We start from the raw sequence: 55,869 nt of genomic DNA on the forward strand, positions 1-55,869 counted from the left end.
GTCCGGCCGCGCTCGGCTGAACGCCCGGGCGGGCCGCCCGCGCTGCGCGCCTCCGCCCACCCCACGCGCCCCCACCGCACGACCGTCCGCGCCCCACGCGCGCGCGCACGCGCGGCCCGCACCATCCGCCCCCGCGGCCCCGGCCGCCCCGACCGAACCGGTGCCACCCCCGCGGCGTCCTCCCCACCGGACGCCTGTCCGTCCAATTCGCCCATCACGACCACGAACGGAGTTCCGCACCATGTCCGACCACGACGAACGACTCACCCCGCCCCAGGCCGTCCGCCCCGGCGAGACGGCCGAGCACCCGGCCGGCGAGATCCGGCTGCGCCCGGGCAACGGCCTCGGCCTGCGCTCCCGCCTGCTCGCCGGAACCGGCGGCGCGATCCCGCCGATCGTCGAGTTCCCGACCATGACCACGCCTTTCTGAGAACGGCCCGTACCACCGCGTCACCACCGCACCACCACCGGCCCTGAGCGGCCGGAACGTCCGCCGCCGAGGAACGGGCAGCCCCTCGGCGGCGGACCGGACGGGCCCGCCGGGCGACCCCGCGCTCCACATGTGGTCGTACCGTAACCACCCGGCGGTGACGCCGTGTCCGCTCCGTGTCCGACCCACCACTCTTCAGAACCGATACCCTGTCAAGTAGCCTGCGGCCATGCGGACCACGTCGTCGATCACCGTCGGCCGCGCCACCGAGCTGGCCATGCTCGGCGGCGCGCTGGCCACCGCCCGGCAGCAGGGCGGCGGGGCGGTCTTCCTGCTCGGCGAGGCCGGCATCGGCAAGTCCCGGCTGGCCGGCGAATGCGCCTACCAGGCCTACGGGCTGGGCCTGCCGGTCCTGCGCGGACGGGGCAGCTCGACCGGTACGGTGACGCCGTTCCGGCCGCTGATCGAGGCGCTCTCCTCCCGGTTCCGGGCCGCCGGCCCGCCCACCGACCCCGAACTCTCCCCCTACCGCCCGGCGCTGGCCCGGCTGGTCCCCGAGTGGCGGGACAACCCGGCGACGGCCGGCCCCGGCGCCTACCCGGAGACGGTGGTCGAACTGGCCGAGGCACTGCTGCGGCTGCTCGCGGTGCTCGGCCGCGGCCAGGGCTGCGTCCTGCTCCTGGAGGACCTCCACGACACCGACGCGGAGACCGTCGCCGTCCTGGAGTACCTGGTCGACAACCTGGCCGGCCTGCCGGTGCTGCTGCTCGCCACCCTGCGCGCCGAACCGGGCCCCGCCCTGGACCTGGTGCGCGCCGCCGAGCGCCGCCGGGCCGCCACCGTCACCGAGCTGCGGCCGCTGCCGCCGGCCGAGGTGGCCGTGCTGGCCGCCGCGATCCTGGAGGGCGAGGCCGCCGACCTTCCGGCCGCGCTGGTCGAGCACCTGACCGAGCGCGGCGACGGCTGCCCCTACCTGGTCGAGGAGCTGCTCGCCGACCTGCTGGACTCCGGCGCGCTGCGCCGGGCCGAGGACGGCCGCTGGGCGCTCGCCGACGGCTCGCGCCCCGGGGTGCCCAGCACCATCGTCCACAGCTGGGGCCGCCGGATCGACCAACTCGACCCGCAGGTGAGGGATCTGCTGGTCACGGCGGCCACCCTGGGCAGCCGCTTCTCGGTCACCACCGTGCAGCTGATCACCGGGTACGACGACCGCACCCTGTTCAGCCATCTGCGCTCGGCCTCCGAGGCCAATGTGATCGTGCCGGACGGCGCCGCCCCGGACCGCTACGCCTTCCGGCACGCGCTCACCGCCGACGCGGTGACGGCCGCCCTGGCCCCCGCCGAGCGGGCCGCGCTGGCCCGCCGGGCGGCCCGCGCCATCCTCCGGGCCGATCCCGATCTCGCCGAGGAGCGTCGCCAGTTGGTGGCCTCGCTACTGCTGGCCAGCGGCGACCGGGAAGGGGCGGCGGTACACCTCGCGGAGGCCGGCCGGCGAGTGCTTGAGGCGGGCGCGGCCGGCTCCGCGGTGGTCCTGCTGGAGCGCGCGCACGAGCTCGCGGGGGACGCCGGGCGGGCCGGCATCACCGAGCGGCTGCTGCCCGCGCTGGCCGAGTCCGGGCAGTTGGACCGGGCCTTCGAGCTGGTCCGCACCCTGCCGCCGGTCGCGCCCGCGCCGCCCACCGGTACCCTTCCGGCCGTCGAACGCCGGATCGAGCTGCACACCCGGCTCGCCTGGGCGGCCGTGATGGCCGAGCGCGGCGCCGACGCGGTCGCCCAGGTGGCCGCCGCGCGGGCGCTCACCGTGGGGCCGCCCCGCCCCGAGCAGGACGCCGCGCTGGCCGTCGTCGAGGGCCACCTCGCGCTGCTGCCGGACCACGGGCCGGCGCCCCACGCGCCACCGGCCCAGGACGGCGCCCAGGAGCACGCGCCACCGGCGCAGGACACCGCCGCCCGGCTCGCCGAGGCCGAGCGCCGCGCCCGCCGCGCCGCCGAGGTGGCCGAGCGGGCCGGTCTGCCGGTGGTCGCCTGCCAGGCCTGGCAGTTGCTCGCCCTGCTCGCCCGCGAACAGGGCTTCGACGCCGCCGACGCCTGCCTGGAGCGGATGCTGGCCGTCGCCGAGGCGCACGCCCTGCCGATCTGGCGGGTCGAGGCGATGCTGCGGCTGGGCGCCAACGCCTTCATGCGCACCGGCGACGGCACCCGCCTGGAGCGCGCCCGGGAGGCCGCCGCCGGGCTCGGCGCGATCGTGCTCACCCAGACCCTCGACGGCCTGCTCGCGATGAACGCCGTCATGCGCGGCGAGTGGCACACCGCCCGCACCACCGTCGACCGCTGCCTGGACGCCACCGCCCGGCTGCACAACCTCGCCGCCCACCGCTACCTGCTGCTCTCCTCCGCCACCCTCGCCGCCCACCTCGGCCGCCCCCGGGAGATGGAGCGCGAACTGGCCCGGTTCCGGCAGGCCGGCGGCGAGGAGTCCTTCCTGACGCCGCTGCGCTACGGGCTCTGCCGGGCGGTCGGCGCGCTGCTCGCCGAGGACCGCGCCGGCGCCCGGGCCGAACTGGACGCGGGGCTGGCCTGGGAGGAGGCGCACCCCAGCGTGTTCTACCTGGCCGGGCGGCACGGCCTGCACCCGCTGCTGGAGGTGGTCGAGGGCCGCTGGGGCCGCGCCGAGCTGGACCGGGCCGCCGCCGTGCCGGCCGCCGAACTGGCCTGGAACCGTCAGTTCCTGCGGTTCGCGGACGCGGTGGTGCTGGGCCGCGAGGGCCGCTCCGAGCAGGCCGCCCGTGCCCTCGCCGAGGCCCGCCCGGCCGCCGGGGACTTCCCGCTCGCCCACCACCTGGCGCTGCGGCTCGCCGCGGAGGCCGCGCTCACCGACGGCTGGGGCGAGCCGGTGGCGTGGCTGCGCACCGCCGAGGAGTACTTCCACCAGCTGGAGGTCCAGCCGGTGGCCGCCGCCTGCCGCACCCTGCTGCGGCGGGCGGGCGCCAGCGTGGCCCAGCACCGCGGCGGCCGCGACGCCGTGCCGGCGGGCCTGCGCACCTGCGGGGTGACGGTCCGCGAGTACGAGGTGCTCGTCCTGCTCGCCGACCGCCCGGGCAACCAGGAGCTGGCCCGCAAGCTCTCCATCTCCCCGCGCACGGTGGAGAAGCACCTGGCCAACCTGCTCGCCAAGACCGGCCGCCGCGACCGCGCCGCGCTCTGCGCGCTGGCCGCCGAACTCTGCGCCACGCCCTGAGCGCCGCGTGCGTCCCGGGCGTCCCTGGGCGCACCACGGTCAGGCCCGGCCGGGGCTCGCCAGGGGCTCCGGCGCCACCGCCTCCGGCGCGACCGGCTCGGACAGCCGGCGGGCGAGGGCCCAGGCCAGCGCGCACAGGACGGCCAGCGGCGCGAGCGCGGTGCGCAGACCGGTGTGGTCGGCGAGCAGCCCGACGGCCGGACCGGCCAGGCCGCCCACGCTGACCGCGAGTCCGAGGGTGACCCCGCTCGCGGTGCCGATCCGGTTCGGCAGGTAGTCCTGGCCGAGCGTCACCTGGAGCGAGAACGGCACGTACAGGGCCAGCGAGACCAGCCCGGCGAAGCCGTACAGGGCGACCGGGCCTGGCACCAGCAGCAGTCCGGCGACGGCCGGGACGGCGGCCGCGTACGACAGCCGGACCGTCCGCACCCGGCCCCAGCGGGCGGCGCACCCGCCGCCGAGCACCGTGCCGACCGCCCCGCCCGCGAACAGCGTGAACAGCGCCGCCGTCCCGACCGCCGGGTCGGTGCGGCCGAGCCGCTGCTGGGCGTAGAGGGCCACGAAGGAGCTCAGCCCGACGAACACCACCGAGCGGCAGCCGATCACCGCCGAGAGCCACCGGAAGGCGGCCCAGTCGTCGTGCCGCCCGCCGCCCGCGCCGTCGGCGGCGGTCCCGGCCGCGGCGCGGGCGGCCAGCGCGCGGACCACCGGTGCGGTGAACAGCGCCGCGGCGAGCGCGGGCAGGGCCAGCCAGGGGGTCGCGCCGAGCCCGCCGGCCGCCAGCACCGGTCCGACCAGCAGCGGCGCGAGCGCGAAGCCGATGTTGCCGCCGAGCGAGAACCAGCCCATCCGGGTGTGGCTGTCGCCGCTCGCGGCGCGCGCCAGCCGCGCGGACTCGGGGTGGTAGGCGGCGACCCCGACGCCGGAGAGCGCGACCGCCGCGCAGACCAGCGCGTACGGGCCGAACAGCCCGGCCAGCCCGACGCCGGTCCCGGCGGCGGCGGTGGCGGCCGGGATCAGCCAGGGCATCGCCCAGCGGTCGGTGAGCGCGCCGAACAGCGGCTGCACGACCGAGGAGAGCAGGGTCGCGGCCAGCACGACCCCGGCGGCGGAGCCGTAGTCGAGGCCGCGCTCGGCGACGAGGAAGGGGACGAGGGCGGGCACGACGCCCTGGTAGAGGTCGACGGCGGCATGGCCGGCCGCCAGCACCGCGATCGGGGCGGCGCCGGGGGCGGGACGGGATCGAAGCGTGGTCACCCAGCGATCCTCGGCCCGCCGACCGGCGGCGGACTTCCGATAAAGTGCCCGACGATGCCGAATTCCCGCCAACCAGGATCCGGCCCTCCGGACGCCCACCCGCCGCACGGCTCACCCGAGCTGACGGTCACCCGCCCGCTGCCCGCCGGTTCGACCGTCTCCGAGCACCGCCACGAGGCGCACCAGATCGTCTACGCGGGCCGGGGCGTGCTGGCGGTGACCACCGCCGCCGGCACCTGGGTCGCCCCGGCGACCCGGGCGCTGTGGATCCCCGCCGGGACCGGCCACCGGCACCGCGCCTACGGGCCCACCGTGCTCCACACGGTCGGCCTGCCGCTGGGCCACAATCCGCTGGGCCTGACCCGCCCGGCGGTGCTGGCGGTGGGCCCGCTGCTGCGCGAGCTGCTGATCGCCTACAGCTGTCCGGGAACCGAGGGCACACCCGAGGGGCGGCGGATGCTGGCCGTCCTGCTGGACCGGCTGCGCCGCGCCCCCGAGCGGCCGCTGCACCTGCCGGTGCCGCGCGACCCCCGGCTCGCGGCGGTCGCCGCCCTGCTGGACGCCGACCCGGCCGACGGCCGCACCCTCGGCGACCTCGGCCGGGCGGCCGGCGCCGGCGAGCGCACGCTCAGCCGGCTCTGCCGCGAGGAGCTGGGCATGACCTTCCCGCAGTGGCGCACCCAGCTGCGCCTGCACCACGCCCTGCGCCTGCTGGCCGAGGACGTGCCGGTCACCGCGGTGGCGCACCGCTGCGGCTGGGCCTCGGCCAGCGCGTTCATCGACGTCTTCCGCCGCACCTTCGGCCACACCCCGGCCGCCCACCACCGGTGACGGGGGCCAGGGCGGGTCCGACAACTCCCGCCGGATCAGCGGGCGGCTCCCCCGGCCCGGCGGCCGGGGGCCGTCGGCGACCGACGACAACGCGGCGCGGGGGGACCGCCCGGCCGAAGGCTCAGGGCGTGCGTGCCCCGGCGCCGCCCGCCCGGCGCGACGGGTCGGACCCGCCTCAGGACTCCAGCCGGACGATCTCGCCGATCTCCAGCGCCGCGTGCACCGCGCCGTCCGGGGTGACGGCGATGCCGTGCGGCTCGGCGCCCTCGACCGGGAGCGGGTGGGCGGTGTAGTCGCCGTCGGGGGTGAGGCAGCCGATCCGGCCGGCCGCCCACTCGGTGAACCAGAGCCGGCCGTCCGGACCGGCGGCGACGGCGTGCGGGCGGGCGGCGCGGTCGGGCAGCGGGTACTCCGCCACCTCGCCGTCCGGGGTGATCCGGCCGACCTGGCCGGCCCCGATCTCGACGAACCAGAGCGCGTCGCCGCCGCGGGTGATACCGACCGGCGCGGCGCCCCCGGTGGGCAGCGGGTGCAGGGCGACCTCGCCGTCGACGGTGATCCGGCCGATCGCGTGGGCCTGGTTGAGGGTGAACCAGAGGGCTCCGTCCGGCCCGGCCGTGATCATCGACGGGTAGGCGCCGGCGACCGGCAGCGGGTACTCCGTCACTTCGCCGTCCACCGTGATCCGCCCGATCCGGTCGGCGTTCAGCTCGGTGAACCAGAGGGCGCCGTCGGGGCCGGCCGCGATCCCGTACGGCCCGCCCTCGCCGGGCAGGGGGTACCGGCGGGCCTCGCCGTCGACCGTGATCCGGCCGATCCGGTGGTCGCGCATCCGGGTGAACCAGAGCGCGCCGTCGGGGCCCGCCGTGATCACCGAGGGCCCGCAGCCGGGCGCGTCCAGCCCGTACCGGGTGACGGTCCCGTCGGCCGCCAGCCGCCCGATCTCCCCGGCGTGCACCAGGGTGAACCAGAGGGCGCCGTCCGGCCCGACGGTGATCCCGTACGGCCCGGCCGCCCCGTCCGACACCACGATCCGTTCCATCGTCAGCTCCCGTCCCGCTGCGGTCCGCCACTCCCCGGGCGACCCGTCCGCCACCTCCGCAGCACTCTCCCCCACCGGCCGCGACCGGGCAAACCGGTATTCGGCCCGACGGTGTGTCAGTGGCACCGCCTAGGGTCCCCGTCATGGGTGTCTATCTGGTGAGCGTCGGAGCCGGGGACTGGCTCGACGACGAGGTGTACGGGGCGGTCGGCCGGGAGCTGGACACGGCGCTCGCGGGGCGCGGGCTGCCGCCGTTCGTCTGCCCGCCGGCGGCGGAGTTCCGGGCCGGGTCGGGGCTGAACTTCGAGGAGAAGATGTACCGCCCGATCTCCGGCTTCTCGGAGTTCTGCGGGGAGTTGGCCGACGGCACCCTGGAGGCGCTGGTCGGCTGGGACGTGCTGCTGCCGGTCGGGCTCGACGCGCCGCTGGTGCTGCCGGTGGAGTGCGCGTACAACGACATCACGGCGGTCGGCGACGCCCACCGGGCGCTCGCGGCCGCCCGGCGGCTCGCGGAGCTGCTCGCGCTGCCGCCCGGGATACCCGAGCACTGCGACAACCTGGAGATCAGCACCTGGTTCGCGGAGCACGCGGCCGCCGCGGCGGCCGCCTCACCGGGCCCGTGGACGCGGGACCTGGACGTCGCCTTCTACGCCGCGCTCTTCCTGCGCGCGGCCGAGTACGCCCTGCGGCACGGCCGTCCGCTCACCTACTCCTGAGCCGCTTCCGCGAGGGCCCCGCCCCCGCCGCCGCCGTCGCGGTCGGCGCGGCGCCGCCGGCCGGGGTCGCCGCGCAGGACCGAGACGACCCCGAGCCCGGCGGCGCAGACCGGGACGGCCAGCAGGGCGCCGATGATGCCGGCGATCCCGGAGCCGGCCACCACGGCGACCATGATGGTGGCCGGGTGGAGCTCCACCGTCCGGCTCTGGATCAGCGGCTGGAGGATGTTGCCCTCGATCACCTGGACGGCGACCACCACGCCGAGCGCCCAGAGCGCCGTACCCAGACCGCCGTCGGCGAGCGCGACCAGCACCGCGACGGTGCCGGAGAGGAAGGCTCCGACGAACGGGATGTAGGCGCCCATGAAGACCAGCGCGCCGAGGCCCGGCGCCCCGGGGACGCTGAGGATCAGCAGCCCGACGGTGATGAAGAACGCGTCGATGAGCGCGATCAGGGTGGTGCCGCGCATGAAGCCGGCCATCGCGTCGAAGGCCCGCTCGCCGCAGGCCACCACCGTGTCGGCGGTGCGGCGGGGCAGGTAGGAGTGGATGACCTCGCCGGTGCGGTGGCCGTCGCGGAGGAAGAAGAAGACCAGGGCGAGCGCCAGCACCCCGCCGGTGGCGATCTGGGTGGCGAGGCCGAGCCCGGACAGCACGCTGTCGGTGAGGGTCGTCACCAGCGTGTTGGTCTCGCCCTGGGCGTTGTCCAGCACGTGCCGGATCTTCTCTCCGAAGGGCCCGAGCCATTCGGCGAGCCGGTCGCCGGCCTCCTGGAGCGCGGAGGCGATCTGCGGGGCGCTGTGCACCAGGGAGTTGACCAGCAGGGCGATCACCGTGCTGACGGCGGCCACCAGCACCGCGCAGGTGAGCCCGGCGGCCACCGAGCGGCTGACGCCGCGTCGGACCATCCACGGCATCACGGGCTGGAGCAGTGAGGTTCCGAGCAGGGCCAGGATCACCGGGACGGTGGCGGCCCGCAGTTCGACCAGCGCGAAGACCACCAGCGAGGCCACGGTGATGAGCAGCACCAGCGCCGCGGACCAGGCGGCCGCGGCGCGGACCGGCGCCGGCAGCATGAGGTAGGGGCGCCGGTGGTCGGCGGGTCGCCCCTCGGGCGGAGTCTCCCCCGGCATCCGTTCCTCCGTCCGGTCGATCGGTCCAGGTCTGCCCCATCTCAGCAGATGATCAGATCATATGCCTGATTTATTCCACTGTCGGGCGCGCCCGCCGACCGCGCGCGGGACCGGCGGGCACGCCGCCGCTCACTCGTGGAACTGGAACAGCCAGGCCTGCCGCTGGTCCTGGACCTCCAGCGGCCGCAGCGCGGTGCGCTGCGGGAAGATGTCCAGCACGCTCAGATCCAGCGCCAGCTCCTGGCCGTCGACCGGACCTCCGGGGAGGACGACGTGGAAGGAGAACGGCTCGGCGGCCTGGTAGAGCGCCCATTCGAACGCCTCGTCCGTGCCCCGCACCTGCTGGTTCACCTCCGGCGGGCCGTCCAGTCCGACGTAGGCGCCGTGCCGGAGGTTCCTGATGACGACGTTTCCGTTGTCACAGCCGGCCACCTCCCACTCCTGCTCCCCGGGCTCACCGGTCGGGGGCAGGACGACCACGAACTCCTTGGCGGCCTGGAGGGTGAGCAGCTGCTCGTCGGGCTTGGCGATCGCGTAGACGCCGTTGTTCACAGGGGCCATGGCCGGCTCCACTTCGGTAGGGTGCGTCGATTCAAGCCAGCCGAACCGGTGCGGACACGGAGCACCGCCGCCGGGCCACCCCAATGAGTCTCCGCGCCCGCACATCCGCCCGGCCGTCGAACGCGCTACCCGGCGTCCTCGAAGCGGACCTCACCACCGCCGCCCGCGAAGGCGAGCACCCGTTCGGCCTCGGTGCGCGCCGCGTCCCGGTCGGCCCGGGTGAGCGGCGCGAACGGGCGGACCGTCACCGACCGCGCTCCGGCGCCCTCCTCGGCCAGCTGCCAGCTCCCGGCGACCAGGCCGTCCACCAGCAGGGAACCGAGCACGATGCCGTTCTGGGTCATCACCCGCGGCCGGTACGCCTCGGGCAGCACCCGGGTGCGGTCGGCGTGCGAGAGCAGCAGGTTGTCGAAGGGCGCGACCAGCCGGACCGGGGCCGGGGTGTCCGGGTCGGGCCGGGGCGCGCCGGGCAGGTCGTACAGCAGCCGGCCCTGCTCGTCCCGGAAGGTGACCAGGCCCGGTGCGAGCCGCTTCAGCACCGGGGCGAGCCGGCTGAGGCCGCACCACTTCTGCAGGTCGGCGGCGGTGGCCGGGCCGAAGGCGGCGAGGTAGCGCAGCGCGAGGCCGTCGGGCGGGGGCGCCGGGTCGAGCGGGCGGCCGAGCCATGCCTCGGCGGTGGTGTGCGCGGCGGGGCCGCCGCGCCCCCACAGGCCGCGCGGCGGGACCTGCACCAGCGGCAGCAGGCAGCGTGCGGCCTGGGCGAGCGCGGCCGGGTCGCGGTCGGGGCGGCCGGCGGCCAGTTCGGTGCCCAGCCGCTGGAAGGTGCGCGGCTCCGCCTCGACCAGGGCGCGGGCCTCGGCGGCGAGCGCGTCGAGGTCGAGGCCCACCAGCCGCTTGCCGTAGGTGGTGCGCAGCTGCTGGTCCAGCAGCGGCTGCAGCAGGGGCCGCAGGGCCAGACAGTCCTCGGCGGTGACGAGGTGGATGGTGCCGCGCTGGAGGGCGATCCGCACCGCCCGCCGGGTCTCGATCAGTTCGGTGAGCGCCTCGGGGGTGAAGCCGTCGAGGCGGGCGAGCAGCCCGAGGTAGGGCGGCTGCGGGGCGGCCTGGGCCTGGAGGCCGCCGAGGTGCGCGATCATCGCGGCCGGGGTGTCGGCGGTGCGCTCCAACAGGTGCTGACGGGCCAGCAGCGCGCGGCCGAGCGCCCGCGGGCCCAGCACCCCGCCGTCCTCCCCCGGCGTGCCCTCGGTCACCGGCCGCCGTCCAGGACGGCGCGCAGCAGGGCGATCCGGTTGGTGGTGATCGAGTCGACGCCGGCCTCGCTCAGCTTGCGCATGGTGCGGCGCAGGTCGGCGGTCCAGGTGGAGACGGCCAGCCCGGCCTGGTGGGCGGCGGCGGTGAACCCGGGGGTGGCCAGGCCGAACGGCGGGTTGAGGTACCGCGGGCGCAGATCGTCGAGCAGGGCGCGCACGGGCAGCCGGGGCTGCTTCCAGGTGAGGGCGATCTCGGCCTCGGGGGCGAGCGCCCGTACGGCCAGCATCGCGGTGGCGGGGCCGCAGAAGCCGACCCGCCGCTCGGCGCCGAGTCCGGTGACGACCTCCCAGGTGGCGGCGGCCGGGCCGGCGTCGTCGAGGTCGATGAGGAGTCTGGCGCCGGGCGCGGCGGCGGCGGTGGCCTTGAGCGCCTCGGCGAGGGTCGGGACGCGATGGTGGCCGTCGTCGAAGGCGTCGAGCTGCTCGGCGGTGAGCCGGGAGAGCGGGCGCGGGTCGCCCCAGAGGCGTTCCAGGGTGGCGTCGTGCAGCAGCACCGGGACCCGGTCGCGGGTCAGCCGGACGTCCACCTCGACGGCGTCGGCGCCGGCGGCGAACGCGGACTCCACGGAGGGCAGGGTGTTCTCGCGGTGGCGGTAGGGGTCGCCGCGGTGGGCGACGGCGAGGACGGGGCGGCGGGCGGCGGAGGCGGTCATCGGTCCGTTCATCGGTCCGTTCTTCGGTCCGTTCATCGGGTCGGAGCGGCGGTCTTCGCGGGCGGCCGGGGTCAGCGGAGCCGGCCGGCCAGCCACGGGGTCAGGGTGTACAGGGTGACGGCCTCACGGTAGCTCGGCTCGCCCGGCACGGTGACGATCATGGTGCAGGAGGGCGGGAAGACCCGCTGCCTGAGGTGGACCAGGCCGGTCCACACCGAGTTGAGGAAGGCCGGGACGCTGTCGCGCGGCACGTCGAAGGCGATGGTGTCGACTGTCACCACGGCGTCGTCGTGGACGAAGAGACGGACGGTCACCTCGGGCGGTCCGGAGATCTCGACCAGCGCCTCGTGCGGTATCGCGGCCAGTTCGTCGCTGCCGCCGCCGTCGCCGCCGACCAGGCCGGCGAAGGTCTGGTCGCGGCCGATGTCGTGGCTGGTGCGCACGGAGCGGCCGTGCCGGGCGGCCATCGCCTCGATGGCGAGGACGGCGCTCTGGGTGGACGGCAGCGGGTCCTGGGGCATCGGCGGTCCTCTCGTCGGCGGTCAGCGGCGTTCGATCATCACATTGGTGGACTTGATGACGGCCGTGGCGGGTGCCCCGGGCACCAGCTCCAGCTCCTCCGCCGACTCCCGGCTGATCAGCGAGACCACCCGGAACGGCCCGGCCTGGATCTCCACCTGGGCGGCGACGTCGCCGAGCACGACGTCGGTGACGATGCCCGGGAAGCGGTTGCGGGCCGAGGAGGGGCGGCCCTCGGCGGCGGCGGTCTCGGGGCGGGCCAGTTCGCGCGCGAAGGCGGCCAGCTCGGCGCCGGCGATGATCCGGTGGCCGTGCTCGTCGCGCTCGGCGCCGATCCGGCCGGCGTCCACCCAGCGCCGCATGGTGTCGGCGCTCACGCCGAGCAGCGCCGCGGCCTCGCCGATGCGGTACGGGTTGGCCGGTGCCCCGGGCTGGCCCATGGTTGCGACTCCTGACGGTGGTGCGGTCGGTCGGCCGGGGAGGGACGGCCGTGGTTCGCCCCCGCCCGGTCCCGGCCCCGCGGCCCATCCTGCCGTACCGCCCGGTCGGGGGCGCACACGCCCTTACGGTTCGCCGAAGAGGTCCCGGCGGACGGCGTCGCCCGCGGTGAGCACGGCGCCGCTGAGCACCGCCCCGCCGCCCGCCTCGCCGGGGCGGACCTCGGTGCGCAGCGGCGAGAGGCCGGCCAGCCGCCGTTCGACCCGGGCGGCGAGTTCGGCTCCGCCGGCCCGGCCGATCTCGCCGCCGAGCACGACGCAGCCGGGGTCGAGGACCACGCAGACCGCCGAGACGCCGACGGCGACCCGCTCGGCGAGCGCGTCCAGGAACGGCCCGCCGGGCCGCCCGTCGCCGAGCGCGTCGAGGGCGGCGCGGACGGCGGCCTCGGCGGCGGGGGCGTCGTCGGCCGGATCGGCGGGCAGCCCGTGCTCGCGGGCCAGCGCGCAGACGGCGGCGCTGCCGGCCAGGCCGTGGAAGCCGCCCTCGCAGCCGGTCGCGGAGGGCAGGCCGGTGGTGCCGGGGACGGGCAGGAAGCAGATCTCGCCGGTGCCGCCGCGGGCGCCGCGGCGCAGCTTGCCGTCCAGCACGACGGCGGCGCCGACGCTGTGGCCGAGCCAGACCAGCACGAAGTCGTCCCGGCCGCGGGCCGCGCCGATCCGGTACTCGGCGCGCCCGGCGAGGTTGACCTCGTTCTCCAGGATGACGTCGGTGCCGGGCAGGTCGTCCAGGGCGGCGAGCAGTGCGGCGTGCCAGGAGGGCAGTTCGCCGGTGGACTGCAGGCGGCCGGTGGCGGGGTCGACCAGGCCGGGGGCTCCGACGGCGACGGTGTGCAGGTGCTCGACGCCGGCCCGGCGGGCGGTGTCGAGCAGGGTGCGGACGATCCGGCCGGCGGCGGCGCGGTGGGCGGCGGGGTCGCCGCCGGACTCGTCGACGGTGAGCTCGGCGGCGCCCAGGGTCTGCCCGGCCAGGTCGGCGACGACCAGGGTGACGCCGCCGGAGCGGACGTCGACCGCGCCGAGGTGGGCGCGGGAGGCGACCAGGGCGTAGAGCCGGGCGTTGGGGCCGCGCCGCTGTTCGCCGCGTTCGCCGACGACGGCGACCAGGCCGGTCCGCTGGAGCCGGTCGAGCAGGTCGGCGACCGTGGGCCGGGAGAGGCCGGTGAGGCCGCGCAGCTCGGTCGCGGTGAGTGGTCCCTGGTCGAGCAGCAGGTTGAGCGCCAACCGGTCGTTGATCGCCCGGGCGGTGCTCGGCGTGGCCGTTCGCGCGGTGGTCATGGCCGGACATCCTTCCAGAGTGTTTCTATCAGGGTTCCTTCCTGATAATTTATCGAACCGTCGCCGCACCGCCACGGCCGACGGGCACCACACCGCCACCACACCGCCCCCAGGGCACCGCCGCGCCGCGCGCGGCAGGGAGGGAAGAGCCGGATGACCACCACCCCGACCCCAGCAGGACCACCGTTCGGCGGTGCGCGCGCCGCACGCCGCGCGCGCGTCGCCGTCGCCCTCACCTTCGCCGTGCACGGCGCCGTCGGCGGCACCTTCGTCAGCCGGATCCCGTGGATCCAGAACCACCTGGGCCTCTCCGCCGGCCAGCTCGGCCTGGCCCTGGTGATGCCCGCCATCGGCTCCTCCCTCGCGATGCCGCTGGCCGGCCGGGTGGTCCACCGCTTCGGCGGGCGGGCCGCGGTCGCCGGACTGCTGTCGCTCTGCTGCGTCGGCCTGGCGCTGCCCGTGCTCGCCCCCTCGCTGCCGGTGCTCTGCCTGTTCCTGCTGGCCTACGGCGCGACGGCGGGCATGTCGGACGTGGCGATGAACGCGCAGGGCGTGGAGATCGAGCAGCGGCTCGGCCGCTCCATCATGTCGGGCCTGCACGGGATGTGGAGCGCGGGCGGGCTGGTGGCGGCCGGCGTCGCCATCCTGGCCGCCCATCAGGACTTCGACCCCCGGGTACAGATCGGCGTCACCGCCTTCGTCCTGCTGGCCCTCGTCCACCTGATCTGCGGGACGCTGCCGGACCTGCGCGCGCCCGAGCAGGCCGAGGCGCCGCCGCGGTTCGCGCTGCCGCCGCGCAGCTCGCTGGTGATCGGGCTGGTCGGCTTCTGCGCGGTGTTCGCCGAGGGCGCCTCGATGGACTGGAGCGGCGTCTACCTGCGCGACGTCACCGGCGCCTCGCCCACCGTGGCGGCCGCCGCCTACACCGCGTTCTCGCTCACCATGGCGGTCAGCCGGCTGGCCGGCGACGCGGCGATCCGCCGGCTCGGCGCCGTCCGGGCCACCCGGCTGAGCGGCGCCGTCGCCACCGCCGGCGGGGTGCTGGTGGTCGCCGCCGACCGCCCCGCGCTCGCCATCCCCGGGTTCGCGCTGATCGGCGTCGGCGTCGCCGTGGTGGTCCCGCTGGCCTTCGCCGCGGCCGGCCGGAGCGGCGGCAACCCCAGCCAGGCCATCGCCGGCGTCGCCACCGTCACCTACACCTCGGGCCTGATCGCCCCCGCGATCGTCGGCGGTCTCGCCCAGGCCACCTCGCTCACCGCCTCCTTCGGCGTGGTCACCGCGCTGTCCGCGGCCCTGATGCTGAGCGCGGGCGCATTGCGCCGCGCCGAGGAGCACCCCTCGGTAATCGTGACCACTCCGGAATCGAAGCGGTCTTTCGAAAAAAATACGTCTGCGATATGATCTGAAATTCCGTGGGGAATTCTCGCTAGCATCTCGGACCGCCGGGCACGCACACCGCGTGCCCGGCGGTTCCGCGACCGCGAAGGATTTCCCATGTGCTACGAGACCGACGCCGCGCCGCCCCGCTTCACCCCCGCCGGCCACGCCCTCGCCGAGGCCGCCGCACTCAACCTGACCTCGGCCGACGGCACCGCGGTCGGCGCCTTCCTGGCCCGCCCCGAGCACCCCGCTGGGCCCGGCGTGCTCGTCCTGCCGGACAACAGGGGCCTTTCCGGTTTCTACCGGCGGACCGCGGTCCGGCTCGCCGAACAGGGATTCCCGGCGCTCGTCGTCGACTATTACGGGCGCACCGCCGGCGCCGACCCCGAGCGCCGCGCGCCGGAATTCGGGGAGTTCCCGAATCTGCTGCCGCACCTGCTCGCGCTCACCCCCGAGGGACTCGACGCCGACCTCACCGCGGGCGCCGACCACCTGCGCGCGCTCGGCGCCGCCGAGGTCGTCGCGCTCGGCTTCTGCTTCGGCGGCCGCCAGGCCTTCCGCGCCGCCGCGCCGCGCTTCGGCCTGGCCGGCGCGGTCGGCTTCTACGGCTACCCCGACACCCTCAACGGCGCCCCCGGGCCGACCCAGCTCGCCGCCGGGCTGACCGCGCCGATCCTCGCCTTCTGGGGCGGCGCCGACGAGCACATCCCGTCCAGCGCGGTCGCCGCCTTCGACGCCGCGCTGACCGAGGCCGGCTGTGCGCACGAGTTCACGACCTTTCCGCAGGCTCCGCACAACTATTTCGAACTCGCGGCGGTCCAACACCTCGACGCCGCACGGGCGTCGTGGCACCGACTCCTTAACTTCCTGTCCGAGCGCACCATCCGCCGCACCTCAGGAGGACACCCGTGACCGACTCCGCCCCCACCCACAGACGCCGCACCCGCGCCGCCCTGCTCGCCCTCACCGCCGCCCTCGCCACCGCACTCCCGATCGCCGGAACCGGCACGGCCCACGCGGAGATGATCCCGCACTGGAGTCCCTCTTTCGAGCTCCGCAACGTGGCCACCAACAAGTGCCTAGAGGTCGCGGACTGGCGCAAGGACGACGGGGCCCCGGTCCGCCAGTGGACCTGCCACGGCGGCCGCAACCAGCAGTGGATGATGAACACCAACTTCGAGCTGGTCTCCGCCAACAGCGGAACGTGCCTGACCGTCCCCGGCGGTAGCACCGTTCCCCCCGACGGCAACGTCCCGTGGGGCGCCCAGCTGTTCATCCAGACCTGCATGCGCCAGGGGTTCCAGTGGTGGGGCGCACCCGGTGTCAACAGCCCCTCGGTCGGGACCGTGTCCCCGATGCGCTACAGCGTGGTGGCCGACGTGGCGGGCGGTGACCCCTCCGACGGCGCCCCGGTCATCGCCTGGGGCTACAACGGCGGCGCCAACCAGTACTGGATCGGGCTCCAGCCTCCTGTCACTCTTGTCCCCCGCTGAACCGGCGGCCCGTCCGACGGGCCGCCACCCTCTCCCATCACCCCGAGGAACCACCATGTCCTTCCGCACCATCTCCTCCGCCGCCGTCCTCGCGCTGGCCGCCGGGCTGGCCCTCGCCGGCCCGGCGTCCGCCGCGCCGGCGCCGTACACCGCGCCGTTCACCATCTCCAACCTCAACTCCGGCAAGTGCCTGGAGGTCGCCGACTGGGGCACCGGCAACGGCGCCGCCGTGCGCCAGTGGAGCTGTCACGGCGGCGACAACCAGAAGTGGTACTGGACCGCCGCCCACGAGCTGGTCAACGTCCACAGCGGCAAGTGCCTGGACAACCCCGGGTACAGCACCGTCCCCGGCACCCGGCCGGTGATCTGGGACTGCAACGCCGGCACCAACCAGAAGTGGACCGAGGTCCTGGCGCACTCCGGGAGCCGCTACTACCTCAACGAGGTCAGCAAGCTCGCCCTGGACGTCGCGGGCGGCTCCAAGGACGACGGCGCGCCCGTCATCCAGTGGCCCATGGGCCCCTCCGGCGCCTCCTACAACCAGATCTGGTTCCCGTCGGACTTCACCGACGGCCCGCGCTGAGCACCGCCCCGCCTTCCGCGCACACCCCACGCAGGAGGAAACCATGACCACGCCCCGGCGCGCCCTCGCCGCCCGTCTCGGCACCGCCGCCGTCCTCGCCGCGGCCCTCGCCCCGGCACTGCCGGCCGCTCCGGCCGCGGCCGCCGACAGGCTGCTCACCAGCGTCAACAACGCCGCCACGAGCAAGTGCCTGGAGGTCGCCGACTGGCGCACCGACAACGGCGCCCCGGTCCGCCAGTGGACCTGCACCGGCGGCGACAACCAGAAGTGGATCCGGACCGACGCCCACGAGTACGTGAACGTGCACAGCGGCAAGTGCCTGGACATCCCCGGGTACAGCACCGCGCCCGGCACCCGGGCCGTCCAGTGGAGCTGCAACCGCGGGCTCAACCAGGCCTGGACCGAGACCGTCGTCCACCACAGCGGCATCCACACCCTCACCAACCAGCACAGCCTGCTCGTACTCGACCTCTTCGGCTTCCTCCGCGACGACGGCGCCCCGGTCGGCCAGTGGGAGCCCAACGGCGGCCTCAACCAGGTCTGGTTCTAGGCCCCCCGCCCCCGGTGGGCCCGGCACCGGTGCCGGACCCACCGGGGGCGCCGGTTAGGCTCTGCGCGTGCCCACAGCCGTGACACCCCCGCCGCCCTCCGACCTGGCCGCCCCGGAGCCCGCACCGCAGCCCGCACCGCAGGCCGCGCCGCCGCCGGGCGGTCGCGGTGCCGCGCCGCGCCCCCAGGTGTCGCGGGCGGCGTGGCTGCGGCTCGCGCTGCTGCTGGCGATCCTGGCGGCGGCGGCCGGTTCCCTCCTGCTGTGGAGCCCGACCGCGCTGCTCGACGGCGGCCTCTCGGCCGGGACCCCGTGGTACACCCGGGCGCCGCTGTTCGTCGCGGTGTACGCGGTGGGCACGACGGCGTTCTTCCCCCGGCCCGCCCTCAACGCGGCGGCCGGGCTGCTGCTGGGCGTGCGGGAGGGCACCGCGCTGGCCGTCCTCGGCACCGCGCTCGGCGCCGCGCTCGCGTTCTGGCTGTGCCGCCGGCTCGGCCGGGAGGCGCTGCGCCCGCACCTGCGGGGACGGCTGCTGCTCGCGCTCGACCGGCGCTTCAGCGAGCAGGGGTTCCGCAGCGTGTTCCTGCTGCGACTGCTGCCCGGGCTGCCGTTCCAGGCCGGCAACGTCGGCGCGGCCTTCTCCGGCGTGCGGTTCCTGCCCTTCGTGACCGCGACCGCGCTGGGCGCGGCCCCGCTGACCGCCGTCTACGTCACCGCGGCGGCCACCGCGCGCGAGCCGGGGTCGGCGGGCTTCCTGCTCTCGGCCGGGGCGATCGTGCTGCTCGGACTGGTGAGCCTGGTCTCGGCGGTGCGGGGTGTGCTGCGCCGCAGGCGCGCGGCCATGGGCTGAGCGCCGGGCGCCCGAGCCGACGCGCCGGGCGCGCAACACGCGGATCCCGCTCCGCCGAGCGGGTCCGTTGTCGGTGCCGCGTGAGATCTTTCCCGCATTGTTGACAGAAGGTCAATTGCGCGGCGGACCCGACCGATATCTTCTACGCGCGCAACCGTACGGCTTTGCGCCGCGTCGATTCTCTTGCCCGGGTCCGCCCGGGCCGTCGGCACGGCGCGACTCGTACGGGGGGCGCGAGCGGGCGCGAGACCGGTGATCAGTGCGATACTCGGACAGTTCCGACGAGTGGATGACGTGTCAAAAGGGCACGCGCACCGGGGGACCTGTACGGAACAGAGGCAGGGAGGCGCGGCATGGGAGCACTTCGCGACGAGCACCACAACGGGTGGCTGATGCCCTCCGGGAGCTACCCGGCCGCGGTGTACGAGGACGAGTGGGTCGAGCAGGAGACGGTACCGTCCTCCCCGGCCCCGACGAGGATCGTGTCCCTGCGGCCGACCGGGTTCGAGGCGGCCCGCACGGTGGGCGAGCACATCCGGGCGAGCACCCCGGTGGTCATGGACCTCACCGAGATGGAGGAGGCCGAGGCCAAGCGGATGGTGGACTTCGCCTCCGGCCTGATCTTCGGCACCCGCGGCGGCATCGAGCGGATCGCCCGCCGGGTGTTCCTGCTCACCCCGGCGGACGTCGAGGTGATGGTGATCGACCGCCCGCTGGACGAGACCGGCTTCTACAACCAGAGCTGACCGGCCACGACCGGTAGGAGAACCGGGGACGGCACCCGCCGTCCCCGGTTCTCTGCTGTCCGGGCCCGGTACGGGCGCGCCTCGAACGAGACACCGGAAGTAATTCTGAGACACGGGCGTCTCATCCGAGGTACCCTCGTTCCATGGCCACCGACCGTGACTCCGTGCTCGAAGCCGCCGTCGGCGTGCTCTCCCGCCGCCCGACCGCCCACCTCGACGAGATCGCCCGCGCGGCGGGCATCAGCCGCGCCACCCTGCACCGGCTCTTCCCGGGCCGGGAGGCCCTGATCCGCGAGGTCGGCATGCTCGCGCTGCAGCGCCTGGCCGCCGCGCTCGACACCGCCGCGGTCGAGGAGGGCGACGCGCACGACGCGCTGCGCCGGCTGATCGACGAGATCGTCCCGGACGCCATGCTCTGCGCCTACCTGACCGGCGAGAGCCAGCTCTACGACGACGAGGCGGTCAACGACCTCTGGGAGGCCCAGATCGCCCGCACGCAGGCGCTCTTCCTGCGCGGGCAGCAGCAGGGGGTCTTCCGCATCGAGCTCTCCGCGGCCTGGCTCAGCGAGGCGTTCTTCGACCTGCTCGCCGGGATCGGCTGGGCCGTCCAGGACGGCCGGCTGGCCTCGCGGGACGCCACCTTCTCGCTCGCCGAGCTGTTCCTCGGCGGCGCCCTGCGAACGCCGCGCCCGCACTGATCCTCCCCCACCCACCGCACCTCGGACCGGAAACCGGACACCGATACCCATGAGCAGCACCGTCCACCTCCAGCCCCGCCAGCGCTGGACCGGCCTCGCCGTCCTCGTCCTGGCCGTCACCCTGGTCGCCGTCGACGCGACCGTCCTCTCCCTGGCCATCCCCTCGATCAGCGAGACCCTGCGCCCCAGCGGCACCCAACTGCTCTGGATCGGCGACGCCTACTCCTTCGTGCTGGCCGGCCTGCTGGTCTCGATGGGCGCGCTCAGCGACCGGATCGGCCGCAAGCGGCTGCTGCTGGCCGGGGCCACCGCCTTCGGCGCCGCCTCGCTGCTCGCCGCCTACGCGCCCGGCGCCGGCTGGCTGATCCTGGCCCGCGTGCTGCTCGGCGTGGCCGGGGCGACCATCATGCCGTCCACCCTCTCGCTGATCCGCACGCTCTTCCCGGACGACCGCGAGCGGGCCACCGCGATCGGCATCTGGGGCGCCGCCGCGTCCGCCGGCGCCGCGCTCGGCCCGGTGGTCGGCGGGGTGCTGCTGGAGCACTTCTGGTGGGGCTCGGTGTTCCTGCTGAACATCCCGGTGCTCCTGCTGCTGCTGGTCTTCGGCGCCTGGCTGCTGCCGGAGTCCCGGGACCCGAAGCCGGGCCGCTGGGACGTGCTGAGCGTGCTGCTGTCGCTCGCCGGTGTGATCGGCGTGGTCTATGCGATCAAGGAGGCCGCGGCGAACGGCGTCGACCGCTGGGACGTGCCGGTGGCGGGCCTGCTCGGGGCGCTGGCGCTGGTCGTCTTCGTCCGCCGCCAGCTGCGGCTGGAGACCCCGCTGCTGGACGTCCGGCTCTTCGGCGACCGGCGCTTCACCGCCGCCGTGCTGGCCTCGCTGATCGCGCTGATCGGGCTCTCCGGCATCGTCTTCGTGACCTCCCAGTACCTGCAGCTGGTCCGCGGCTTCCCGCCGCTGAAGGCGGGGCTGGCCGAGCTGCCGGCCTTCGCCGGCGCGATGGCCGGCGGTCTGCTGACCGCCCGGCTGGTGCGCCGCACCGGCGCCCGCACCGCGCTCACCCTCGGCCTGCTGGCGATGGGCGCCGGGCTGGGGCTGCTCGGCTGGATCCAGCAGGACACCACGTACCTGCTGCTGGCCGCCGCCTTCCTGCTGGTCGGCACGGCCGAGGGCGTGGTCTACACGCTCGGCGCGGACCTGGTGCTGAGCGCCGCGCCGGGAGACAAGGCCGGCGCCGCCTCGGCGGTCTCCGAGACGGCCTACGAGCTGGGCACCGCGCTCGGCATCGCCCTGGTCGGCTCGCTGGTCGGCGCCCTGTACGCGAACCGGCTGGTGGTCCCGGCCGGGACGGACCCGGCGGCGGCCGCGCAGGCCGGCGAGTCGCTGGGCGGTGCGGTGGAGGCGGCGCACCGGCTGCCGGAGACCCTCGCCGGGCCACTGCTGGCGAGCGCCAAGGAGGCGTTCGTGCACGGCGTGAACGTGGCCGGGATGATGGCGGGCGCGCTGCTGCTGGGCGCGGCGGTGCTGGCCTGGCGGCTGCTGCGGGGCCTGGGCGGCGGTGCGGCGGCGGAGCCGGAGGCGATGCAGGAGCCGGTGCCGGCGCAGGAGCGGGCGTCCGAGAAGGCAAACGTCTGAGAAAGCGCACGTCCGAGCAGGCGCACGTCCGAGCAGGCCCGCACCCGAGCAGGCCCGCGCCCGGAAAAGCGGTTCCCCGCACCCCCGCACCCGGGGGGCGGGGAACCGTCGTGTTCGGCGGGCTCCCGGGCGGGTCAGCCGGTGCCGAAGGGCAGTTCCAGCTCCGCCCAGACCACCTTGCCGTCCCGGGTCAGCCGGCTGCCCCAGCGCTGGGCGAGCTCGCTGACCAGGAACATCCCCCGGCCGCCCTCGTCCTGCTCCGCGAAGGGGCGCAGCTGGGGCGTCTGGCCACCGGCGTCGGCGACCTCGACGGTGAGCACCCGGTCGCGGAAGAGCCTCAGTCGGCGCGGGGCGTCGGCGTGCAGCAGGGCGTTCGTGACCAGCTCGCTGACCAGCAGCTCGGCGTAGTCGGAGAGCGCGCCCAGGCCCCAGCCGTCGAGCGTGGCGCGGGTGAAGCGGCGGGCCTTGCCGGGCAGTCGGCCGCCGCCGGTGAGCGGGAGGGTGGCGACCCGGTCGGCGGGCAGCGGCAGCACCCGGGCCATGATCATCGCGATGTCGTCGTCGCTGCCGCCGCTGACCAGCGCGCCGAGTACGGCGTCGCAGTTCTCCTCCAGGGTCCGACCGGGGCCGGACAGGGTGCGGGCGAGCAGGTCGATGCCGTCGTCGAGGTCCTGGCCGCGCCGTTCGACCAGCCCGTCGGTGTAGAGGGCGACCATGCCGCCCTCGGGGAGGGTGAACTCGACCGACTCGAAGGCCACCCCGCCGACGCCGAGCGGCACACCCGGCGGCATCTCGACCCGGCGGGGCGTGCCGTCCGGGGCGACCCAGACGGGCGGCAGGTGTCCGGCGGAGGCGACCTGCAGGGTGCGCTCCAGCGGGTCGTAGACCGCGCAGATACAGGTGGCGAACTGGCCCTCGCCGATGCCGGAGGCGGTCTCGTCGAGCCGGGTGAGCACCTGCTCGGGCGGCATGTCGAGGGTGGCCAGGGTGCGGGCGACGGTGCGCAGCTGGCCCATCGTGGCGGCGGCCCTGATGCCGTGGCCCATGACGTCGCCGACGACCAGCGCGACCCGGCCGCACGAGAGCGGCACGACGTCGAACCAGTCTCCGCCGACCTCGCTGGTGACGCTGGAGGGCAGGTAGCGGTAGGCGATCTCCAGGCCGAGGGTGCGGTGGATCTCCTGGGGCAGCAGGCTGCGCTGGAGGGTGAGCGCGGTCTCCCGCTCGCGGCGGTAGAGGCGGGCGTTGTCGATGGCCAGGGCGGTGCGGGCGACGAGTTCCTCGGCGAGCGCGACATCGGCGGCGGTGAAGGACTCCGGGTTGCGCATCCGGATGAACTCGGCGCCGCCGAGGACCATGCCCCGGGCGGTGACCGGCAGCATCAGGTACGAGTGGATCCCGGCTTCGAGGCCGGGGGCGACCCGGTCGGGGCTGGCGACGAGACCGCGCAGCACCTCGGCGTCGACGTGGGCGCGCAGCAGCGGGCGCCCGCTGCGCAGGCACTGGGTGTAGCTGCGCTCGGGGGCGTACTCGGAGACCTCGCCGACGACGTCGACGGCGTGCGCGAGCCCGGTGTCGTAGGACTCGCCGACCGCGACGGCGCGCAGCTGCACACCGCGGTCCTCCGGGATGGGGGTGGGTTCGGCGCCGCGCAGCACGGTTTCCAGCAGGTCGACGGTGGCGAAGTCGGCGAACCGCGGGACGACGGCCTCGATGAGCTCCTCGGCGGTGCGCTTGAGGTCGAGGGTGGTGCCGATCCGGGCGGTGGCCTCGGCGATGGTGGCCAGGCGCTCCTGGGCGCGGGCGGCGCGGGCCTCGGCCTGGAAGCGCTCGGTGACGTCGATGATCGAGGAGCAGACGCCGAAGACCCGGCCGGTGGAGTCCTCCAGCCGGAAGTAGGAGGCGGACCAGGCGCGGTCGCGGCGCGGGTCGCCGGGCACCCGGCCGTGCGAGCGGGCGTCGACCACCGGGCGGCCGGTGGCCAGCACCTGCTTCATGATCTGTTCTATCTCGGTGCTGTTGATGCCGGGCAGGATGCTGCTGATCCGCCGTCCGAGGTGGTCGGCGACGGGCAGGCCGTTCATCCGGGCCAGTGACTCGTTGAGCCGGACGTACCGCAGCTCGGTGTCGTAGACGGCCATCCCGATCGGGGACTGCCCGAAGATGCCGTCGAGGACGGCGAGGTCGGCCTCCACCCGGTGCAGGGCGGCGGTGTCGGAGGCGGTGGCGAGCAGCAGCAGGGTGCCGCCGGGCCCGGCGATCGGGTAGGTGCGGAACTCCAGCTCGACGGTGTGGCCGTCCCGGTGGCGGACCGGGAGGACCCCGGACCAGCCCTTGCCGCCGAGGATCCGCTCGAAGAGTTCGAGGACCTCGGGGCGGTCGTCCTCGTCGGTGAGCAGCCGGGCGGCGTGGCTGCCGACGGCCTCCTCGGCGGTCCAGCCGAGCAGGGCCTCGGCGTCCTCACTCCAGTGCAGGATCAGCCCGTCGTCCTGGAGCAGGGCGGTGGCGAGCGGGACGAGGCGATGGCCGTCCAGGCGTGCGGGGCTGGCGCCGGCGCCGGGGCCGGTGGCATTGGTGGCGTCCCACTCGTCTCTCCGCATGATCAGGCTGCATCCCGGTTCGGCTCGTGCCCGGCCGGGCGGGCCTCGCGGTCCGTGCGGCCGGGGTTCTCCTCCAGACTGCACGGACATCGACCGCCCGGCGACCCCTTGGTGAGGGGCACCGGTCGTCCAGGTGTACGGGCGTCATGGGCCTACCGGCCGCAGCGTACTCTCCAGAAGGCCCGCCCACTGCCGGATCACCCCGGATCGTCGGGCGCCGTCGTCGGTGAGCAGGTTGGCGAGGCCGAGTCCGCGGGCCATGTCGAGGGTGGCCTGCACGGTTTCGCGCACCCCGGGCCGGGTCTCGTCGGCGCCGAGGAACTCGACGGCGGCGCGGTGGGCCTCGCGGCCGACGCGCCCCTCCAGTCCGATGATCCGCTCGCGCAGTGGTTCCTCGGTGGCGGCGGCGACCCAGAGGTGGAGGGCGGCGCGGAACAGCGGGCCGGTGTAGAGGCGGACGATCATGTCCACGACGGCCTCGGTACGGGCCGGACCGGCCTCCGGCAGCGCGTCCGCATGGGCGCGGACGGCGGCGAGCCGCTCGGCGGTGACGTGCTCGACGGCCGCGGTGAAGAGGTCCTCCCGGGTCGGGAAGTGGTGCTGGGCGGCGCCCCGGGAGACGCCGGCCCGTTCGGCCACGACGGCGACCGTGGAGCCGTTCCAGCCGAGCTCGGCGAGGCAGTCGACCGCCGCCCCGAGCAGCCGGGCCCGGGTCGCGCGGCTGCGGTCCTGCTGGGGGGTGCGGGCGGCCGGTTGGGAGGTCATCTGCGGCGGCGCTTCCTGTCCGTGCGGGGCTGGCGGCCGGTCGATCCTCGCAGACGCCCGGGCCGACGGCGGCGGGGACCGGTGCGGCCGGTGGGACGGCCGCACCCGTGGACGCCGGCGGACGGGTTCAGCGGGCGGCGGCGGCCTCGCGTTCGCGCAGCTCGCGGCGGAGGATCTTGCCGGCCGGGGACTTCGGCACGGCGTCCAGGAACTCCACCGCGCGCACCTTCTTGTACGGCGCCACCTGGCCGGCCACGAAGGCCGCGACCTCCTGCTCGGTGAGCACGCTGCCGGGGGCGCGGACCACGAAGGCCTTGGGGCACTCGGTGCCCTCGGCGTCGCGCACGCCGATCACCGCGGCGTCGGCGATCTGCGGGTGGCTGAGCAGCAGCGCCTCCAGCTCGGCGGGGGCGACCTGGTAGCCCTTGTACTTGATCAGCTCCTTGACCCGGTCGACGATGTGCAGGTAGCCGCGCTCGTCGACGAAGCCGATGTCGCCGGTGTGCAGCCAGCCCTCGGCGTCGACGATGGCGGCGGTGTCGGAGGGGCGGCCGAAGTAGCCCTTCATCACCTGCGGGCCGCGGATCAGCAGCTCGCCGCGCTCCCCGGTGCCGAGGTCGGCGCCGGTGCCGTCGAGGGCGGTGACCCGCAGCTCGGTGGAGGGGACCATCCTGCCGACCGAGCCCGGGGAGGGGTCCGGGTCGGTCGGGTCCATCACGTGGCTGACCGGGGAGAGCTCGGTCATGCCGTAGCCCTGGAGGATGTGCGTCAGCCCGAGCCGGCGGGCGCAGGCCTCGGCGAGGTCGAGATCCAGCGGGGCGGCGGCGCACAGCAGGTACTCCACCGAGGAGAGGTCGTACTGCTCGACCACCGGGTGCTTGGCGAGGGCGAGGACGATCGGCGGGGCGGCGAGCACGGACTGCACGCGCTGGTCCTGGACGGTGCGGCAGAACTGCTCCAGGTCGAAGCGGGGCAGCACCACCACGGTGGCGCCGCAGCGCAGCGGCTGCTGGAGGAGGGCGGCGAGGCCGTAGATGTGGAAGAAGGGGAGGACGGCGAGGACGCGCTCGCCGGGCTTGGGACGGAAGACGGCGTCGGTCTGGGCGAGGTTGGTGGCGATCGAGCGGTGGGTGAGCATCACGCCCTTGGGCAGCCCCGTGGTACCGCTGGAGTAGGGCAGGACGGCCACCGCCTCGGCCGGGTCGAGCGCGAGTTCGGGCACGGGGCCGGTGGCGGCGAGCAGGTCGGCGAGCGAGAGGTGGCCCTCGGCGCCGTCCAGCACGACGATCCCGGCGAGCGGGCGACCGTCCGCGGCGAGCCGGTCGGCCGCGGCCCGGGCGGTGTCCAGGAACGGCGAGACGGTGATCAGCCAGCGGGCGCCGCTGTCCATGAGCTGGCCGGTGAGTTCGCCCTGGGTGGTGAGCGAGGGGACCGGGGTGACCGTGGCACCGGCCCGGGTGGCGCCGAAGAAGGCCATCGGGTAGCGGATGCTGTTGGGGCTGAACAGCGCCACCACATCGCCCTGGCGGACACCCGCCGCGGCGAGTCCGGCGGCCACCCTCCCTACGGCGTAGGCGAGTTGAGCGTAGCTGACGGTCTCGCCGGTGATCCCGTCGATGAGGGCGGGCCGGTCGCCGTGGCGCTCGGCCTCGCCGAGGACGGCGTCGTGCAGGGCGAGGTCGACGATGCCGACGTCAGGGAACTCGCTGTGGAACACCAAGGCGTGCCTCCTGTGCGGTTGTTGGCGCGGGACGGGACGGCCGGCTGGAGGTCGTGGCGACCGGCCGTGCGGCGTGCGGACAGGAGCATACGGACAGTGGGCGCCCGGTGCGCCCCAGTGACGGACGTTTGGCGGAGCGCGCGGGGCGCAGGGGTGGCGCGGTCCGGCGAATTCCGAGGTCGGGGCGGGTCGGCGGGGTCCCCGGTCCGGAGGTCCGGTCAGATACCAGAACGATGGTGCGACGAGACGTTCGAAGCCGCTGCGCTCCCCGGTCCGAGGCCGCTGCGTTCCCCCGGTCCGAGGCCGCTGCGCCGCCCCGCCGGCTCAGTAGGACCTCGGCAGGCCGAGCGTGTGCTGGGCCACGTAGTTGAGGACCATCTCGCGGCTGACCGGCGCGACCCGGCCGACCCGGGTGGCGGCGAGCAGCGCGGCGAGCCCGTACTCCTGGGTGAGGCCGTTGCCGCCCAGGGTCTGCACGGCCTGGTCGACGGTCCGGGCGGCGGCCTCACCGGCCGCGTACTTGGCCATGTTGGCGGCCTCCCCGGCGGCGGCGTCCTCGCCCGCGTCGTACAGCAGGGCGGCCTTCTGGGTCATCAGCCGGGCCAGTTCGACCTCCACCGCGCACTGGGCGAGCGGGTGCGCGAGGCCCTGGTGGGCGCCGATCGGGGTGGACCAGACGGTGCGGGTGCGCGCGTACTCGACGGCCGTGCCGAGCGCCTGGCGGGCGAGGCCCAGGGAGAACGCGGCGGTCATGATCCGCTCGGGGTTGAGGCCGGCGAACAGGGGCAGCAGCCCGGCGTCCTCGTCCCCGACCAGCGCGTCCGCGGGCAGCCGGACGTCGTCCAGGAAGACCTGGAACTGCCGTTCGGGAGCGACGAGTTCCATCGGGATCGGACGGTACTCGAAGCCGGGCGTGTCGCGCGGGACGACGAACAGGGCGGGCTTCAGCCTCCCGGTGCGGGCGTCCTCGGTACGGGCGACGAACAGCACGGCGTCGCACTGGTCGATCCCGGAGACGAACACCTTGCGGCCGGTCAGCAGCCAGTCCGCGCCGTCACGGCGGGCGACGGTGGAGATCCGGTGGGCGTTGGAGCCGGCGTCCGGCTCGGTGATGCCGAAGGCCATCCGGCGGCTGCCGTCGGCGAGCCCGGGCAGCCAGCGGCGCTTCTGCTCCCCGGTGCCGTAGCGGGCGAGGACGGTGCCGCAGATCGCCGGGGAGACGATCAGCAGCAGCAGCGGGCAGCCGGCGGTGCCGAGTTCCTCCAGCACGATCGCGAGGTCGGCGATCCCGCCGCCGCCCCCGCCGTACTCGGCGGGGAGGTTGACCCCGAGGTAGCCGGCCTTGCCGGCCTCGGCCCAGAGTTCGTCGGCAGGCCGGTGGGCACGGGCCCGGGCGAGGTAGTAGGCGGAGCCGTAGCGGGCGCCGAGGCCGGCGACGGCGCTGCGCAGGGCGCGGCGTTCGGGGGTTTCCAGGAGCTGGCTGCCGATGGCGGACATGCGCGGTCCTTCCTCAGACCTCTTCGGGGGACTGTGCGGGAGGCTGTGCGACGGGTCTCACGACGGCGAGCAGCGCGCCGGTCTCGACCTGCCGGCCCGGAGCGGCGCGGAGTTCGGCCAGGATCCCGTCGGCGGGGGCGGTGATCCGGTGCTCCATCTTCATCGCCTCCAGGACCAGCAGCGGCTGGCCGGCGGTGACGGTGTCGCCGACGGCGGCGGTGGTGCGGACGACGGTGCCGGGCATCGGGGCGAGCAGCGCGCCCGGGTCGGTGCGCACCGGGGCGTCGGGGAAGCGCGGCAGCGCGGTGAGCGCGGTGGCGCCGGCCGGGGTGTCGACGTGCACCCGGTCCCCGTAGCGGGCGACCCGGTAGGCGCGCCGCAGCCCGTCCTCGCGCAGTACGACCAGGTCGGGGGCGGCCTCGACCAGCTCGACGCCCGGGTGGTCCTCGGCGTGCAGGCCGGTGCGGGTGAGCCGGTAGCGGACCTCCCGTTCGGCTCCGTCCTCCGTCCGGTAGCGCTTGAGCTGCGGCTGGGAGGGCAGGTTGCGCCAGCCGGAGGGCAGCGCGGTGCGGCGGGCGGCGGCGTCGGCCAGGGCGGCGGCCAGCGCCGCGCGGTCGGCGCCGCCCCGGTCCGGGGCTGCGGTCAGGGCTTCGGCGTGCTCGGCGAGGAAGCCGGTGTGCAGCCGCCCGGCCAGGAAGGCCGGGTGGCGCAGGGCGCGGACCAGCAGCTCCCGGTTGGTGGCGGGCCCGTGGATCCGGGCGCGGGCGAGCGCGTCCGCCAGCCGCCGGGCGGCGGCCGCCCGGGTCGGCGCCCAGGCGATCACCTTGGCGAGCATCGCGTCGTAGTGCGGGGTGATCTCGGTACCGTCCCGGACCCCGGAGTCCAGGCGCACCCCCCGGCCGGTGAACTCCTCGTGCGGGACGGTGAGTTCCAGTCGGTGCAGGGTGCCGGTGGCGGGCCGCCAGTCGTGCGCCGGGTCCTCGGCGTAGAGCCGGGCCTCGATCGCGTGGCCGTCGGCCGGCGGAGCGGCGGGCCCGGGCAGCGCCCCGCCCTCGGCGACGGCGAGCTGGAGGGCGACCAGGTCGAGGCCGGTGACCGCCTCGGTGACCGGGTGCTCGACCTGCAGCCGGGTGTTCATCTCCAGGAACCAGCAGCGGCCGTCCGGTCCGAGCAGGAACTCGGCCGTCCCGGCGCCGGTGTAGCCGATCGCCTTGGCGGCGGCCACCGCGGCCGTGTGCAGGGCGGCGCGCACGGCCGGGTCCAGCCCGGGCGCGGGGGCCTCCTCGACGACCTTCTGGTGGCGGCGCTGGAGCGAGCAGTCCCGGTCGCCGACCGCCCAGACCGTGCCGTGGGCGTCCGCGAGCAGCTGGACCTCGACGTGCCGGCCGGCGGGCAGGTAGCGCTCGCAGAACACCTCGTCGGAGCCGAACGCCTTGGCGGCCTCGGCGCGGGCGGCGGCGAGTTCGGCCGGCAGGTCGGCGAGCTCGCGCACCACCCGCATGCCGCGCCCGCCCCCGCCGGCCGCCGCCTTGACCAGCAGCGGCAGGTCGGCCCCGGTGGGTGCGTCCAGCGCGTCGAGGACGGGCACCCCGGCGGCGGCCATCAGGCGTTTGGCGGCGGTCTTGGAGCCCATCGCCTCGATCGCCGCCGGCTCGGGGCCGACCCAGAGCAGCCCGGCCGCCCGCACCGCGCGGGCGAAGGCGGCGTCCTCGGAGAGGAAGCCGTAGCCCGGGTGGACGGCGTCGGCGCCGGCGGCGAGCGCGGCCTCGACGATCAGCGCGCCGCGCAGGTAGGTGTCGGCGGGCGCGGCACCGGGCAGCCGCACCGCGGCGTCGGCCTCGCGGACGTGCGCGGCGTCGGCGTCCGGGTCCGCGTACACGGCGGTGGTGGCGATGCCCAGGTCTCGGCAGGTGCGGAAGATCCGGCGGGCGATCTCGCCCCGGTTGGCGACCAGCAGGTTGGTGATCACGTGGTGTTCCCCTACATCCGGAAGACGCCGTAGCCGGCGGCGCCCTCGACCGGCGCGTTGTGGATCGCGGAGAGGCAGAGCCCGAGCACGGTGCGGGTGTCGCGCGGATCGATCACCCCGTCGTCGTAGAGCCGCCCGGACAGGAAGACCGGCAGCGACTCGGCCTCGATCTGCTGCTCCACCATGGCCCGGACGGCCGCGTCCGCCTCCTCGTCGTACGGGCGCCCCTTGGCGGCGGCGGACTGCCGGGCGACGATCGACAGCACCCCGGCGAGCTGCTGCGGGCCCATCACGGCCGACTTGGCGCTCGGCCAGGCGAACAGGAAGCGCGGCTCGTAGGCCCGCCCGCACATGCCGTAGTGGCCCGCGCCGTAGGAGGCGCCGATCAGCACGGACAGGTGCGGGACGGTGGAGTTGGCGACGGCGTTGATCATCATCGCGCCGTGCTTGACGATGCCGCCCTGCTCGTAGTCCCGGCCGACCATGTAGCCGGTGGTGTTGTGCAGGAACAGCAGCGGGACCGAGCGCTGGTTGGCGAGCTGGATGAACTGGGCGGCCTTCTGCGACTCCTGGCTGAACAGCACGCCCTGCGCGTTGGCCAGGATGCCGACCGGGTAGCCGTGCAGCCGGGCCCAGCCGGTGGCGAGGCTGGTGCCGTAGCGGGGCTTGAACTCGTCGAAGTCGGAGCCGTCGACGATCCGGGCGATCACCTCGCGCGGGTCGAAGGGCACCTTGAGGTCGCCGGGGACGATGCCGAGCAGTTCCTCCTCGGGGTGCGCCGGCGGGGCGGCGGCGGGGTCCGGGCCCGGGCCCGGCTTGCGGTGGTCCAGGCGGGCGACGATCCGGCGGGCCAGCCGCAGCGCGTCCGGTTCGTCGAGCGCGAAGTGGTCGGCCAGGCCGGAGGTCCGGGCGTGCATCTCGGCGCCGCCGAGCGACTCGTCGTCGGACTCCTCGCCGGTGGCCATCCGCACCAGCGGCGGACCGCCGAGGAACACCTTGGCCCGCCCGGCGACCATCACGGTGTGGTCGGACATGCCGGGCACGTAGGCGCCGCCGGCCGTGGAGTTGCCGAACACCACGGCGACGGTGGGGATCCCGGCGGCGGACAGCCGGGTGAGGTCGCGGAAGAGCGCGCCGCCGGGAATGAAGATCTCCTTCTGGGCGGGCAGGTCGGCGCCTCCGGACTCGACCAGGTTGACCAGCGGGAGGCGGTTCGCGAGGGCGATCTCATTGGCGCGCAGGGCCTTGCGCAGGGTCCAGGGGTTGGAGGCCCCGCCGCGCACGGTCGGGTCGTTGGCGGTGATCACGCACTCGACGCCCTCGACGGTGCCGATGCCGGTGACCAGCGCGGCGCCGACCGGGTAGTCGCTGCCCCAGGCGGCGAGCGGGGAGAGCTCCAGGAACGGCGAGTCCTCGTCGACCAGCAGCTCGATCCGCTCGCGGGCGAGCAGTTTGCCGCGCCCGCGGTGGCGCTCGACGTAGCCGGGGCCGCCACCGGCCAGCGCCTTGGCGTGTTCGGCGTCCAGGGCGGCGAGCTTGGCGAGCATCGCCTCCCGGTGGGCGGTGTACTCGGCGCCGCCCGGGTCCAGGCGGGTGGGCAGGACGGTCACAGCAGGGCCTCCGGGATGTCGAGGTGGCGCGAGCGCAGCCACTCCCCCAGCGCCTTCGCCTGCGGGTCGAAGCGGTGCCGGGCGGCGACGCCCTCGCCGAGCAGGCCGGTGATGGTGAAGTTGACCGCGCGGAGGTTCGGCAGGAGGTGCCGGGTGATCGGCAACTCCGCTACTTCCGGGAGGAGTTCGCGCAGCAGTTCGGTGGTGAGGGTGCGGGCGAGCCAGCGCCGGCCGGGCTCGTCGCGGGCCCAGACGCCGAGGTTTGCGTCGCCGCCCTTGTCGCCGCTGCGGGCGCCGGCCACCAGGCCGAGCGGGGCGCGGCGGGTGGGGCCGGGGACGGGGGCCTCGTCGTCGGCGGGGGCCTCGTCGTCGGCGGGGGTCTGCTCGGCGGGGGTCTGCTCGGCGGGGGTCTCCGCGACGCGGGGCGGTTCGGGTCCGGGTCCCGGTTCGGGTCCGGGTTCGGGTTCGGGCGAGGTGACCGGCGCGGGCGGGATGTCCACCCGTCGGCCGTCCGGCAGCACGGCGGTGTGCCCGACGGCCTCGGCGTCGATGTACGCGGCCTCGAACACCCCGTACGGCGCGCCCGGCCCCGGCGGTGCGGTGAGGTGGAAGCCCGGATACCCGGCCAGCCCCAACTCCACGGCCACCCGGCCGAGTTCCCGGCCCACCCGGTCGGGGTCGCGGTCCCGGGCGGTGAGCCGCAGCAGCGCGGAGGCGGCCTCCTCGGTGGGGGCGTCGGCGTGGTCGGTGCGGGCCAGGGTCCAGTGCAGCCCTGCGGGCCGGCGCCCGGGCGCGAGCGCCTCCTCGAACTGCCTGCGGACGAGCGCCGCCTTCGCCTCGATGTCGAGCCCGGTGAGCACGAACACCACCTCGTTGCGGTGGCCGCCGAGCCGGTTCAGCCCGGCCTTGAGGGTGGCCGGCGGCGCCTCACCGCGCACCCCGTCGATCCGCACCCGGTCCGGACCCTCCTCCGCGAGCCGGACGGTGTCCAGCCGGGCCGTCACGTCCGGGCCGGGGTAGCGCGGTCCGCCGGTCTCGTAGAGGAGTTGGGCGGTGACGGTGCCGACGGTCACGGCGCCGCCGGTCCCCGGGTGCTTGGTGATGACGCTGGAGCCGTCCGGATGCAGCTCCGCCAGCGGGAATCCGGGCCGGGTGACGTCGTGCTCGCGGAAGAACGCGTAGTTGCCGCCGGTGGCCTGCGCCCCGCACTCCAGCACGTGCCCCGCCACCACGGCGCCCGCGAGCGCGTCCAGGTCCCGCGGGCCCCAGCCGAACCGGGCGATCGCCGGGCCCGCCACCAGCGCCGCGTCGGTGACCCGTCCGGTCACCACCACGTCCGCACCGGCCCGCAGGCACTCCGCGACGCCGAACGCCCCCAGATAGGCGTTGGCCGCCAACAGCCCTTCGGGCAGCCCGAGTTCCGCCCGGCGCGGCAGCAGGTCGTCACCTTCGACGTGCCCGACCGCGGCGTCCAGCCCCTGGCTCCGCGCCAACTCCCGCACGGCGTCCGCCAGCCGGGCCGGGTTGAGGCCGCCCGCGTTGACCACGATCCGCACCCCGCGCTCCAACGCCAGGCCGAGGCACTCCTCCAGTTGCCGCAGGAACGTCCTGGCGTACCCGAGCGAGGGGTCCTTCAGCCGGTCCCGCGCCAGGATCAGCATGGTCAGCTCCGCCAGGTAGTCCCCGGTGAGCACGTCCAGCGGCCCGCCGGTGAGCATCTCCCGCATCGCCGAGAACCGGTCCCCGTAGAACCCCGAGGCGTTCCCGACCCGCAGCACCGGCCCACCGCCCGCCGCCCGCGCCTCCGACCCCACGTGCACGCCTACCCCCGGAGGTGGCCCAACGTTCGCCGACAGTGAGCAGGTTGGCACCCTCCGAGAGGAAAAGCAATCACGCGTGCTTGTTTTTTCGGCGGCAACCGGCCGACGGATCCGGCCACCCGATCAGGCTCCCCGCGGCACGAACGCCTCCCGGCCCCGCCGCTCGCGCCGCGGGGCCGGGAGAGAGGTGCGCCCTCAGCCGTTGTTGCGGGTCCAGGTCTCCGCCGAGCAGTTTCCGCTCGCGGTACAGATGGCGACCCGGATGCCGCTGCCCTGGGATCCGTAGGCATTGGGGCTGGTGCTGTCCTCGTAGAAGTCCTTGTTGCAGTGGCCCCACGTCCCCACGACCGAGATCGAGCACTCGCCCTGCCGGTACAGCTGCCAGGAGCTGCCGTTCCAGAGGTAGTTGCTCCAGCGGGCGTACGCCCCGGCGGTGTTCGCGACCAGGTAGACCTGGTCCCCGTACATCTGGAAGCACGCCTCGCCCGCGGCGGACTCCGCGCAGGGGCCCGTGCTGTGGACCGGCCCCCCGAGCACCGCCTGGTTGTACTCCGTCGCCGCCACGGCCGCCGCGGCCGGCGGGCCGGAACGCGCCGCCGCCGAACTCGCCGGGGCCGCCAGGCAGACGAGCATGAGGGCCGCCACCACCGCACCGGGGATCCGGGCCCGCCCCATGATGTTCCGCACCACGATTCCTCCTTCGCCGGCACCGCTGCCGATCGCTCCGAGGCTGATGCCCGGAGGGTGCCCGGGGCAACGGTCCGGCGGCGTCCCGGACGGCCCGGGGCTGTCCGGCCCGGTCGGCGCCCTGTCCGGGTCGGCGTCCGGGAGCGGTTCGCGCCGGCGGCGGGGGTCAGGCCGGGAGGAGGGTGTCCCACTCGGCGCGGGTCGGGCCGTCGTGGTGGGGGGTGAAGTCGGGGCGGGCGGCGAGCCAGGCGGTGAGGTGGCGGTCGACCTCGGGGGTGCCGTAGGCGTCGTCGGGGGTCCGGAGGAGGTGGCGGACCTGGGCGCGGGCCCGCATCACGACGGGGTCGTCGAAGGCGCAGGCGGCGAGGGCGGCGGCACGGCGGTCCGGGGGCGGCGGGTCGTCGGTGAGGCGCTGCTCGTTGGCTCGGTCGGCCGCCACCTGGGCGTCGAACCACGGGCGGAGGGCCTGCGCCGTCCAGGTGTGGTAGCCGGCGGGGTCGGCCGCCGTCGCGTCGGCGTGGGCCGCGAGGTGCTGGGCGGCGCGCAGGCCGAGGGCCACGCCGTGGCCGAGCGTGGGGTTGGTGTGGACGAGGCTGTCCCCGGCGTTGACCAGGCCGGTGACGACGGGTCCGTCGTCGTCGGCCAGGGAGGTCCAGCGGTTGTCCAGTCCGGCCATCGCCAGGACGGCCGACCGGGGCTCGGGGTCCAGGTCGAGCCAGGCGGCGGTGGCGGGGAAGCGGCGGGCTGCGGCCTCGAAGACGACGGGGTCGGTGAGCGCGCCGCGGGTCGGGTCGGCCGTGGAGAGCACCAGGTTCACCGCGACGGTGTCGTTGTCGGACGGGAAGACGCCGGCGAGCGCGAACGGCGCGGAGGAACCGGTCTTCACCCGCCCGGGGTCGCGGGGGCCGTCGGTCCGCAGCCGGTACCAGCGGCAGAGGTAGGCGATCCCGGCGCGGTGGCTCTCGACCGCGGGCGGGCGGCAGCCGGCCCCGACCAGCCAGCCGGGTACCGGCGAGCGGCGGCCGGACGCGTCGACGACGAGGTCCGCCCGGTGGGTCTCCCCGTCCACCCGCACACCGGTGACCCGAGCCGGGCGGCCCGGCGCGAGGTCGAGGCCCCGCACCCGGGCGCCGCGCCGCACCTCGACGCCGCCTTCGCGCCGGACGGCCGCGGTCAGGGCGGCCTCCAGCACGATCCGGCGGGTGCGCAGCGTCACCAGCTCCTCGTCGCCGACCCGGTACGGGGGGTGCTCGCCGAACCAGTCGAAGTCGTGGTACTCCCGGGCGCCGCGCGCCAGCAGGTCCGCGTGGACGTCGGGGGCCTCGGCGTGCAGCACGGTGCGCACCGGGGCGAGGAACGAGTGGGGCTGGACGGCCTGCGGGACCCGGGGCCTGTCCCAGTGGAAGAAGTCCTCGTGCAGGTCGTCGCCGGCCTCCCGGACGTCCTGTTCGAACACCGTGACCGCATGACCCCGCCGGCCGAGCATGAGTGCCGTTCCCAGCCCGCCGATGCCCGCGCCTATCACCGCAACCCGCGCCATGAGCTCCCCGTTCGCGTCGTGTTGCAAGATGATCTTACTGGTCGGCGACCACCGCTCGGCAAGCACCGGCCCGGACCGGACCGGGCACTGGCGGGCCGTCAGGGGTTGACCCGCACGGGGCGGAGGCTCGATGATCATCGTCTTTCACGACCAACGGGGGTTTTCATGAACAGCACGTCCCTCAAGCGCCGCGGCGCCTTCCTGCTCGCGGCCACCGCCCTGGCCACGGTGGGGGTCGCGGGCAGCGCCCAGGCCGTGCCCAACTCCGGCTCGCTCTGGGTCGGCTACGGCAAGGCCAACGCGTACAACAGCGTCCGCTGCGTGCAGCTGATCTCCAACAGCCTGCACTACCAGACCGGTTACCACACGGTCGCGGTCGACGGCGCCTTCGGCCCCGACACCTACGGGGCGGTCGTCGCCCTCCAGCGCTGGGCGGGCCTGGACCAGGACGGCGTCGTCGGTCCGAAGACCGGCGACTACATCATCACCGCGACCAAGGACGAGTACAACTGCTACTGGAACCTGCCCTCGCTCAACTGACGCGGTAGCGATGGGTCCGCTCCCCCTCCGGACCACCCCCGGCGGTAGCCGCCGGGGGTGGTCCGGAGGGGAGGGCCTACAGGTCCCAGCGGACGGGGAACGGCCTGCCGTAGTCCGCGATGCCCCGCGGGAACATCGACCCCAGGACGATCCGGGTGTCGGTGACGAAGGACGGCGCGGAGCAGGGGACGTCCCGCGACCACGGGGGAAGGGCGAAGCGCGACCCGTCGGGGTTCCAGCGCTGCGCGCAGAACTGGGCGCGGGCCGGTGGCGGGTCGCCGGTGCACCCGACGACGAGGCCCTGGTCGTTGACGGCGGTGGCGACGCTCGGCAACGCGGTCGGGTCGAGCGGCTGCGGTGTGCCGTCGACCGCCCGGCGCGCGGCACGGCCTCCGGCGCTGCCCACCACCGTGCCCGCATTGTTCACGGCCGTCGCCGCACTGCCCGGACCCAGGTCGGCGACGGTGCCCGGGGCGTCCCGGACGAGGGCGTGGTCCGGTTCCGCCGGACCGGCCGGACCGCGCCGGCCGTGGCCGGGGTCAGCGGGCCCGCGGCCGCTCGGCCGGGGCGTTCCAGTCCGGCACCCGCGCCCCGGGCAGGGTGAAGGTGGCGAAGTCGGTGGTGCGGCGGAACGCCTCCAGCCGGTAGAGGTCGCGGGCGTAGGCCCACAGGTGCGGGTACTCGGCCAGGCCCGGGTTGATCGAGCGGTCATGGTTGGACCTGGCGTCGTAGCGCACCAGCGTCACCCAGAGCCGCACGTCCGCCTCGGTGAGCCGGTCGCCCAGCAGGTAGCGGCGGTCGGCCAGCCGGGCGTCCAGCTCCGCGAAGGCGTCCAGCAGCAGGGCGCGGGCCGCGAGCCCGGCCGGGTCGCTGCCCGCCGCCGCGCCGACCCCCTGGTTGACCGCCGGGTGCAGCTCGGCGTCGAGCGCGTCGATCTCCGCCCGCAGGTCCTCCGGGTAGGTGTCGGCCCCGTTGCCCCACGCGCCGAACCGGGTGGCCAGGTCGATGCCGATCCCGGTGAAGTCGTTGCTGACCACCCGGCCGGTGTGCCGGTCCCAGAGCGTCGGCACCGAGACGTGCCCGTCGAACCCGGGCTCGGTCCGGTCGTAGGCCTCGCGCAGCAGCGTGAAGCCGTTGACCGGGTCCGGGCCGTGGGTCTCGCGGAACGCCCAGCCCCGGCCGTCGCGCTCGCCGTCCACGTACGAGACCGAGACGACGTCCTCCAGCCCGTTCAGCGCGAGCTGGAGGGTGACGCGGTGCGCCCAGGGGCAGAACCAGCCCGCGTAGACGTGGTACCGGCCGGGCTCGGCCCGGAAGCCGCTGCTGCCGTCGGCGGTGATCCGTCCGGTGAAGCGGTAGAGCGGGCGCTCGTCGCCCGGGGCCCTGGTGATCCGGTACTCGCCGTGGACGGCGGTGTCGGCGGGACTGGCGTACGCCGCCTCCGCGGCGTCGGTCCCGGTCCCGGGGCCGGTCTGCTGGAGGGTCTCACTCACGTCTGGCTCCTTGGAGGTGAAGGCACGGCGGCGCGGCGGGAGCACGCGCGTCGGGCACCGCGGCCGTCCGCCCCCGTGGGCGGACGGCCGGGGCGGGCGTGACGGCGTGCGAAGGCCGGGTGTCGGCCGCCACCGCCCGACCGGGGTCGGCGGCCCGCCCCCGGACCGGTCTGCCGCCTCACCAAAGGACAGCACGGCACTGTGTCACGGGTGTTGCCGCACTGTGGCGGTCCGGGCTCGCGGCCGCCCGGTGCGGCGGTGCGCGTGACGAGCGGCGGGGCCGGAGGGCAGGATGGGCCGCATGTGCGGTCGCTTCGTCTCCACCACCACCCCGTCCGATCTGGCCGATCTGCTGCGCGCGTCCGCGTGGCCCGCGGCGGAGGCCCTGGCGCCGTCCTGGAACGTGGCGCCGACGGACCAGGTGGCCGGCGTGCTGGAGCGGGTCGACCGGGAGACCGGGGAGATCACCCGGCAGGTGCGGTCGCTGCGGTGGGGCCTGGTGCCGTCCTGGTCCAAGGACCCGGGTTCCGGGGCGCGGATGATCAACGCCCGGGTGGAGACGGCGCACGAGAAGCCCGCGTTCCGCAAGGCGTTCAAGGAACGGCGGTGCGTGGTGCCCGCGGACGGCTACTTCGAGTGGCGTCCGGTCGCGGCGGCCGAGGGGCGCAAGGCGTACAAGCAGCCGTACTACCTGCACCGGCCCGACGGCGGCCTGCTGCTGATGGCCGGGCTCTACGAGTTCTGGCGCGACCGCGCGGTGGCGGAGGACGACGACCCGGCCGCCTGGCTGGTCACCTGCACGGTGCTGACCACCGAGGCGACCGACGCGGCGGGCCGGATCCACGACCGGATGCCCGTCACCCTCGCCCCCGACGCCGTGGACGCCTGGCTGGACCCCGTGGTCACCGACCCGGGCGAGGTGCGCGGCCTGCTGCACGCGCCCTCCGGGGAGCTGCTGGTGCGGCCGGTGGCCACGGCGGTCAACAGCGTGCGCAACGACGGCCCGCGCCTGCTGGACCCGGTCGAGGACCCGCTGCCGGAGGTCACCGGGGGCCACTACACCTGAGCGGCCCACCGCTCTATGGCCAATCCGTGTCGTTCTTAGAATGGCCGGATGAAGGACATCGACGCGATCGCGCTGCTGCAGGATCCGGTGCGCCGCCGGCTCTACGAGTACGTGGCGGCCCAGGGCCGCGAGGTCGGCCGCAACGAGGCCGCCGAGGCGGCCGGGGTGACCCGCACGCTCGCCGCGCACCACCTGGACCGACTGGCCGGGGCCGGACTCCTGGAGACCGGCAGCCGCCGGCTGACCGGCCGTTCGGGCCCCGGGGCGGGGCGCCCCGCCAAGGTGTACACCCGGGCGCGGGCGGAGCGGTCGGTGTCGCTGCCCGCGCGCGACTACCGCACCGCCGCCGAACTGCTCGCCGAGGCCGCCGAGGAGGCCGGTCTCGACGCCGGACTCGGCGCGGCCGCGCGCCGCCGGGGCGAGGCCCTGCGCGCCGCGGCGGGCCCCTGCGGCGACCTCGCCGCGGCGGCGGACCTGCTGGCCGCCCGCGGCTACGAGCCGTACCCGGAGCGGGCCGAGGGCCCGGACCGGGAGGCCCTGCGGATGCGCAACTGCCCGTTCCACGCCGTCGCGGAACACTTCCCGCCGCTGGTCTGCGGCATGAACCTGGCCCTGCTGGAGGGGTGGCTGGGCACCGACGGCGCGCTGCGCGCGCGGATGGACCCCCGCCCCGGCGAGTGCTGCGTGGTGGTCGAGGAATCTAAAAACAACGATGATTGACATAGAAATCGGGGCCGTGCTGGAATGCGGGACATGACCTCACCCACGCCCGCCGCCCAGCTCGCCCAGCTCAACGTCGCGACGCTCAGCCACCCCCTCGACGACCCGCGGATCGCCCCGTTCGTCGAGCTGCTCGACCCGGTGAACGCCGCGGCCGACGGCGCGCCCGGCTTCGTCTGGCGGCTGGTCGGGGACGGCGCCGCCGACGCCACCGGGCTGCGTCCGGCGGGCGAGGACGTCATCGTCAACCTGTCGGTGTGGGAGAGCCCGGAGGCCCTGTGGGACTTCACCTACCGCAGCGGGCACCTGGACGTGGTGCGGCGGCGCCGCGAGTGGTTCGAACGACACGTCCGGGCGCACCTGGTGCTCTGGTGGGTCCCCGCCGGACACCGGCCGGGCGTGGCGGAGGCGCTGGAGCGGCTGGCGGACCTGCGGGCGAACGGGCCCTCCCCCCGTGCGTTCACCTTCGCCTCGGCGTACCCGGCGGCCGACGCCGTTGTCGGTGCCCCGCGCTAGCCTCGGGGCATGTCGATCACCGCACACCTGCGCGCCTCGGTGAAGCTGCCGGGCGGCGCCGCACTCGTCGACGGCTTCGCCCTGGAGCGCCGCGGGGACGGATCGCTCCGCGCCCTGCTCCGGCACGGGTCGGAGCTGGAGGTCCATGACCTGGAGGAGCTGTTCGCCGGGGAGCGCGCGCCGGCCGCGGTCTTCCCGGTGCCCCGGCCCGGGTGGGAGCACGGCGGGCAGTCGGTGAGCCCCGACGGCTCGTTCGCGGTGTTCACCGACCAGCGCGCCGTGCGGGCGGTCGCGCGGGACGGGTCACCGCTGTGGGAGTACCCGCACGCGTGCTGGGGGTGCGGGAGCAGCCCGGCGCACACCGACGGCGAGCCGGAGGTGTGCCCCGGCCCGGAGCACGGTTCCTGCTTGGTCTCCGAGGACGGCCGATTCGTCTGGGCCCACATCGTCTCCGCGTCGGCGGCGCAGAACTCCCGCGAGCACTGGGTCCTCCTGGACGCCGGGGACGGCACGGAGCTGGCCCGCCGGCCGCTGCGGGACAGCACGGCCCTCGGCTCGCACCAGCTCCCCCACCCGGACGGCGCCCATGTCGCCCTCGACATCGGCATGGGCCAGGACGGCGTGCTGGTCCACTGGGCCCGCTGGGACGGCGCGGAGCTCGACGGCTGGGTCGTCAGCCACCACCTGGACCGCATCCTCGCGGACGTCCACCCCGGCCACCCGGGGTTCCTGACGGTCGAGGACAACGGCGCCGACCTGCGACTGCACGGGCTGGACCGCACCGTGCTCGCCGAGCGGGAGCCCGCGGAGGGCGAGGACGAGGACGAGGATCCGCCCTGCTGGGACCGCTGCTGCGGCTTCGTCGACGCCGACACCGTCATCGCCTCGACGGTCGACTCCGACGGCGCTCCGGAGCGCACGCGGCACTGGCTGCTGGACGCCCGCACCCTGGAGATACGGGGCACGGTCGGCTATCCCGCCGGCCCCGTCGACAGCTATGTGCGCCCGCTCGGGGACGGCACCTGGCTGACCTACGACGACGCGAGCGGAACGCTCGACCGCTGGAGCGCGACAGCGGTGTGACCGTTCCGCAGAGGTGCGACCGCGCCGCGGAGGCGGGCCCGTCAGTCCAGCGGGAGGGCCATCTCCAGCTCGCGCGCGGCCGGGTCGAGCGGGTACGGCTTGGTGGTGCCGGTGAAGTCGAAGCCGCGGCGGCGGTAGAAGGCGGCGGCCCGGGCGTTGTCCTCGTGCACGGTGAGCAGCAGGCGCCGCGCCCCGGCCTCGTCGCGCGCCCAGGCGACGACGGCGTCCAGCAGCAGGTCCGTCACACCGCGCCCGCGGCCGCGGTGTTCCGGGGCGACCCAGACGCCGACCAGCAGCGCCGCGCCGGGCTCGGGCGTGAGGCCGATCATCGTCCCGATCCACTCCCCCGGCGTCCCGGTGACGGCGACCAGGCCGAGGCTGCCGGGCTCGTTCACCCGGCGGACCCGGGCCCGCCACTCCTCCTCCCCGTGGGCGAGCGCGGTCTCATGGGTCTCCAGGAAGGCCATGGGCGTGTCGAGCAGCTGCGCGAGGCGCACCTCCCGCAGCCGCTCCCAGTCCGCCGCGCCGATCCGTTCGATCCGGTAGTCCATGGCCGCGCCTCCCCGTGGTGATCATCGTTCTCGCGGTTCAGGAGCATAGGCCACCGGCGACGGCTGCCGACAGGGCTCCGGGCGCGCACCGACAGAGCTCCGGGCCGGTGCCGACGGAACGTCCGAAGGGCCGCCGGGAAAGCCTCCGGCCGGGCGTCGACGCAGGTCAGCGACGGCCCGACGGATAGGGTGCGGGAGGGGCGGGCACCCGCAGCGCCCCGGACCCCAGCCGCCGAAGCCCCCGAAGGAGCCCCGCCATGCCGACCGCCGCCGACACCGCCGCCGAAGCCGCCGAACCGTCGATCGCGCGGTTCGGTCTGGGCACCGCGGCCGTCGGCCGGCCCGGGTACATCACGCTCGGCCGCGACCTCGACCTGCCCGCCGAGCGCACCGTGGACGCCCTGCGCGAACGCACCCACGCCCTGCTCGACGCCGCCTTCGCGGCCGGGGTGCGCTACTTCGACACCGCCCGCTCGTACGGCCGCGCGGAGGAGTTCCTCGGCGCCTGGCTCGCCGCCCGCCCCCAGGCGGCGCCGGAGGTGACGGTCGGCAGCAAGTGGGGCTACACCTACACCGCCGACTGGCGGACCTCCGGCGTCCCGGTGCACGAGGTCAAGGAGCACTCCACGGCGGTGTTCGACCGCCAGGTGGCGGAGACCCGGGCGCTGCTGGGCGGGCTGCCGGACCTCTACCTGGTGCACTCGGTCACGCCGGACAGCCCCGCGCTCACCGACCCCGTGCTGCACGCGCGGCTCGCCGCGCTGGCCGCCGAGGGCGTGCGGGTGGGCCTGTCCACCAGCGGCCCGGCGCAGGCGGAGGCGGTGCGCGCCGCCCTGGAGGTGACGGTCGACGGCCGGCCGCTGTTCGCCGCCGTGCAGTCCACCTGGAACCTGCTGGAGCCCTCCGTCGGCCCCGCGCTCGCCGAGGCCGGCGAGGCCGGGTGGCTGGTGGTGGTCAAGGAGGGCATGGCCAACGGCCGGCTCGCCGACCGCAACGCCACCGGCCCGGACACCGCCGCGCTGCGCGCCCTGGCGGCCCGCACCGGCGCGTCCTGCGACGCCCTCGCGCTCGCCGCCGTCGCCGCGCAGCCCTGGGCGGACGTGGTGCTCTCCGGCGCGGCCACCACCGGCCAGCTGGCCTCCAACCTGGAGGCCGTCGGGCTCGCCGTGGACGCCGCCGCGCTGGACGGCCTCGCGGCGCTCGCCGAGCCGGCCGAGGAGTACTGGCGCACCCGCTCCGCGCTGCCCTGGGCCTGACGGCCCCGTCCCCGCACCCGCCTGTGCCCCGCCGCCGCCCCCGTCAGTGCGGGGCGCGGCGGACCGTCAGCATGTCCTGGGTGTGGCCGATGGCGTAGCCGCCGTCCGGCCGGGTGAAGTGGCGCTCGACGTAGGCGGTCAGCTCGGCCCGGTCGGGCAGCGGGTCCATGGCGGCCAGGTCGGCCACGTTGACCATGAACTCGGCGACGTCCACCGCCTCGTCCAGCCGGTCGGTCCGGTAGTGCAGGTCGAGGGCCTCCAGCGCGTACGCGTACTGCGCGGCGGAGCCGTCCGCGTCCTGGGCCGCCAGCTGCCCGGCCAGCGGCGCGAGGTCGTAGCGCACGCCGGTGAAGTGCGCGGCCATCCGCATGCAGGGGCTCTCCGGGTTCTGGAGCACCACCAGCAGCGCCCCGCCGGGCGCCACCCAGCCCCGCACCCGGCGCACGGTGGACAGCCAGTCCTGCGGCGGCACGTAGTACAGCACGTGCGAGAGGTGGACCAGGTCCGCCGGTCCGGGCGGCTCGGCCGCCGCCACCGGCTCGGGCAGGACGAGCGCCTCGGGGCAGGCCAGGCGCAGCTTCTCGCGCATCGCCGCGCTCGGCTCGACGGCCACCGTGCGCGCGAAGTGCCGCGCCAGGTACGCGGTGGTGCGCCCCTCGCCCGCGCCGACGTCCAGCAGCATCTCGCGGCGGCCCAGCCCGGCGACGACCTCGCCCAGGCGGGCGTGGGTGAGCGGCTTCTCGTCGGTGCCCGCGAGGAACAGCTCGAACGCCCGGCGGTAGTCCGGGCCGGAGACGTCCAGCACCCGGACCGGACCGGCCCCCGGCCCGCCCGGCCCCGTCCCCGTCCCCGTCCCCGTTCCTGTTCCCGTCCCCATCCGGCGGCCTCCTCCTCGACGGCGTGTGCGGCCCGGCCAGTGCACCCCGGCGCGGCGCACCCCCGGTGCAGGCACGTTCCTGCCCGCGTGTCGCGCGGCGGCCGGGGCACCGCGCGCCCCCGCTGGACCCCCGCCGTCCGCCGGCCGTGCACGCCACGGCCACGTCCGCGATCGCCGCGCCCGGCACGCTCGGGGCAGCCGGCGCCACCGCGCCGACCGCGCCGCACCACTCCTCCGCACCACCCCGCCGGAAGGAAGAGGACCGCCCGTGTCCCGTACCGCCCGCCCCCGCCACTACCTGATGTGCCGTCCGACCCACTTCACGGTCGACTACTCGATCAACCCGTGGATGGAGCCGGCGAAGCCGACCGACGCCGCCCGCGCCGTCGCCCAGTGGGAGCGGCTCCACGCGCTCTTCCAGGAGCTCGGCCACACCGTCGAGCTGATCGAGCCGGTCCCCGGCCTGCCCGACATGGTGTTCGCGGCCAACGGCGCCACCGTCGTCGACGGCACCGCCCTGGTGGCCCGGTTCCGGCACCGCGAGCGCGCCGACGAGGCCCCCGCGTACCTGGACTGGTTCCGGGCGCGCGGCTACCGCACGGTGACGCAGGCCGAGTTCACCAACGAGGGCGAGGGCGACTACCTGCCGGCCGGCGAGCGGATCCTGGCCGGGACGGGCTTCCGCACCGACCGCCGGGCGCACGCGGAGACGCAGCGCCTGCTCGGGCGCCCGGTGGTCACCCTGGAGCTGGTCGACCCGCGCTACTACCACCTGGACACCGCGCTCGCGGTGCTCGGCGACGACGAGATCATGTACTACCCGGCCGCGTTCTCGCCGGAGAGCCGCGCGACGCTCGCCGCGCTGTACCCGGACGCCGTGCTGGCCTCGGACGAGGACGCCGCCGTCTTCGGCCTCAACGCCGTCTCCGACGGCCTGCGGGTGGTCCTGCCGGAGGCGGCGGTCGGCCTGGCGGCCCGGCTGCGCGCGCGGGGCTTCGAGCCGGTCGGGATCGACGTCACCGAGCTGCTCAAGGCGGGTGGCAGCGTGAAGTGCTGCACCCTGGAGCTGCGCGGCGCCCCCGCCTGACCCGCCCCCTCCCGGGGCCGCCGGGAAAACCGGGTGCGCTCCCCCGGTCGGCCGGTGTTAGGGTCGTCCGGCCGGCCGCGGGACTCCGGTGCGACTTCCGGAACGTGCCCCTACCGCAATGATTCGCAGTTCGTGCCCCCATTCCCCGGCCGGCCCCAGGACACGACACGGGCGGAGGGGCGGGCGGGTGGAGACGTACGGGGACCTGGTCGCCGCCGAGGACGTGCTGCTGTTCGTCAACGCGGCGATCACCGGCACCGGCCAGCGCGAGTTCCACGGCGGGGCCGCCGAGCAGCAGCTCTCACTGGACTTCCTGCACGCGTACATGTGCGTCAACTACCGGGGCCCGTACGCCGCCGCGCTCGCCCTCGACATCAACGACCACAACGCCGCCCTGATCGTCCGCCGCCTGCTGGAGACCTCCCGCGACGCCACCGAGGAGCAGCGGCGCACCGAGGGCCGGCTGATCGCCCGCCGGCTGGCGCTGCTGCCGCCGCAGCGGGTCTACCGGCTGATCGGCGAGCTGCGCCGCGCCAAGGTCAACAACCGCCGCACCCGTGCCGTCCTGCGCGACTGGCTGGCCGCGCGCCCCGACCAGGCCCTGGACGCCGTCAAGTACCGCGCCGGGCTCAAGCGGGCGCTGCGCCACGCCCACCTGCGGCCCGCCGAGGCGGAGACCGGCGACTTCCTCTTCGCCCCGCGCCGCCGGACCAGGTACGAGGCGCCGCTGCTGGACGCCTGGCGGCGCGCCCACCACCAGCAGGCCGCGGTCTTCGAACTCCCCTACACCGTCGCCGAGTCCTTCGCGCAGCGGCACGGCATCCCGCGGGCCGCCTTCCTGGAGCGGATCGCGCCCCGGCTGACCGCCCTGGAGCGGCTGCGTCTCCAGGAGTCGGCCCGCACCCACGGGGCCGGCGCCGTCGCCGCGGACCTCGGGCGGATGCCGCTCACCCGGCTCGCCTCGTACGTGCTGGGCCTGCCGCCCGCCGACCGGACCGCCCGCCGCGCGGAGCTGACCGACGCCCTGCGCGCCTCGGCGCGCCGGGCCGCGCGCGCCGCCGGGGCCGCCGAGGGCGGTTGGGGCCGGGTCACGGCCGTGCTGGACGACAGCTGGTCGGCCTACGGCTCGGGGGTCAAGCGCCGCCGCCCGCTGGCCGCCGCGCTCGCCTGCCACTTCCTGCTGGAGGCGCTGGCCGGCGAGTACACCGCGCTGTGGACCTCCGGGCGCACCGACGCGCTGCTCGCCCGCCCGACCGGTCCGACCCCGCTCGGCCGCCGGATCCTGGACGCGCTCGACACCGCCCCGCAGCGCCTGCTGATCGTCTCCGACGGCTGGGACAACGCCCCGCCGGGCCTGGCCGCCGAGGTACTGCGGGTGTGGCGCACCCGGCTGGACCCGGAGCGCCGGACCAGCGTCGTGCACCTCAACCCGGTCTACGACGCGGAGGGCTTCGACGTGCGCCGGCTCGCCCCGACGGTGCCCACCGCCGGGCTGCGCGACGCCGAGGACCTGCCGGCGCTGGTGGAGTTCGCCCGCTTCGCCGAGGGCCGCACCGACCTCGCGGAGCTGACGGCGCACCTGGCCGCCCGCACCGCCCGCTTCCTGTCCGCCGCTCCTCCCGAGGTGGCCGTCCGATGAGCTCCGCGCCGCCCGCCGCCCCGTCGTCCCTGCGCCTCGACCTCACCGGCCTGGACACCCGGCCCGCCCAGGTGTGGGGCGGTGTGCGCCTGGTCCCGCTGGTGCGCCCGGAGCCGATCGCCGACCTGCGGCTGCACCAGGAGCTGTACGAGGAGGAGTACGCCGCCGTCCCGGTCGGCCGCCACGTCTCCTACCACTCCTACATCCCGCACGGCTTCGTCGCCGACTGGACGCGCGACGGCACCGCCGCGGCGGCGTACGGCACCCGGCTGGACGCCCCCGGCGCGCCCGGTGCGTCCGCCGGCCCGCCCGAGCGCGTCCGGGTCCGGGTGCCGCGCCGACTCGCCAAGCGCGAGGGGCGCACCCGGCTGCGCTTCCTGCCGCTGCACCTCGCCCTGGACGGCTACCTCGCGCTGCACTTCGGCGGCCCGGCCGTCGCCTGGGAGCAGTGGTCCGAGCGGGCCCTGCGGCGCGGTCTGTCCCCGCGCGCCGAGGAGGCCTACGCCGGCGACCGGGTCCGCGGCCTGGCCGACGCGCTGCGGGTGTTCGAGCTCCACCCCGGCCAGTGCGGCCTGGTGGTCTACGTCGCCGACGCCCTCGCCGCCGCCTTCGCCGTCCCGCACCCCGACGACTACCGCGCGCTGCACCGCACCCTGCTGCTCGACCTCTACGGCGAGCTGATCCACCACTACGCCCTGCTGTCCGCCCCCGTGGCGGACTTCCGCGCCGACCTGCGCGCGGCCGGCCCGATCACCTCGACGGCCGACCTGCGCGCCGCCGTCGCGCAGCAGGAGCGTGCCTGGGCGGCCTTCCACGACGGCACCATGGCGGGCGGCCTGCTGGAACCCGCCTACCGGGCGCGCGCGGTCCGCCGCCTCGGCCGCTTCACCCTCGCCCGCTTCCTGCCGGACTTCCGGCCCCGCGAGGAGAACCACATCGGCGAGGCGATCACCGACGAGCACGGCCGCGTCGCCTACCTCAAGACCTTCCGCCTCTCCGAACCGCAGGTCCGCCGCGGCTACCTGCTGGACCGCCTGGCCGCGCACGACTGGCACCTGCCCGCCACCGCGGCCGCCCTGAACCTCACCGAGCCCCAGCTCGCCCTGCGCCTGGAGGGCGCGGGCTTCGCCGAGCTGCTGCGCCGGGACGTCCTCGACCACTACCGCCGGGCGGCGCGCGGGTAGCGGCCGGCCTCAGGAGCCGGCGGGGCCGGTCCAGGCGGCGGGGACGCGGCCGAGGCGGACGCGCTGGGGGTGGTCGCCGACGTCCACGGAGGAGGTGCGCCGGCCGGTGGCGAAGTCGATGGCGGTGACCCGGTCGGCGCCGCTCTCGGAGACGACGCAGGAGCGGCCGTCGCCGCTGACCGTCGCCCCGTAGGGCTTGACGGCGGGCACCAGCGGGCCCTCCTGGAGGGTGGCCCGGTCGACGACGGTGGCGTAGTCGTCCATCGTCCCCGCGACGCAGAGCCGGTCGCCGGCCGGGCTCACGGCCAGGCCGTGGTGGCGGGAGTCGTTGACCCAGGTGGTGCGGTCCTCGCTGGTCGCGGGGTTCTTCGGCAGCGTCCTGATCCGGGTGATCCGGTCGGCGGCGACGTCGTACTCGACGAAGCCGTTGAAGAAGGAGAGCTGGAAGTAGAGCGTCGAGCCGTCGGGGGTGAGGGCGGCCGGGCGGACGGCGTCGGAGAGGTCGGCGCGGCCGAAGGCGTCGAGGCGCTCCCGCATATCGATGACCCTGACCGTCTCGAAGGTGTCGGCGTCGGCGACCGTGATCCGGCGGTCGCCCTTCGTCCAGTCCAGCCAGGGGGCGTCGAGGGCGGTGGTGACCTCGCCGATCGACATGTTCCAGATCCGCCGGCCGCCGTCGGTGAAGAGGTTCTCGTGGGGCTTGTCGCCGGTCCCGAAGGAGCCGATCGGCCGGCCGGTGGCGATGTCAAGGACGTGCACCGTGTCCGCCGTGGAGGCGGACACCGCGAGGCGGGTGCCGTCGGGCGAGAGGGCCATGTGGTCGGAGCGGTAACCCGCCACCGGGAAACGCCAGTTGATCCGGCCGGTGGCGAGGTCCAGGGAGACCACGTCGGCGAGGCTCGGGCGGGAGACGACCAGGGCCGTGCCGTCCGGGGTGGTGTACATGTCGTCGACGAACTGGTCGTGGCCCTCGCCGGGGCCGAGCCGGACGCCGAGGAAGTAGCCGAGCTTGACGGGGTTGAGGTAGATCTCGGCGAGGCGCTGGTCCTTGTCGGGGATCACGTTGATCCGGCCGATCCGGGCGAGGTCGCCGCGGGCGGTGACGACGTCGGCGGTGCCGTCCCAGTTGTTGCCCACGAACATCACCTCCCGCAGGGCGGCGGCCCCCGGGGCGGGCCGGCCGTCGGCGGCCGCGGTGGCGGGGGGCAGGGCCAGGCCGAGTGCGGCCGCGGCGGCGAGGAGGGTCCGCGGGAGGCTGCGGCGGGAGCGCCGGGGGCGGGGCGGGAACATCGCGACTCCTTGGCGCGTGCGCGGCCCACAAGGGCGCACGCGGTCCGGGACGGCGGACGGTCGACGTGGGCGCTACTCGACGGTAGGGAGCGCCCGGCGGCCTGGCAAGACCTCGGACGACTGTTGCTGACGAATTGTCAGCAGGTGTCGCCGCACTCCTTGACGGTGTGCGGACACCGCTCTACAACGTAGTGACTCCCCGTCGTCGGGCCCCGCTTCCCCGGCGTTCCGGGAGTCCGCCCGCTCGCCCCCCACCGAGAACGAGGCACCCCCATGCGCCTGCACCCCCGCCTTGCCCTGGCCGCGGCCGCCGCCACCCTGGCCGTCGGCGCCCTCCCGGCCGCCGCCGCCCCCGCCCCCGCTGCCGGGCCGACCGCCGCCGGCCCCGTGCTGACCGCCGGCGGAGCGGCCGTCGGCGTCGGCGACGTCCTGCTCGCACCGCTCGCCGCGGGCACCCGCGCCACCTTCTCCTCCGACACCACCGGCTCGACCGGGGTCTTCTGCGGCACCTCGCCGCTGACCGCCAAGGTCCTGGGCAACCCCGCCGCACCGGGCACCGCCACCGCGTCCCTGACCGGCCTGAGCTTCGGCTCCTGCACGGCCAACGTCACCGGCGTCACCTCGGTCAAGAGCCTCACGGTCGGCAACCTCGCCTACAACGTCACGGTCGCCGACTCCGCCGGCCTGCCGGTCACCCTCACCGCCGGGCCGGCCGGACCGATCCAGGCCTCGGCCGTGCTGAACAGCTGGTTCGGCACCCTCACCTGCACCTACCAGCTCAGCGGCGCCTTCACCGGGACCGCCGACAACACCGCGCACGCCCTGGTCTTCCGCAACGCGCACTTCGTCAAGAGCGGCGGATCCGCCCTCTGTCCCGGCGAGGGCTACTTCTCCGCCGCCTACGGCCCGATGACCGACTCCACCCTGCCCGGCGGCCCCGCGGTCTCCGTGAACTGACCGCCCCGGCCCGGCCCGCGAGCGGCGCGCCCCGTCCACCGCCCACCGCTCGCGGGCCGCGCGCGCACCGCGTGGACCGCCGTCGGCGGCGCCGGGCGGAAAGGTGTGGCGCCGCGGGCCCCGAGGCGGCTACGCTCACGCCCGATGATGATTCCTTCTCCTCACGAAGTGGGGGTCCCGTCCGCGCAAGGCGAGTGCTGATGTCCAGGCACTCCGCGCACGGGGATTCCCGGCTCTCCTTCTGGCTGCACGTGCGCGAGTTCGCCGTGCCGGCCTCGGTCATCGAGACGACGACGGCCCGGCGGCTCGCCGGGGACTGGGCGGGGGCCTGCGCCGCCGCCGGAGTCGAGGTCGACCTCGATCTGCGCACCACCGCGCGCCGGTACGGGCGCGAACTCACCGCCCGGATCCGGGGCGACCTCCAGGGGCTGGCACCGGACCTGCTGCGCTGGCACCTCCCGCGCATCGCACCCGACGGGCTGCTGCGGCCCGGCCTGACCGTCCCGCTCGCCCGGTACGGTGACGTGCACCTGGTGGTGCGGACGCCGCCCGGCTGGGCGAGCGGCGGACAGCGGTTCGCACTCGCACTCCACGACGGCACCGCCGACCGGGCCGACGCCCACCCGCACCCGCACCCGCACCCGCACCCCAGCCGGCGGTTCCGGCTCGACCTGCACCGGCACCTGTGGGACGCCCGCCGCAGCGGCGAGTTGCCGCTGCGCCTCGGCGGCCCCGAGCGGTGGGCGGCCGAGGCGCGGATCCTGCTCCGCGCCGACGGACACCCCGACGGGGCCGACGCCGTGCGCGTCCGGCTCGGGGCGCGGCGGCAGGTGGTCGTGGCGGCGGGCACCGGCGGGCACACCGCGCGGGACGCCCTGCCGATGCTCCCTCGACTGCCGCTGCTGCCGGACCCGGCGGTCCGGGTGCCGCCCGACCTGGAACTGCTCCGGGCCGGACTCATCGGGCCCGAGCGCCTGCACCCGCTGGTGGCCGAGGCGCTGGTTCCGGGCCACTCGGCGGCCGACGGCGGGCCCGGATCCGGATCCGGCGCGGCTCCCGGTGCGGCTCCCGGCGGGCAGCGCCTCGTCGAGTGCCGCGGCGACCGGCACCGGATCGGCCTGGTCGACGGCGTGCTGACGGCCCTGGACCACACTCCCGCGGAGATCCGCCGCGAGGAGTTGCTGATGGCCCTCACCGGCACCCCGCTCCCCTGTCTGCAGGCCGTCGACGACGCGCACCGCCGACCGGAGAGCCTCGCCGACGTCCGCGCACGCCTCCTGCACGGCGACGCCGCCGGCGCGCTGTCCGTCGTCGAGGACCTGCTCGGGCCGGACGCCCTGCTGCGTGCGGGCGCGCTGCGGGACGAGCTCGCGGCGGCCGCCGAACGGCGGATCGCCTACGGGCTGTTCCGCGCCGGCCTGGCCGGCCGCTCGCCGCTCCGGGCCCACCCGGCCGGGCCCCGCCCGCAGGGACGCCGTTCCCGCCCGCGTCACGCGAACCACCGCTGACGCCACCGTTCCTCCCCTCCTCCCGAAAGGCCCCTCCCGCATGCCCGCTGCCACCTCTTCGCCCCAACTCGACATCGCCCGCGACCTGTTGGAACTGCTGAACGACACCACCACCGAGCCGCGCCCCGACGACCGGCTGGCCGCCCTGACCCTCGCCGTGGCGGCCGACCTGCCGGTGCTGCTGTGGGGCGAGCCGGGGATCGGCAAGACCGCCGCGCTCACCCGGCTCGCCGAGACCCTGGAGCTTCCGCTCACCACCGTCATCGCGAGTGTCCACGAGCCGTCCGACTTCGCGGGGCTGCCCGTCCTCGGCACCGACCCCGCGGTGCAGGGCGTCCCGATGGCCCCGCCGGACTGGGCGGTCCGGCTGGTCCGGGCCGGCCGGGGCCTGCTGTTCCTCGACGAGCTGTCCACCGCGCCGCCCGCCGTGCAGGCCGCGCTGCTGCGGCTGGTCCTCGAACGGCGCATCGGCGCGCTGCAACTCCCGCCCGGCGTCCGGATCGTGGCCGCCGCCAACCCGCGCTCCTCGGCCGCCGACGGCTGGGAGCTCAGCCCGCCGCTGGCCAACCGCTTCGTCCACCTCCCCTGGGAGCACGACCACGAGGTGGTGGTCCGCGGCCTGAGCGGCACCTGGCCGCGCGCCGTCCTGCCGGAGCTCGCCCCGGCCCGGCTGCCGGAGGCGGTGGCCCTCGCCCGCCGCGCGGTCTGCGAACTCCTCGCCGTCCGACCGGCACTGGTCCACCGGCTGCCGGAGAGCGAGGCCCGCCGCGGCGGCGCCTGGCCCTCGCCCCGGAGCTGGGAGATGACGGTGCGGCTGATCGCCTTCGCGACCGCCGCCGGGGCCTCGCGCGAGGTGCTGGCCCTGCTGGTCCGGGGCACGGTCGGGGACGGCCCCGGGCTGGAACTGCTCGCCGCGATGGACCGGATGGACCTGCCCGACCCGGAGGCGCTGCTCGCCGACCCGGCCGCGGCCGTCCTGCCCGAACGCGGGGACCTGCGGCAGGCCGCGCTGGACGGGGTGGTGGACGCGGTCCGCCGCCGCCCGGACCGGGCGCGCTGGGACGCGGCGTGGGAGCTGCTGGCCCGGGCGCTGGAGAGCGGCCCGCCGGACGTGCTGGTGGTCCCGGCCACCACGCTCGCCGCGCTCCGGCGCGAGGACTGGGAGGTTCCGGCCACCATCGAGCGCCTCGGCGGGGTGGTCGCGCTGTCCCGCCGGGCGGACCGCTCGGTGGCACGGGTCGCGGGGACCGGCGGCGCCCCGGCCGGCCGCGGGGGCCGCCGGTGACCGCGCCGCCGCCCGCCCGGGTGGACACCGGCAGGCCGGACACCTGCACGCTGGACACCGGCAAGCTCTACGCCGCCCGGCTGCACGCCGTCCGGGTCCGTCCGTACCTGGCGACGGCGCTGTTCGCACTGCACGTCGTCGAGTCCCGGGACGTCCCGACCATGGCCGTGGACCGGTACTGGCGCTGCTACGCCTCCCCCGCCTTCGTCGCGCGCACGCCCGTCGAGGAGCTGGCGGGCGTCTGGGTGCACGAGGTGTCCCACCTGCTGCGCGACCACCACGGGCGCGGGGACCGGCTCGCCCGGGTGCGCGGACTCTCCTCCCCCGCGGAGCGGCTGCGGATGAACATCGCCGCGGACTGCGAGATCAACGACGACGTGTTCGGCGACGGACTCGTCGCGCCGGCGGGCGCCGTCACCCCCGAGGCCCTGGAGCTGCCCCCGGGCGAGCTGATGGAGGACTACCTGCGGATGTTCCGGCTCGGGCCGCTGACCCAGGACTTCGCCTGGCTGGACTGCGGCAGCGGCGCCGACGGCCTGGCGCGCGGCTGGGAGCTCGGACCGGACGGCGCGCACGGGCTCAGCGCCCAGCAGCGGGACGCGGTGCGCTTCCGGGTGGCGCGGGCCATCAGCGGCAGCCCGGGCGACGCCCCGGCGGGGTGGCGGCGGTGGGCCGAGGAGGCGTTCCACCCGCCGCAGCCGTGGCGGGAGCTGCTGGGGGCGGCGGTGCGCTCGGCGGTGTCCGGCGCGGGCGCCGGCGAGGACTACTCGTACGGCCGCCCGGCCCGCCGGTCCGCCGCGCTGCCGGGGACGGTGCTGCCCTCGCTGCGGCGGCGGCCGCCCCGGGTGACCGTCGTCGTCGACACCTCCGGTTCTGTCAGCGACGCCGAGTTGGGCACCGCGCTGCTGGAGGTCGCCGCGATCTGCCGGGCCGTGGGGGGCCGCCGCGACCTGGTCACCGTGGTGTCCTGCGACGCGGCCGCGCAGACGGCGCAGCGCGTCTGCGCGGCCGCGGAGGTCCCGCTGGTGGGCGGCGGCGGAACGGATCTGCGGGAGGGCTTCGCGGCCGCGCTGCGGGCGTGGCCGCGGCCGGACGTCGTCGTGGTGCTGACGGACGGCCAGACGCCGTGGCCGACGGCCCGGCCGTCGTGCCGGACGGTGGTGGGCCTGTTCGGGCGGTCCACCGGGTGGCGGGAGGACGGCTCCGGGTACCGGAGGCCGGAGCCGCCCGCCTGGGCGCGGGTGGTGGCGCTCGGACGCGGCTGACGGGCTCGGCTCCGGGCCGGGGGGGGGGACCGGGGGCGGGGACCGGTGGACGGGGGCGGGTCAGGCGACCTTGGCGCAGAGCGGTTCGGCGGAGCCGTGGGCGATGGTGAGGGTGCGGTAGCCGGTGGCGTCGATGTCGACGGTGTAGACGCCGTCCACGGTGTAGAGGTCCCGGGGCAGGGTGCCCGCGCCGGCGCCGAAGCCGAGCAGGATCGGGCCGTTGGCGCGCCAGGTCTGGGAGCCGTCGGGCCGGTACTCGACGTGCGAGCGGCCGCCGGCGTCGGCGTCGTGGTGGGCGCCGGTGAGGGTGTTGGTGAGCCGCATGACGAGGGCGCCCCGGTAGGCGACCCGGCGGACGGTGCCGTCGGGGTCGGCGGCCAGCACGTGCCGCTCGACGCGGTCGACGACGGGTTCGAGGCGCACCGGGAAGTCGCAGCGGGAGCCGGCCGGCAGGTCGAAGGACGGCGAGGGCCAGGGCTCCCAGCCGCCGCGGCCGGCGGCGCCCGCCGCCGGGGCGGCGGCCAGGCTCGCGGCGAGGGCGGTGACGGCGGTGGCGGCGGCGGTCGCGAGGCGGAGCGGGGTGCGGCGCATGGTCGGTCTCCTGGAGGGGCGCGGACGGTTCGGCGGCCAGCCTGGCAGCCGCCGCTGACCGGATTCTCACCGTCCCCGGCCGTATCAGGACGGGTGGGGGCATTTCGGCCGAAAGGTCGACCGGTCGTCAGGTGTTCCCGCGCGGGGCGCCGTCGGCCGCTCCGGCGGGACGGGACGGGCACCACCGCCGCACCGGGGCCACGGCGCGACGGGCACCGTAGGGTGGCCCGCCATGGAGTTCCGACTGCTCGGCCCCTTCGAGGCCGACCACCGCGGCGAGCCCGTCCTGGCCGGCACCCGGCGCCAGGAGCGCTGCCTGCTGGCCGTCCTGCTGCTGGAGGACGGCCGGGCGGTCACCACCGAGCGGCTGATCGACCTGCTCTGGCACGGCGGCCCGCCCGCCTCGGCGCGCGGCACCGTGCACACGTACATCGGCCGGCTGCGCGCCCGGCTGCGCCCGCACGGCGTGGTGCTCGCCACCCGGCACGACGGGTACGCGCTCGCACCCGGCCCGCACGGCCTCGACGTCCGCGAGTTCCTGGAGCTCACCGCCCGTGCCTCGGCGACCGGCGACCCGGCCGAGCGGCTGCGCTGCCACGACCGGGCGCTCGCGCTCTGGCGGGGTCCGCTGCTCGCCGACGTGGCCGACGACGCGCTGCGCGGACGGCTCGGCGGGCGGCTGCTCCAGCTGCGGCTCTCGGCCCTGGAGCAGCGGGCTGAGCTCCTGCTGGCGATGGGGCGGCACGACCGCCTGCTCGCCGATCCGCCCCTTCCCGAGCAGGAGTCGACCGGCCTGCCGCCGCGCGAGCGGCTGGTGCGCGCCGAGATGACGGCGCTGTACCGGGCGGGCCGGCAGGGCGAGGCGCTCGCCCTCTACCGGCGCACCCGCCGGACGCTGGTGGAGACGCTGGGAGTCGAGCCGGGCGCCGAGCTGACGGCGCTGCACGAGCGGATCCTGCGCGCCGACCCCCGGCTGGACCGGCCACCGGCGCCGCTGTACGCGGTGCGGGTGGGCGAGGAGTGGCTGCCGTGGAGCGCGGGCGGGCACCCGGCGCTGGAGTTCTGCAACACCTTCGCCGGCTGGGGTGCCCCGGCCCCGCTGCCCGGATCGGACTGGCTGCGCCGCTACTCCACGCTCGCGGTCTGGGCCGGGCACCAGGACCTCGCGGCGCCGCCGCTGGTCGAGGCGCTGCTCCGGCAGGCCGAGCGGCGCCCGGAGGAGGCGGCGGCCGTTCTGGCCGAGGCCCGCGCGTTCCGCTCCGCGCTGTACGCGTGCCTGACCGGCCCGCAGGACGGGGCGGCCTTCGGGGAGGTCGCCGCCGTGGTCCAACGCGCCACCCGGGCGGCGGTGTTCACCCGCG

The 55,869-nt window shown here is 76.0% G+C and carries 51 protein-coding genes (1 of these 51 only partly in view); 27 read left to right on the top strand and 24 right to left on the bottom strand.

Translation table 11 applies throughout. The annotated features are described in order from the left end of the window. The first annotated feature begins 241 nt into the window (after positions 1-241). Both ACFVFS_RS26975 and ACFVFS_RS26980 read left to right on the top strand, forming a co-directional pair. Entirely contained in the window at positions 242-430 is a 189-nt protein-coding gene (locus ACFVFS_RS26975; protein ID WP_380627288.1) for a hypothetical protein, read from the top strand. Between the two features lie 229 nt (positions 431-659). Then, entirely contained in the window at positions 660-3,668 is a 3,009-nt protein-coding gene (locus tag ACFVFS_RS26980; protein WP_380627289.1) for an AAA family ATPase, read from the top strand. Positions 3,669-3,707: 39 nt separating this feature from the next. Here ACFVFS_RS26980 and ACFVFS_RS26985 read toward each other — a convergent pair whose 3' ends face one another. After that, a complete protein-coding gene (locus ACFVFS_RS26985) occupies positions 3,708-4,925 on the bottom strand; it encodes an MFS transporter (protein WP_380627290.1) in 1,218 nt (405 codons plus the stop codon). Between the two features lie 54 nt (positions 4,926-4,979). Between ACFVFS_RS26985 and ACFVFS_RS26990 the strand changes: the two genes are divergently transcribed. Next, positions 4,980-5,756 carry an AraC family transcriptional regulator gene (locus tag ACFVFS_RS26990; RefSeq protein ID WP_380627291.1) on the top strand — a complete coding sequence of 259 codons (777 nt, stop codon included), beginning with the start codon at positions 4,980-4,982 and terminating at the stop codon, positions 5,754-5,756. Between the two features lie 175 nt (positions 5,757-5,931). Here ACFVFS_RS26990 and ACFVFS_RS26995 read toward each other — a convergent pair whose 3' ends face one another. Beyond that, positions 5,932-6,798 (bottom strand): virginiamycin B lyase, encoded by an 867-nt coding sequence (locus tag ACFVFS_RS26995; RefSeq protein WP_380627292.1) that lies wholly within the window; start codon positions 6,796-6,798, stop codon positions 5,932-5,934. A 143-nt stretch (positions 6,799-6,941) separates the two neighbouring features. Between ACFVFS_RS26995 and ACFVFS_RS27000 the strand changes: the two genes are divergently transcribed. After that, a complete protein-coding gene (locus ACFVFS_RS27000; protein WP_380627293.1) occupies positions 6,942-7,514 on the top strand; it encodes a hypothetical protein in 573 nt (190 codons plus the stop codon). Here ACFVFS_RS27000 and ACFVFS_RS27005 read toward each other — a convergent pair. The 7 genes from ACFVFS_RS27005 to ACFVFS_RS27035 all read right to left on the bottom strand — a co-directional run bounded on the left by ACFVFS_RS27005 (position 7,505) and on the right by ACFVFS_RS27035 (position 13,462). Beyond that, a complete protein-coding gene (locus tag ACFVFS_RS27005; RefSeq protein WP_380627294.1) occupies positions 7,505-8,647 on the bottom strand; it encodes an AI-2E family transporter in 1,143 nt (380 codons plus the stop codon). The two genes, ACFVFS_RS27000 and ACFVFS_RS27005, sit on opposite strands and share 10 nt — an antisense overlap. Before the next feature lie 129 nt (positions 8,648-8,776). Continuing rightward, positions 8,777-9,208, bottom strand: coding sequence for a hypothetical protein (locus tag ACFVFS_RS27010; RefSeq protein ID WP_380627295.1), 432 nt, complete (start codon positions 9,206-9,208; stop codon positions 8,777-8,779). 125 nt (positions 9,209-9,333) lie between these two features. Continuing rightward, on the bottom strand, positions 9,334-10,458 hold the full coding sequence (locus ACFVFS_RS27015) for a winged helix DNA-binding domain-containing protein (protein WP_380627296.1): 1,125 nt from the start codon (positions 10,456-10,458) through the stop codon (positions 9,334-9,336). Next, positions 10,455-11,183: a glycerophosphodiester phosphodiesterase gene (locus ACFVFS_RS27020; RefSeq protein WP_380627297.1), complete on the bottom strand. Its 729-nt coding sequence runs from the start codon at positions 11,181-11,183 to the stop codon at positions 10,455-10,457. The genes ACFVFS_RS27015 and ACFVFS_RS27020 overlap by 4 nt, the downstream gene beginning before the upstream one ends. Before the next feature lie 59 nt (positions 11,184-11,242). After that, positions 11,243-11,692 (bottom strand): hypothetical protein, encoded by a 450-nt coding sequence (locus ACFVFS_RS27025; RefSeq protein ID WP_380627298.1) that lies wholly within the window; start codon positions 11,690-11,692, stop codon positions 11,243-11,245. A 21-nt stretch (positions 11,693-11,713) separates the two neighbouring features. Further along, positions 11,714-12,130, bottom strand: a complete 417-nt coding sequence (locus ACFVFS_RS27030; protein ID WP_380627299.1) for a molybdopterin-binding protein — start codon at positions 12,128-12,130, stop codon at positions 11,714-11,716. Positions 12,131-12,253: 123 nt separating this feature from the next. Then, positions 12,254-13,462 carry an ROK family transcriptional regulator gene (locus ACFVFS_RS27035; RefSeq protein WP_380627300.1) on the bottom strand — a complete coding sequence of 403 codons (1,209 nt, stop codon included), beginning with the start codon at positions 13,460-13,462 and terminating at the stop codon, positions 12,254-12,256. A 153-nt stretch (positions 13,463-13,615) separates the two neighbouring features. On the opposite strand from ACFVFS_RS27035, the gene ACFVFS_RS27040 reads away from it, so the two are divergent. The 9 genes from ACFVFS_RS27040 (at position 13,616) to ACFVFS_RS27080 (ending at position 21,392) form a co-directional block, all read left to right on the top strand. After that, complete coding sequence (locus ACFVFS_RS27040) at positions 13,616-14,863, top strand: MFS transporter (RefSeq protein ID WP_380627301.1); 1,248 nt, start codon at positions 13,616-13,618, stop codon at positions 14,861-14,863. Positions 14,864-14,956: 93 nt separating this feature from the next. Beyond that, entirely contained in the window at positions 14,957-15,754 is a 798-nt protein-coding gene (locus ACFVFS_RS27045; protein WP_380627302.1) for a dienelactone hydrolase family protein, read from the top strand. Continuing rightward, the gene (locus ACFVFS_RS27050) at positions 15,751-16,335 is read left to right on the top strand and encodes an RICIN domain-containing protein (protein ID WP_380627303.1); all 585 of its coding nucleotides are present in this window, start codon (positions 15,751-15,753) and stop codon (positions 16,333-16,335) included. Before ACFVFS_RS27045 ends, ACFVFS_RS27050 begins: the two co-directional genes overlap by 4 nt. A 55-nt stretch (positions 16,336-16,390) precedes the next feature. After that, positions 16,391-16,918, top strand: coding sequence for an RICIN domain-containing protein (locus ACFVFS_RS27055; protein ID WP_380627304.1), 528 nt, complete (start codon positions 16,391-16,393; stop codon positions 16,916-16,918). Between the two features lie 43 nt (positions 16,919-16,961). After that, positions 16,962-17,468 (top strand): RICIN domain-containing protein, encoded by a 507-nt coding sequence (locus ACFVFS_RS27060; protein WP_380627305.1) that lies wholly within the window; start codon positions 16,962-16,964, stop codon positions 17,466-17,468. Positions 17,469-17,535: 67 nt separating this feature from the next. Further along, a complete protein-coding gene (locus ACFVFS_RS27065) occupies positions 17,536-18,315 on the top strand; it encodes a TVP38/TMEM64 family protein (RefSeq protein ID WP_380627306.1) in 780 nt (259 codons plus the stop codon). Positions 18,316-18,668: 353 nt separating this feature from the next. After that, on the top strand, positions 18,669-19,061 hold the full coding sequence (locus tag ACFVFS_RS27070) for a cell division protein SepF (RefSeq protein WP_376080555.1): 393 nt from the start codon (positions 18,669-18,671) through the stop codon (positions 19,059-19,061). Between the two features lie 143 nt (positions 19,062-19,204). Then, a complete protein-coding gene (locus tag ACFVFS_RS27075; protein ID WP_380627307.1) occupies positions 19,205-19,759 on the top strand; it encodes a TetR/AcrR family transcriptional regulator in 555 nt (184 codons plus the stop codon). Between the two features lie 49 nt (positions 19,760-19,808). Next, the gene (locus ACFVFS_RS27080) at positions 19,809-21,392 is read left to right on the top strand and encodes an MFS transporter (RefSeq protein ID WP_380627309.1); all 1,584 of its coding nucleotides are present in this window, start codon (positions 19,809-19,811) and stop codon (positions 21,390-21,392) included. 134 nt (positions 21,393-21,526) lie between these two features. Here ACFVFS_RS27080 and ACFVFS_RS27085 read toward each other — a convergent pair whose 3' ends face one another. The 9 genes from ACFVFS_RS27085 to ACFVFS_RS27125 form a co-directional block, all read right to left on the bottom strand. Then, positions 21,527-23,992 carry a SpoIIE family protein phosphatase gene (locus tag ACFVFS_RS27085; protein WP_380627310.1) on the bottom strand — a complete coding sequence of 822 codons (2,466 nt, stop codon included), beginning with the start codon at positions 23,990-23,992 and terminating at the stop codon, positions 21,527-21,529. A gap of 144 nt (positions 23,993-24,136) precedes the next feature. Further along, positions 24,137-24,757, bottom strand: a complete 621-nt coding sequence (locus ACFVFS_RS27090; protein ID WP_380627311.1) for a TetR/AcrR family transcriptional regulator — start codon at positions 24,755-24,757, stop codon at positions 24,137-24,139. Between the two features lie 127 nt (positions 24,758-24,884). Beyond that, complete coding sequence (locus ACFVFS_RS27095; RefSeq protein WP_380627312.1) at positions 24,885-26,477, bottom strand: AMP-binding protein; 1,593 nt, start codon at positions 26,475-26,477, stop codon at positions 24,885-24,887. A 324-nt stretch (positions 26,478-26,801) separates the two neighbouring features. Continuing rightward, positions 26,802-27,974 carry an acyl-CoA dehydrogenase family protein gene (locus ACFVFS_RS27100; protein WP_380627313.1) on the bottom strand — a complete coding sequence of 391 codons (1,173 nt, stop codon included), beginning with the start codon at positions 27,972-27,974 and terminating at the stop codon, positions 26,802-26,804. Positions 27,975-27,987: 13 nt separating this feature from the next. Then, on the bottom strand, positions 27,988-29,943 hold the full coding sequence (locus ACFVFS_RS27105) for a biotin carboxylase N-terminal domain-containing protein (RefSeq protein WP_380627314.1): 1,956 nt from the start codon (positions 29,941-29,943) through the stop codon (positions 27,988-27,990). A gap of 11 nt (positions 29,944-29,954) precedes the next feature. Further along, positions 29,955-31,553 (bottom strand): acyl-CoA carboxylase subunit beta, encoded by a 1,599-nt coding sequence (locus ACFVFS_RS27110; protein WP_380627315.1) that lies wholly within the window; start codon positions 31,551-31,553, stop codon positions 29,955-29,957. Continuing rightward, positions 31,550-33,280 (bottom strand): acyclic terpene utilization AtuA family protein, encoded by a 1,731-nt coding sequence (locus tag ACFVFS_RS27115; RefSeq protein ID WP_380627348.1) that lies wholly within the window; start codon positions 33,278-33,280, stop codon positions 31,550-31,552. Before ACFVFS_RS27115 ends, ACFVFS_RS27110 begins: the two co-directional genes overlap by 4 nt. A 288-nt stretch (positions 33,281-33,568) precedes the next feature. Continuing rightward, positions 33,569-34,063: a hypothetical protein gene (locus tag ACFVFS_RS27120; RefSeq protein ID WP_380627316.1), complete on the bottom strand. Its 495-nt coding sequence runs from the start codon at positions 34,061-34,063 to the stop codon at positions 33,569-33,571. Positions 34,064-34,226: 163 nt separating this feature from the next. Continuing rightward, positions 34,227-35,600, bottom strand: coding sequence for an FAD-dependent oxidoreductase (locus ACFVFS_RS27125; protein ID WP_380627317.1), 1,374 nt, complete (start codon positions 35,598-35,600; stop codon positions 34,227-34,229). A gap of 165 nt (positions 35,601-35,765) precedes the next feature. On the opposite strand from ACFVFS_RS27125, the gene ACFVFS_RS27130 reads away from it, so the two are divergent. Beyond that, a complete protein-coding gene (locus ACFVFS_RS27130) occupies positions 35,766-36,140 on the top strand; it encodes a peptidoglycan-binding protein (RefSeq protein WP_380627318.1) in 375 nt (124 codons plus the stop codon). A 76-nt stretch (positions 36,141-36,216) separates the two neighbouring features. Here ACFVFS_RS27130 and ACFVFS_RS27135 read toward each other — a convergent pair whose 3' ends face one another. Further along, positions 36,217-36,567 carry a hypothetical protein gene (locus ACFVFS_RS27135; RefSeq protein WP_380627319.1) on the bottom strand — a complete coding sequence of 117 codons (351 nt, stop codon included), beginning with the start codon at positions 36,565-36,567 and terminating at the stop codon, positions 36,217-36,219. Positions 36,568-36,679: 112 nt separating this feature from the next. Continuing rightward, positions 36,680-37,633, bottom strand: coding sequence for a glutathione S-transferase C-terminal domain-containing protein (locus tag ACFVFS_RS27140; protein WP_380627320.1), 954 nt, complete (start codon positions 37,631-37,633; stop codon positions 36,680-36,682). 301 nt (positions 37,634-37,934) lie between these two features. Between ACFVFS_RS27140 and ACFVFS_RS27145 the strand changes: the two genes are divergently transcribed. The 4 genes from ACFVFS_RS27145 to ACFVFS_RS27160 are packed head-to-tail and all read left to right on the top strand — an operon-like array spanning position 37,935 to position 41,018. After that, positions 37,935-38,699: an SOS response-associated peptidase gene (locus ACFVFS_RS27145; RefSeq protein WP_380627321.1), complete on the top strand. Its 765-nt coding sequence runs from the start codon at positions 37,935-37,937 to the stop codon at positions 38,697-38,699. Positions 38,700-38,747: 48 nt separating this feature from the next. Further along, complete coding sequence (locus ACFVFS_RS27150; protein ID WP_380627322.1) at positions 38,748-39,419, top strand: helix-turn-helix transcriptional regulator; 672 nt, start codon at positions 38,748-38,750, stop codon at positions 39,417-39,419. Positions 39,420-39,452: 33 nt separating this feature from the next. Continuing rightward, positions 39,453-39,935, top strand: a complete 483-nt coding sequence (locus ACFVFS_RS27155; protein ID WP_380627323.1) for a DUF3291 domain-containing protein — start codon at positions 39,453-39,455, stop codon at positions 39,933-39,935. A 9-nt stretch (positions 39,936-39,944) separates the two neighbouring features. Beyond that, a complete protein-coding gene (locus ACFVFS_RS27160) occupies positions 39,945-41,018 on the top strand; it encodes a hypothetical protein (RefSeq protein ID WP_380627324.1) in 1,074 nt (357 codons plus the stop codon). A gap of 41 nt (positions 41,019-41,059) precedes the next feature. Here ACFVFS_RS27160 and ACFVFS_RS27165 read toward each other — a convergent pair whose 3' ends face one another. After that, positions 41,060-41,569 carry a GNAT family N-acetyltransferase gene (locus ACFVFS_RS27165; protein ID WP_380627325.1) on the bottom strand — a complete coding sequence of 170 codons (510 nt, stop codon included), beginning with the start codon at positions 41,567-41,569 and terminating at the stop codon, positions 41,060-41,062. 257 nt (positions 41,570-41,826) lie between these two features. Between ACFVFS_RS27165 and ACFVFS_RS27170 the strand changes: the two genes are divergently transcribed. Beyond that, on the top strand, positions 41,827-42,825 hold the full coding sequence (locus ACFVFS_RS27170; RefSeq protein WP_380627326.1) for an aldo/keto reductase: 999 nt from the start codon (positions 41,827-41,829) through the stop codon (positions 42,823-42,825). Between the two features lie 43 nt (positions 42,826-42,868). Here the strand turns inward: ACFVFS_RS27170 and ACFVFS_RS27175 are convergent, their stop codons facing one another. Then, positions 42,869-43,702, bottom strand: coding sequence for a class I SAM-dependent methyltransferase (locus ACFVFS_RS27175; RefSeq protein ID WP_380627327.1), 834 nt, complete (start codon positions 43,700-43,702; stop codon positions 42,869-42,871). 268 nt (positions 43,703-43,970) lie between these two features. Here ACFVFS_RS27175 and ddaH point away from each other — a divergent pair, with 268 nt between their 5' ends. From ddaH to ACFVFS_RS27190, 3 genes are all read left to right on the top strand, one after another. Then, positions 43,971-44,789, top strand: a complete 819-nt coding sequence (gene ddaH / locus ACFVFS_RS27180) for a dimethylargininase (protein ID WP_380627328.1) — start codon at positions 43,971-43,973, stop codon at positions 44,787-44,789. 187 nt (positions 44,790-44,976) lie between these two features. Then, positions 44,977-46,428 carry a hypothetical protein gene (locus ACFVFS_RS27185; RefSeq protein ID WP_380627329.1) on the top strand — a complete coding sequence of 484 codons (1,452 nt, stop codon included), beginning with the start codon at positions 44,977-44,979 and terminating at the stop codon, positions 46,426-46,428. Next, positions 46,425-47,612, top strand: a complete 1,188-nt coding sequence (locus tag ACFVFS_RS27190) for a hypothetical protein (protein WP_380627330.1) — start codon at positions 46,425-46,427, stop codon at positions 47,610-47,612. The genes ACFVFS_RS27185 and ACFVFS_RS27190 overlap by 4 nt, the downstream gene beginning before the upstream one ends. 9 nt (positions 47,613-47,621) lie before the next feature. On the opposite strand, the gene ACFVFS_RS27195 is transcribed toward ACFVFS_RS27190, so the two are convergent. Next, on the bottom strand, positions 47,622-48,902 hold the full coding sequence (locus ACFVFS_RS27195; protein ID WP_380627331.1) for a YncE family protein: 1,281 nt from the start codon (positions 48,900-48,902) through the stop codon (positions 47,622-47,624). Positions 48,903-49,175: 273 nt separating this feature from the next. Here ACFVFS_RS27195 and ACFVFS_RS27200 point away from each other — a divergent pair, with 273 nt between their 5' ends. From ACFVFS_RS27200 to ACFVFS_RS27215, 4 genes are all read left to right on the top strand, one after another. Further along, positions 49,176-49,859 carry a Tat pathway signal sequence domain protein gene (locus tag ACFVFS_RS27200; RefSeq protein WP_380627332.1) on the top strand — a complete coding sequence of 228 codons (684 nt, stop codon included), beginning with the start codon at positions 49,176-49,178 and terminating at the stop codon, positions 49,857-49,859. A gap of 200 nt (positions 49,860-50,059) precedes the next feature. Beyond that, positions 50,060-51,367, top strand: a complete 1,308-nt coding sequence (locus tag ACFVFS_RS27205) for a hypothetical protein (RefSeq protein ID WP_380627333.1) — start codon at positions 50,060-50,062, stop codon at positions 51,365-51,367. A gap of 40 nt (positions 51,368-51,407) precedes the next feature. Further along, positions 51,408-52,652 carry an AAA family ATPase gene (locus tag ACFVFS_RS27210; RefSeq protein WP_380627334.1) on the top strand — a complete coding sequence of 415 codons (1,245 nt, stop codon included), beginning with the start codon at positions 51,408-51,410 and terminating at the stop codon, positions 52,650-52,652. Further along, the gene (locus tag ACFVFS_RS27215) at positions 52,649-53,917 is read left to right on the top strand and encodes a VWA-like domain-containing protein (RefSeq protein WP_380627336.1); all 1,269 of its coding nucleotides are present in this window, start codon (positions 52,649-52,651) and stop codon (positions 53,915-53,917) included. The genes ACFVFS_RS27210 and ACFVFS_RS27215 overlap by 4 nt, the downstream gene beginning before the upstream one ends. A 60-nt stretch (positions 53,918-53,977) precedes the next feature. Here the strand turns inward: ACFVFS_RS27215 and ACFVFS_RS27220 are convergent, their stop codons facing one another. Then, positions 53,978-54,508, bottom strand: a complete 531-nt coding sequence (locus ACFVFS_RS27220) for a hypothetical protein (protein ID WP_380627337.1) — start codon at positions 54,506-54,508, stop codon at positions 53,978-53,980. A gap of 232 nt (positions 54,509-54,740) precedes the next feature. Between ACFVFS_RS27220 and ACFVFS_RS27225 the strand changes: the two genes are divergently transcribed. After that, positions 54,741-55,869 carry the 5' portion of a BTAD domain-containing putative transcriptional regulator gene (locus tag ACFVFS_RS27225; protein WP_380627338.1) on the top strand. 233 nt of this gene lie beyond the right edge of the window, so the window shows 1,129 of its 1,362 coding nt (coding positions 1-1,129); its start codon is at positions 54,741-54,743; its stop codon lies beyond the right edge, outside the window.

Source organism: Kitasatospora sp. NPDC057692, assembly GCF_042799475.1.
Taxonomy (GTDB): Bacteria; Actinomycetota; Actinomycetes; order Streptomycetales; family Streptomycetaceae; genus Kitasatospora.

Bases quoted from the DNA above. Each gene is read 5' to 3' on its own strand.
- ACFVFS_RS26975 (WP_380627288.1), top strand. From the start codon at position 242: ATGTCCGACCACGACGAACGACTCACCCCGCCCCAGGCCGTCCGCCCC.
- ACFVFS_RS26980 (WP_380627289.1), top strand. From the start codon at position 660: ATGCGGACCACGTCGTCGATCACCGTCGGCCGCGCCACCGAGCTGGCC.
- ACFVFS_RS26990 (WP_380627291.1), top strand. From the start codon at position 4,980: ATGCCGAATTCCCGCCAACCAGGATCCGGCCCTCCGGACGCCCACCCG.
- ACFVFS_RS26995 (WP_380627292.1), bottom strand. From the start codon at position 6,798: ATGGAACGGATCGTGGTGTCGGACGGGGCGGCCGGGCCGTACGGGATC.
- ACFVFS_RS27000 (WP_380627293.1), top strand. From the start codon at position 6,942: ATGGGTGTCTATCTGGTGAGCGTCGGAGCCGGGGACTGGCTCGACGAC.
- ACFVFS_RS27005 (WP_380627294.1), bottom strand. From the start codon at position 8,647: ATGCCGGGGGAGACTCCGCCCGAGGGGCGACCCGCCGACCACCGGCGC.
- ACFVFS_RS27010 (WP_380627295.1), bottom strand. From the start codon at position 9,208: ATGGCCCCTGTGAACAACGGCGTCTACGCGATCGCCAAGCCCGACGAG.
- ACFVFS_RS27020 (WP_380627297.1), bottom strand. From the start codon at position 11,183: ATGAACGGACCGATGACCGCCTCCGCCGCCCGCCGCCCCGTCCTCGCC.
- ACFVFS_RS27025 (WP_380627298.1), bottom strand. From the start codon at position 11,692: ATGCCCCAGGACCCGCTGCCGTCCACCCAGAGCGCCGTCCTCGCCATC.
- ACFVFS_RS27030 (WP_380627299.1), bottom strand. From the start codon at position 12,130: ATGGGCCAGCCCGGGGCACCGGCCAACCCGTACCGCATCGGCGAGGCC.
- ACFVFS_RS27035 (WP_380627300.1), bottom strand. From the start codon at position 13,462: ATGACCACCGCGCGAACGGCCACGCCGAGCACCGCCCGGGCGATCAAC.
- ACFVFS_RS27040 (WP_380627301.1), top strand. From the start codon at position 13,616: ATGACCACCACCCCGACCCCAGCAGGACCACCGTTCGGCGGTGCGCGC.
- ACFVFS_RS27045 (WP_380627302.1), top strand. From the start codon at position 14,957: ATGTGCTACGAGACCGACGCCGCGCCGCCCCGCTTCACCCCCGCCGGC.
- ACFVFS_RS27055 (WP_380627304.1), top strand. From the start codon at position 16,391: ATGTCCTTCCGCACCATCTCCTCCGCCGCCGTCCTCGCGCTGGCCGCC.
- ACFVFS_RS27060 (WP_380627305.1), top strand. From the start codon at position 16,962: ATGACCACGCCCCGGCGCGCCCTCGCCGCCCGTCTCGGCACCGCCGCC.
- ACFVFS_RS27070 (WP_376080555.1), top strand. From the start codon at position 18,669: ATGGGAGCACTTCGCGACGAGCACCACAACGGGTGGCTGATGCCCTCC.
- ACFVFS_RS27075 (WP_380627307.1), top strand. From the start codon at position 19,205: ATGGCCACCGACCGTGACTCCGTGCTCGAAGCCGCCGTCGGCGTGCTC.
- ACFVFS_RS27080 (WP_380627309.1), top strand. From the start codon at position 19,809: ATGAGCAGCACCGTCCACCTCCAGCCCCGCCAGCGCTGGACCGGCCTC.
- ACFVFS_RS27085 (WP_380627310.1), bottom strand. From the start codon at position 23,992: ATGCGGAGAGACGAGTGGGACGCCACCAATGCCACCGGCCCCGGCGCC.
- ACFVFS_RS27090 (WP_380627311.1), bottom strand. From the start codon at position 24,757: ATGACCTCCCAACCGGCCGCCCGCACCCCCCAGCAGGACCGCAGCCGC.
- ACFVFS_RS27100 (WP_380627313.1), bottom strand. From the start codon at position 27,974: ATGTCCGCCATCGGCAGCCAGCTCCTGGAAACCCCCGAACGCCGCGCC.
- ACFVFS_RS27115 (WP_380627348.1), bottom strand. From the start codon at position 33,280: ATGCGGGAGATGCTCACCGGCGGGCCGCTGGACGTGCTCACCGGGGAC.
- ACFVFS_RS27125 (WP_380627317.1), bottom strand. From the start codon at position 35,600: ATGGCGCGGGTTGCGGTGATAGGCGCGGGCATCGGCGGGCTGGGAACG.
- ACFVFS_RS27130 (WP_380627318.1), top strand. From the start codon at position 35,766: ATGAACAGCACGTCCCTCAAGCGCCGCGGCGCCTTCCTGCTCGCGGCC.
- ACFVFS_RS27145 (WP_380627321.1), top strand. From the start codon at position 37,935: ATGTGCGGTCGCTTCGTCTCCACCACCACCCCGTCCGATCTGGCCGAT.
- ACFVFS_RS27150 (WP_380627322.1), top strand. From the start codon at position 38,748: ATGAAGGACATCGACGCGATCGCGCTGCTGCAGGATCCGGTGCGCCGC.
- ACFVFS_RS27155 (WP_380627323.1), top strand. From the start codon at position 39,453: ATGACCTCACCCACGCCCGCCGCCCAGCTCGCCCAGCTCAACGTCGCG.
- ACFVFS_RS27160 (WP_380627324.1), top strand. From the start codon at position 39,945: ATGTCGATCACCGCACACCTGCGCGCCTCGGTGAAGCTGCCGGGCGGC.
- ACFVFS_RS27165 (WP_380627325.1), bottom strand. From the start codon at position 41,569: ATGGACTACCGGATCGAACGGATCGGCGCGGCGGACTGGGAGCGGCTG.
- ACFVFS_RS27170 (WP_380627326.1), top strand. From the start codon at position 41,827: ATGCCGACCGCCGCCGACACCGCCGCCGAAGCCGCCGAACCGTCGATC.
- ACFVFS_RS27175 (WP_380627327.1), bottom strand. From the start codon at position 43,702: ATGGGGACGGGAACAGGAACGGGGACGGGGACGGGGACGGGGCCGGGC.
- ACFVFS_RS27190 (WP_380627330.1), top strand. From the start codon at position 46,425: ATGAGCTCCGCGCCGCCCGCCGCCCCGTCGTCCCTGCGCCTCGACCTC.
- ACFVFS_RS27195 (WP_380627331.1), bottom strand. From the start codon at position 48,902: ATGTTCCCGCCCCGCCCCCGGCGCTCCCGCCGCAGCCTCCCGCGGACC.
- ACFVFS_RS27200 (WP_380627332.1), top strand. From the start codon at position 49,176: ATGCGCCTGCACCCCCGCCTTGCCCTGGCCGCGGCCGCCGCCACCCTG.
- ACFVFS_RS27205 (WP_380627333.1), top strand. From the start codon at position 50,060: ATGTCCAGGCACTCCGCGCACGGGGATTCCCGGCTCTCCTTCTGGCTG.
- ACFVFS_RS27210 (WP_380627334.1), top strand. From the start codon at position 51,408: ATGCCCGCTGCCACCTCTTCGCCCCAACTCGACATCGCCCGCGACCTG.
- ACFVFS_RS27220 (WP_380627337.1), bottom strand. From the start codon at position 54,508: ATGCGCCGCACCCCGCTCCGCCTCGCGACCGCCGCCGCCACCGCCGTC.